Origin of the sequence: Bradyrhizobium sp. Bra78 (genome assembly GCF_024519855.1) — a bacterium.
In the GTDB taxonomy this organism is placed as follows: domain Bacteria; phylum Pseudomonadota; class Alphaproteobacteria; order Rhizobiales; family Xanthobacteraceae; genus Bradyrhizobium; species Bradyrhizobium japonicum_G.
Genome location: NZ_JALJRE010000002.1, coordinates 159,739 through 216,394 on the forward strand (window position 1 = coordinate 159,739; position 56,656 = coordinate 216,394).

Annotated in this window: 51 protein-coding genes and 1 tRNA gene (1 of these 52 cut by a window edge); 24 read left to right on the forward strand and 28 right to left on the reverse strand. The window is 65.0% G+C overall.

Annotation, left to right across the window (positions count from 1 at the left end; translation table 11 throughout):
- On the reverse strand, positions 1–373 hold the 5' portion of the coding sequence (locus OC450_RS04770; RefSeq protein ID WP_262047282.1) for a uracil-DNA glycosylase family protein. The gene continues 437 nt to the left of window position 1, outside the view; 373 of the gene's 810 nt are visible here — the first part of the coding sequence; it begins with the start codon at positions 371–373; its stop codon lies off the left edge, out of view.
- Positions 374–508: 135 nt separating this feature from the next.
- Between OC450_RS04770 and OC450_RS04775 the strand changes: the two genes are divergently transcribed.
- From OC450_RS04775 to OC450_RS04785, 3 genes are all read left to right on the forward strand, one after another.
- Positions 509–2,170 (forward strand): electron transfer flavoprotein-ubiquinone oxidoreductase, encoded by a 1,662-nt coding sequence (locus OC450_RS04775; RefSeq protein ID WP_211386782.1) that lies wholly within the window; start codon positions 509–511, stop codon positions 2,168–2,170.
- 352 nt (positions 2,171–2,522) lie between these two features.
- Positions 2,523–4,316, forward strand: a complete 1,794-nt coding sequence (locus OC450_RS04780; protein WP_211386781.1) for a tetratricopeptide repeat protein — start codon at positions 2,523–2,525, stop codon at positions 4,314–4,316.
- A gap of 30 nt (positions 4,317–4,346) precedes the next feature.
- Positions 4,347–5,231, forward strand: coding sequence for a 4-(cytidine 5'-diphospho)-2-C-methyl-D-erythritol kinase (locus tag OC450_RS04785; protein WP_262047283.1), 885 nt, complete (start codon positions 4,347–4,349; stop codon positions 5,229–5,231).
- Here OC450_RS04785 and OC450_RS04790 read toward each other — a convergent pair.
- The 5 genes from OC450_RS04790 to OC450_RS04810 all read right to left on the reverse strand — a co-directional run bounded on the left by OC450_RS04790 (position 5,228) and on the right by OC450_RS04810 (position 9,975).
- Complete coding sequence (locus OC450_RS04790; RefSeq protein ID WP_262047284.1) at positions 5,228–6,103, reverse strand: alpha/beta fold hydrolase; 876 nt, start codon at positions 6,101–6,103, stop codon at positions 5,228–5,230. The two genes, OC450_RS04785 and OC450_RS04790, sit on opposite strands and share 4 nt — an antisense overlap.
- Positions 6,096–6,728: a LysE family translocator gene (locus OC450_RS04795; RefSeq protein WP_262047285.1), complete on the reverse strand. Its 633-nt coding sequence runs from the start codon at positions 6,726–6,728 to the stop codon at positions 6,096–6,098. The genes OC450_RS04790 and OC450_RS04795 overlap by 8 nt, the downstream gene beginning before the upstream one ends.
- Positions 6,729–6,772: 44 nt before the next feature.
- Positions 6,773–8,035 carry a beta-ketoacyl-ACP synthase II gene (fabF, locus tag OC450_RS04800; RefSeq protein WP_211386777.1) on the reverse strand — a complete coding sequence of 421 codons (1,263 nt, stop codon included), beginning with the start codon at positions 8,033–8,035 and terminating at the stop codon, positions 6,773–6,775.
- Position 8,036: 1 nt separating this feature from the next.
- Positions 8,037–8,552 (reverse strand): winged helix-turn-helix transcriptional regulator, encoded by a 516-nt coding sequence (locus tag OC450_RS04805; protein WP_262047286.1) that lies wholly within the window; start codon positions 8,550–8,552, stop codon positions 8,037–8,039.
- A gap of 415 nt (positions 8,553–8,967) precedes the next feature.
- The gene (locus OC450_RS04810) at positions 8,968–9,975 is read right to left on the reverse strand and encodes a polyprenyl synthetase family protein (protein ID WP_262047287.1); all 1,008 of its coding nucleotides are present in this window, start codon (positions 9,973–9,975) and stop codon (positions 8,968–8,970) included.
- Positions 9,976–10,104: 129 nt separating this feature from the next.
- On the opposite strand from OC450_RS04810, the gene OC450_RS04815 reads away from it, so the two are divergent.
- The 6 genes from OC450_RS04815 to glyS all read left to right on the forward strand — a co-directional run bounded on the left by OC450_RS04815 (position 10,105) and on the right by glyS (position 15,920).
- Positions 10,105–10,332, forward strand: coding sequence for a DUF2007 domain-containing protein (locus OC450_RS04815; protein WP_211386774.1), 228 nt, complete (start codon positions 10,105–10,107; stop codon positions 10,330–10,332).
- 8 nt (positions 10,333–10,340) lie between these two features.
- The gene (locus OC450_RS04820; protein WP_262047288.1) at positions 10,341–11,111 is read left to right on the forward strand and encodes a tRNA1(Val) (adenine(37)-N6)-methyltransferase; all 771 of its coding nucleotides are present in this window, start codon (positions 10,341–10,343) and stop codon (positions 11,109–11,111) included.
- 211 nt (positions 11,112–11,322) lie between these two features.
- Positions 11,323–12,231, forward strand: coding sequence for a S49 family peptidase (locus OC450_RS04825; protein WP_211386773.1), 909 nt, complete (start codon positions 11,323–11,325; stop codon positions 12,229–12,231).
- A 118-nt stretch (positions 12,232–12,349) separates the two neighbouring features.
- Positions 12,350–12,541: a hypothetical protein gene (locus OC450_RS04830; RefSeq protein ID WP_211386831.1), complete on the forward strand. Its 192-nt coding sequence runs from the start codon at positions 12,350–12,352 to the stop codon at positions 12,539–12,541.
- Positions 12,542–12,774: 233 nt separating this feature from the next.
- A complete protein-coding gene (locus OC450_RS04835; RefSeq protein WP_211386772.1) occupies positions 12,775–13,710 on the forward strand; it encodes a glycine--tRNA ligase subunit alpha in 936 nt (311 codons plus the stop codon).
- Positions 13,710–15,920, forward strand: a complete 2,211-nt coding sequence (glyS, locus tag OC450_RS04840; RefSeq protein WP_262047289.1) for a glycine--tRNA ligase subunit beta — start codon at positions 13,710–13,712, stop codon at positions 15,918–15,920. Before OC450_RS04835 ends, glyS begins: the two co-directional genes overlap by 1 nt.
- A gap of 238 nt (positions 15,921–16,158) precedes the next feature.
- Here the strand turns inward: glyS and OC450_RS04845 are convergent, their stop codons facing one another.
- Positions 16,159–16,512 carry a DUF1236 domain-containing protein gene (locus OC450_RS04845; RefSeq protein WP_211386770.1) on the reverse strand — a complete coding sequence of 118 codons (354 nt, stop codon included), beginning with the start codon at positions 16,510–16,512 and terminating at the stop codon, positions 16,159–16,161.
- Between the two features lie 224 nt (positions 16,513–16,736).
- Between OC450_RS04845 and OC450_RS04850 the strand changes: the two genes are divergently transcribed.
- The 3 genes from OC450_RS04850 to OC450_RS04860 all read left to right on the forward strand — a co-directional run bounded on the left by OC450_RS04850 (position 16,737) and on the right by OC450_RS04860 (position 21,775).
- Entirely contained in the window at positions 16,737–16,892 is a 156-nt protein-coding gene (locus OC450_RS04850) for a DUF3096 domain-containing protein (RefSeq protein ID WP_007594951.1), read from the forward strand.
- A gap of 95 nt (positions 16,893–16,987) precedes the next feature.
- A complete protein-coding gene (ppdK, locus tag OC450_RS04855; protein WP_211386769.1) occupies positions 16,988–19,957 on the forward strand; it encodes a pyruvate, phosphate dikinase in 2,970 nt (989 codons plus the stop codon).
- A gap of 363 nt (positions 19,958–20,320) precedes the next feature.
- A complete protein-coding gene (locus OC450_RS04860) occupies positions 20,321–21,775 on the forward strand; it encodes a cell wall hydrolase (RefSeq protein WP_211386768.1) in 1,455 nt (484 codons plus the stop codon).
- Between the two features lie 4 nt (positions 21,776–21,779).
- On the opposite strand, the gene nadC is transcribed toward OC450_RS04860, so the two are convergent.
- Genes nadC through nadA form a run of 3 tightly spaced genes read right to left on the reverse strand, consistent with a single transcriptional unit; the run spans position 21,780 to position 25,392 of the window.
- On the reverse strand, positions 21,780–22,658 hold the full coding sequence (gene nadC / locus OC450_RS04865) for a carboxylating nicotinate-nucleotide diphosphorylase (protein ID WP_262047290.1): 879 nt from the start codon (positions 22,656–22,658) through the stop codon (positions 21,780–21,782).
- A 10-nt stretch (positions 22,659–22,668) separates the two neighbouring features.
- Positions 22,669–24,276 carry an L-aspartate oxidase gene (locus OC450_RS04870; RefSeq protein WP_262047291.1) on the reverse strand — a complete coding sequence of 536 codons (1,608 nt, stop codon included), beginning with the start codon at positions 24,274–24,276 and terminating at the stop codon, positions 22,669–22,671.
- Between the two features lie 9 nt (positions 24,277–24,285).
- Positions 24,286–25,392, reverse strand: a complete 1,107-nt coding sequence (gene nadA, locus OC450_RS04875; protein WP_262047292.1) for a quinolinate synthase NadA — start codon at positions 25,390–25,392, stop codon at positions 24,286–24,288.
- A 338-nt stretch (positions 25,393–25,730) separates the two neighbouring features.
- Between nadA and OC450_RS04880 the strand changes: the two genes are divergently transcribed.
- The 6 genes from OC450_RS04880 to OC450_RS04905 all read left to right on the forward strand — a co-directional run bounded on the left by OC450_RS04880 (position 25,731) and on the right by OC450_RS04905 (position 33,335).
- Positions 25,731–26,984 (forward strand): MFS transporter, encoded by a 1,254-nt coding sequence (locus OC450_RS04880; RefSeq protein ID WP_262047293.1) that lies wholly within the window; start codon positions 25,731–25,733, stop codon positions 26,982–26,984.
- Between the two features lie 40 nt (positions 26,985–27,024).
- Positions 27,025–28,011 (forward strand): MDR family oxidoreductase, encoded by a 987-nt coding sequence (locus OC450_RS04885; protein ID WP_211386763.1) that lies wholly within the window; start codon positions 27,025–27,027, stop codon positions 28,009–28,011.
- Between the two features lie 112 nt (positions 28,012–28,123).
- A complete protein-coding gene (locus OC450_RS04890) occupies positions 28,124–28,723 on the forward strand; it encodes a hypothetical protein (RefSeq protein WP_211386762.1) in 600 nt (199 codons plus the stop codon).
- Between the two features lie 164 nt (positions 28,724–28,887).
- Positions 28,888–29,139, forward strand: coding sequence for a DUF6894 family protein (locus tag OC450_RS04895; RefSeq protein ID WP_211386761.1), 252 nt, complete (start codon positions 28,888–28,890; stop codon positions 29,137–29,139).
- Positions 29,140–29,518: 379 nt separating this feature from the next.
- Positions 29,519–31,252, forward strand: coding sequence for a methyl-accepting chemotaxis protein (locus OC450_RS04900; protein ID WP_262047294.1), 1,734 nt, complete (start codon positions 29,519–29,521; stop codon positions 31,250–31,252).
- A 394-nt stretch (positions 31,253–31,646) separates the two neighbouring features.
- Positions 31,647–33,335, forward strand: a complete 1,689-nt coding sequence (locus tag OC450_RS04905; protein WP_211386759.1) for a methyl-accepting chemotaxis protein — start codon at positions 31,647–31,649, stop codon at positions 33,333–33,335.
- Here the strand turns inward: OC450_RS04905 and OC450_RS04910 are convergent.
- From OC450_RS04910 to OC450_RS04935, 6 genes are all read right to left on the reverse strand, one after another.
- Positions 33,332–36,034, reverse strand: coding sequence for a DUF2339 domain-containing protein (locus OC450_RS04910; protein ID WP_262047295.1), 2,703 nt, complete (start codon positions 36,032–36,034; stop codon positions 33,332–33,334). The genes OC450_RS04905 and OC450_RS04910 overlap by 4 nt on opposite strands.
- Before the next feature lie 49 nt (positions 36,035–36,083).
- Positions 36,084–37,052 carry an NUDIX hydrolase gene (locus OC450_RS04915; protein WP_211386757.1) on the reverse strand — a complete coding sequence of 323 codons (969 nt, stop codon included), beginning with the start codon at positions 37,050–37,052 and terminating at the stop codon, positions 36,084–36,086.
- 19 nt (positions 37,053–37,071) lie between these two features.
- Complete coding sequence (locus tag OC450_RS04920; protein WP_211386756.1) at positions 37,072–37,578, reverse strand: tyrosine phosphatase family protein; 507 nt, start codon at positions 37,576–37,578, stop codon at positions 37,072–37,074.
- 144 nt (positions 37,579–37,722) lie between these two features.
- A complete protein-coding gene (locus OC450_RS04925; RefSeq protein WP_211386755.1) occupies positions 37,723–38,337 on the reverse strand; it encodes a YfbR-like 5'-deoxynucleotidase in 615 nt (204 codons plus the stop codon).
- Positions 38,334–38,960, reverse strand: coding sequence for a DNA-3-methyladenine glycosylase I (locus OC450_RS04930; RefSeq protein WP_211386754.1), 627 nt, complete (start codon positions 38,958–38,960; stop codon positions 38,334–38,336). The genes OC450_RS04925 and OC450_RS04930 overlap by 4 nt, the downstream gene beginning before the upstream one ends.
- Complete coding sequence (locus OC450_RS04935; protein WP_211386753.1) at positions 38,957–39,838, reverse strand: YgfZ/GcvT domain-containing protein; 882 nt, start codon at positions 39,836–39,838, stop codon at positions 38,957–38,959. The genes OC450_RS04930 and OC450_RS04935 overlap by 4 nt, the downstream gene beginning before the upstream one ends.
- A gap of 101 nt (positions 39,839–39,939) precedes the next feature.
- Here OC450_RS04935 and OC450_RS04940 point away from each other — a divergent pair, with 101 nt between their 5' ends.
- Together OC450_RS04940 and OC450_RS04945 are read left to right on the forward strand one after the other, a co-directional pair.
- A complete protein-coding gene (locus OC450_RS04940) occupies positions 39,940–41,274 on the forward strand; it encodes a dihydroorotase (protein ID WP_211386752.1) in 1,335 nt (444 codons plus the stop codon).
- Between the two features lie 139 nt (positions 41,275–41,413).
- Complete coding sequence (locus OC450_RS04945; protein ID WP_262047296.1) at positions 41,414–42,283, forward strand: sulfurtransferase; 870 nt, start codon at positions 41,414–41,416, stop codon at positions 42,281–42,283.
- A gap of 188 nt (positions 42,284–42,471) precedes the next feature.
- Here the strand turns inward: OC450_RS04945 and OC450_RS04950 are convergent, their stop codons facing one another.
- The 4 genes from OC450_RS04950 to OC450_RS04965 all read right to left on the reverse strand — a co-directional run bounded on the left by OC450_RS04950 (position 42,472) and on the right by OC450_RS04965 (position 44,283).
- Complete coding sequence (locus OC450_RS04950) at positions 42,472–42,738, reverse strand: hypothetical protein (RefSeq protein WP_007594892.1); 267 nt, start codon at positions 42,736–42,738, stop codon at positions 42,472–42,474.
- Between the two features lie 181 nt (positions 42,739–42,919).
- A complete protein-coding gene (locus OC450_RS04955) occupies positions 42,920–43,297 on the reverse strand; it encodes a TIGR02301 family protein (protein ID WP_211386750.1) in 378 nt (125 codons plus the stop codon).
- Positions 43,298–43,344: 47 nt separating this feature from the next.
- Positions 43,345–43,779, reverse strand: coding sequence for an NUDIX hydrolase (locus OC450_RS04960; RefSeq protein WP_211386749.1), 435 nt, complete (start codon positions 43,777–43,779; stop codon positions 43,345–43,347).
- A gap of 3 nt (positions 43,780–43,782) precedes the next feature.
- Entirely contained in the window at positions 43,783–44,283 is a 501-nt protein-coding gene (locus tag OC450_RS04965) for a hypothetical protein (RefSeq protein ID WP_211386748.1), read from the reverse strand.
- Positions 44,284–44,346: 63 nt separating this feature from the next.
- Here OC450_RS04965 and OC450_RS04970 point away from each other — a divergent pair, with 63 nt between their 5' ends.
- Entirely contained in the window at positions 44,347–45,111 is a 765-nt protein-coding gene (locus tag OC450_RS04970; protein ID WP_211386747.1) for an SOS response-associated peptidase, read from the forward strand.
- Between the two features lie 35 nt (positions 45,112–45,146).
- Here OC450_RS04970 and OC450_RS04975 read toward each other — a convergent pair whose 3' ends face one another.
- From OC450_RS04975 to OC450_RS05000, 6 genes are all read right to left on the reverse strand, one after another.
- On the reverse strand, positions 45,147–46,340 hold the full coding sequence (locus OC450_RS04975; RefSeq protein ID WP_262047297.1) for a CaiB/BaiF CoA transferase family protein: 1,194 nt from the start codon (positions 46,338–46,340) through the stop codon (positions 45,147–45,149).
- A gap of 36 nt (positions 46,341–46,376) precedes the next feature.
- Complete coding sequence (locus tag OC450_RS04980) at positions 46,377–47,306, reverse strand: glycine reductase (RefSeq protein ID WP_211386745.1); 930 nt, start codon at positions 47,304–47,306, stop codon at positions 46,377–46,379.
- A gap of 162 nt (positions 47,307–47,468) precedes the next feature.
- A complete protein-coding gene (locus OC450_RS04985) occupies positions 47,469–48,050 on the reverse strand; it encodes an NUDIX domain-containing protein (RefSeq protein WP_211386744.1) in 582 nt (193 codons plus the stop codon).
- Between the two features lie 13 nt (positions 48,051–48,063).
- Positions 48,064–48,495 (reverse strand): GNAT family acetyltransferase, encoded by a 432-nt coding sequence (locus OC450_RS04990; RefSeq protein ID WP_211386743.1) that lies wholly within the window; start codon positions 48,493–48,495, stop codon positions 48,064–48,066.
- A complete protein-coding gene (locus OC450_RS04995) occupies positions 48,492–49,919 on the reverse strand; it encodes an FAD-binding oxidoreductase (protein WP_262047298.1) in 1,428 nt (475 codons plus the stop codon). Before OC450_RS04995 ends, OC450_RS04990 begins: the two co-directional genes overlap by 4 nt.
- Before the next feature lie 21 nt (positions 49,920–49,940).
- Positions 49,941–50,930 (reverse strand): L-threonylcarbamoyladenylate synthase, encoded by a 990-nt coding sequence (locus OC450_RS05000; protein ID WP_262047299.1) that lies wholly within the window; start codon positions 50,928–50,930, stop codon positions 49,941–49,943.
- Positions 50,931–50,998: 68 nt separating this feature from the next.
- On the opposite strand from OC450_RS05000, the gene OC450_RS05005 reads away from it, so the two are divergent.
- From OC450_RS05005 to OC450_RS05015, 3 genes are all read left to right on the forward strand, one after another.
- Positions 50,999–51,075, forward strand: a tRNA-Pro gene (locus OC450_RS05005).
- A 179-nt stretch (positions 51,076–51,254) separates the two neighbouring features.
- Positions 51,255–51,896 carry a hypothetical protein gene (locus OC450_RS05010; protein ID WP_262047300.1) on the forward strand — a complete coding sequence of 214 codons (642 nt, stop codon included), beginning with the start codon at positions 51,255–51,257 and terminating at the stop codon, positions 51,894–51,896.
- 10 nt (positions 51,897–51,906) lie between these two features.
- A complete protein-coding gene (locus OC450_RS05015; protein WP_262047301.1) occupies positions 51,907–52,962 on the forward strand; it encodes an XRE family transcriptional regulator in 1,056 nt (351 codons plus the stop codon).
- Between the two features lie 4 nt (positions 52,963–52,966).
- On the opposite strand, the gene OC450_RS05020 is transcribed toward OC450_RS05015, so the two are convergent.
- A complete protein-coding gene (locus OC450_RS05020; protein ID WP_262047302.1) occupies positions 52,967–54,220 on the reverse strand; it encodes a hypothetical protein in 1,254 nt (417 codons plus the stop codon).
- A gap of 799 nt (positions 54,221–55,019) precedes the next feature.
- Positions 55,020–56,651: a toll/interleukin-1 receptor domain-containing protein gene (locus tag OC450_RS05025; protein WP_262047303.1), complete on the reverse strand. Its 1,632-nt coding sequence runs from the start codon at positions 56,649–56,651 to the stop codon at positions 55,020–55,022.
- Positions 56,652–56,656 lie beyond the last annotated feature (5 nt).

Here is a 56,656-nt window from a genome sequence, read left to right on the forward strand (position 1 = left end):
CTTCGCCGACGAACATGATGCGCGCCTGCGGATTGCCGTCGGCGAATACCAGCCGCGTCGCGGTGTGCTTCAGCGCGCAGCCCTCAAAACCTTGCATCAGCTCGCGCAGCGCCTCCAGCGTCGGCGCCGTGCGCGCAGCCTCGCGTGCGGACGCAATGGCGACGTCGGGCGCAGGTGCGGCCTCGCCGCGCATCACCGCCGGAGCCGCAACCGGCCGCGGTGCCTCGGCCGGCGGTGCCGCGCGCTGAGCCGGAGGCGGGGGATCCAATTCCGCCAGGCGGTCGAGCGGTTCCTCCGTGAGCGCGCAATCGACGCCGGCCTCCAGATAGAAGGCAAGAAGCTCGCGGACAGTGGGGGCGGGTTCTGGGATCATGGGAAAGTCCGACTTTTATATCACCTTGGGCCGCCTTGCATCCCAGTGAAATGCATTTCCGAGGTTGTCCTACCCGGAAAAATCGGAAACAAGAGGGCGCAATCGACCAAGGACCGTCTCAAGGGCTGAGATCAGATGAGCACCGAAGAACTTCCCCCGCGCGAATCCATGGAATTCGACGTCGTCATCGTCGGCGCCGGCCCGTCGGGCCTGTCGGCCGCGATCCGGCTGAAGCAGCTCAATGCCGATCTCAACGTCGTCGTGGTGGAGAAGGGCTCCGAGGTCGGCGCGCATATTCTCTCCGGCGCCGTGATCGATCCGGCCGGTCTCGACAAGCTCGTTCCGGACTGGCGCAAGGATTCCGACTGCCCGCTGAAGACGCAGGTCAAGGAGGATCGCTTCTACTGGATGACCGCGGGCGGCGCGATCAAGCTGCCGGAATTCATGATGCCGCCGCTGATGCACAACCATCACTGCTATATCGGATCGCTCGGCAATGTCTGCCGCTGGCTGGGACGAAAGGCGGAAGCGCTCGGCGTCGAGATCTATCCGGGCTTTGCCGCGGCCGAGGTGCTCTATGACGAGGAGGGCAAGGTCAAGGGCATCGCCACCGGCGACATGGGTATCGGCCGGGACGGCAAGCCGAAGGACTCTTTCACCCGTGGCATGGAATTGCTCGGCAAGTACACGCTGTTTGCGGAGGGCGCACGCGGCAGCCTGACCAAGCAGCTCATCGCCAAGTTCGCGCTGGATTCCAACAGCGAGCCGGCGAAGTTCGGCATCGGCCTGAAGGAAGTCTGGCAGATCGATCCCGCCAAGCACCAGAAGGGTATGATCCAGCATTCCTTCGGCTGGCCGCTTGACCTGAAGACCGGCGGCGGCTCGTTCCTCTATCACTATGACGACAATCTCGTCGCCGTCGGCTTCGTCGTGCATCTGAACTACGACGATCCTTATCTGTCGCCGTTCGACGAGTTCCAGCGCTTCAAGACGCACCCTTCGATCCGCGGCACCTTCGAGGGCGCCAAGCGGCTCGCCTATGGCGCGCGCGCCATCACCGAGGGCGGCTATCAGTCGGTGCCGAAGCTCAGCTTCCCCGGCGGTGCGCTGATCGGCTGCGCGGCCGGCTTCGTCAACGTGCCCCGCATCAAGGGCGTGCACAATGCGATGGGCACCGGCATGCTCGCCGCCGAGCATGTCGCGGCGGCGCTCGCCGCCGACCGCGCCAATGACGAGATCGTCGAATACGAGAACGCGTGGCGCTCGTCCTCCGTCGGCAAGGATCTGTTCCTGGTCCGCAACGTCAAGCCGCTGTGGTCGAAGTTCGGCACCGTGCTCGGCGTCGCGCTCGGCGGCTTCGACATGTGGTGCAACACGCTGTTCGGCGCTTCGCTGTTCGGCACCCAGTCGCATGCGAAGCCCGATCGCGCCACGCTCGATCCGGCCAAAAGCCACGCGCCCAGGACCTATCCGAAGCCCGACGGCAAGATCTCCTTCGACAAGCTCTCGTCCGTGTTCCTGTCCAACACCAATCATGAGGAAGACCAGCCGGTCCATCTCAAGGTCACGGACATGAACCTCCAGAAGACCTCCGAGCACGACGTGTTCGCCGGTCCCTCGAATCGCTATTGTCCGGCCGGCGTCTATGAGTGGGTCGAGGAGGGGGCGAGCCCGCGCTACCAGATCAACGCCCAGAATTGCGTCCACTGCAAAACCTGCGACGTGAAGGACCCCAACGGCAACATCACCTGGGTTCCCCCGGAGGGCGGTGGCGGCCCGAATTACGAGGCGATGTAAGCCCGGGCAATCGGGCCAACGCGATCAGGCAGGCCCGATCGAGCCAGACCCAATGTGACCAAGATTGCGTGACCCAGGAATTGTGACGCACGTTCGCGTGAGAACCGGGCCGGGGGTGCGGCCCGTGGCCACGATAAGGCCATACTAGCAGCGTCTTGGGGCGCACTTGACCGGTCACTTGGCCGATTTGGGGCGTGCGGCGGGGAACGCCCGGTCCGAATCCTTGCGGTGAAGCGCCAAAAGCGGCATTGTCCGGCCCTGACGGTTCCGGTCCCGATGTCGCCGGCCGCGTTCGCATGCGAGACGGCCTTCTGCTGCAGACCCAGGCACCACCAACTCAAGGCGAGCCCTGATGCTTTCAAATCGTTTCAACCGCTGGACTGTTGCCGCCATCGCCCTCATGGGCACAGCGATCGCGACGGTCCCCGGCGCGGTCCTGGCGCAGACGCCGGATCATCCGTCCGACACGGCGGCGCAGTTTCCGACCCGGAACGATCTGAAGTCGCTGACGACCTCCGGCAGTTATCTCGCCGCCCGCCACGCCAGCGTCGAGCGCGACGCGGCCTCGGCCGCCGCGTTCTACCGCTCCGCTCTGCGCACCGATCCGAAGAACAACGAGCTGCTTGATCGCGCCTTCATCTCGTCGGTCGCGGACGGTGATATCGACGAAGCCGTCAAGCTCGCCGAGCGCATCCTCACCATCGACAAGACCAACCGCGTCGCGCGTCTGGTCGTCGGTGTGCACGATCTCAAGCTCAAGAAGTACGCGGCCGCGCAGACCAACATCAACCAGTCGATCCGCGGCCCGATTACCGATCTCGTCGCCACGCTGCTGTCGGGCTGGGCCGCCTATGGCGCCGGCGATGCCAAGGGCGGTGTCGCCACCATCGACAAGCTGGCCGGTCCGGAATGGTATCCGCTGTTCAAGGATCTCCACGCCGGCATGATCCTCGAGCTTTCCGGCAAGGAGAAGGACGCCGGCACCCGCTTCGAGCGGGCATACAAGCTCGACGATTCCATGCTGCGCGTCACCGAGGCCTATGCCCGCTGGCTCTCGCGCAACAAGGATTCCGCTGCCGCGACCGCCGTCTACCAGGCCTTCGACAAGAAGCTCGCCCGCCATCCGCTGATCGTGGAAGGCCTGCGCGACACCAAGGCCGGCAAGAAGATGCCGCCGCTGGTCGATTCCGCGCAGGCGGGCGCCGCGGAAGCGCTCTACGGCATCGGCGCTACGCTGACCCGCCGCGGCGGCGAGGATCTGGCGCTGGTCTATCTGCAACTCTCGCTTTACCTCCAGCCCACCCATCCGCTGGCGCTGCTCTCGCTTGCCGATCTCTATGAATCGGTGAAGCGGCCGCAGATGGCGATCAAGGTCTATGAGAGGGTGCCGGCGACCTCACCGTTGAAGCGCAACGCCCAGATCCAGCTCGCCATCGATCTGGATGCCGCCGACCGCACCGAGGAGGCGATCAAGATTCTCAAAAGCGTCACCACGGAGGACGCAAAGGACCTCGAAGCCATCATGGCGCTCGGCAACATCGAGCGCGGCCGCAAGAAGTTCGGCGACTGCGGCGCGACCTACTCGCGTGGCATCGACGTGCTGCCGGCCGGGGCCGACAAGGCCAACAGCGTCTGGTATTATTATCGCGGCATCTGCGAGGAGCGCTCCAAGGAATGGGGCAAGGCCGAAGCCGACATGAAGAAGGCGCTCGAGCTGCAGCCCGACCAGCCGCACGTCCTCAATTATCTCGGCTATTCCTGGATCGACCAGGGCGTGAACCTCGACGACGGCATGAAGATGATCAAGCGTGCCGTCGAGCAGCGTCCTGACGACGGCTACATCGTCGACTCGCTCGGCTGGGCTTATTACCGTATCGGCAACTACGAGGAGGCGGTGAAGAATCTCGAGCGTGCCATCGACCTCAAGCCCGAGGATCCCACCATCAACGATCACCTCGGCGACGCCTATTGGCGTGTCGGCCGTACGCTGGAGGCCAAATTCCAGTGGGCGCATGCGCGCGATCTCAAGCCCGAGCCGGAAGAATTGCCGAAGATCGAGGCCAAGATCGCCAACGGCATGACCGACGATTCGAACTCTTCGGCCGCGCAGGCGGACAAGAAGAAAGACGACGGCAAGGGCGGCTAAATTCTGAGTGCGTTTGGGGGTTCGTCGCCGATGCCGGCGTTGATTGAAGAGGGGCGCGCGAAGGTCAATCTGAGCCTTCGCGTCGTCGGCCGGCGTGCCGACGGCTATCATGATCTCGAAAGCGTGGTCGCATTCGCCGATTGCGCCGACCGGCTGACGCTGGAGCCGGGTGGCGAGCTCAAGCTCACCACCACAGGGCCGCTTGCGGCCGCCTGCGGCGATGCCTCCGACAATCTCGTGTTCAAGGCCGCCAAGCTTCTGGCCGAAGCCGTGCCGGGCCTGAAGCTGGGCGCCTTCGCGCTCGACAAGGTGCTCCCGGTGGCGGCCGGCATCGGCGGCGGTTCGGCGGACGCCGCGGCGGCGCTGCGGCTGCTGGCGCGTCTCAACGATCTGTCGCTCGGCGATCCGCGCTTGCAGAAGGTCGCGCTTGCGACCGGCGCCGACGTGCCGGTCTGCCTCGCCTCGCGCGCCTGCGACATGACCGGCGTCGGCGAGCAGCTGCTGCCGCTCGCATTGCCGCCCATGCCCTGCGTCATGGTCAATCCGCGCGTGCCGGTCGCGACCAAGGACGTGTTCCAGGCGCTGGGCCTGCGCAACGGCGAACTCCTGGTTGGCGCCACGTCAGTCCTGAACTCCCCGGCCTGGCCGGACGAGGGCGCCTCCATTGCCGATTGGGTCGACGTTCTCGAGACCGTCGCCAACGATCTCGAAGCTCCCGCGCTCCGCATCGAGCCTGTCATCGGCGGCGTGCTGGAGGCCTTGCGCGATTCCGCAGGCGTCAAGCTCGCGCGCATGTCGGGCTCGGGTGCGACCTGCTTTGCGATCTATGGCGCGTCCACCGATGCCAATGCCGCCGCCGAAAAGATCCGGCGCGATCACCCCGGCTGGTGGGTGCATGCGGGGACGTTGAGCTAGCCGCCGTCCTCGCCGAGCCCGAGAAAGCGGCGGATCTCCCCCAGCACCTCTTGCGGCTTGTCGTGCTGCAGCCAGTGTCCGGCTCCGGCGATGGTCTCGACGCGCGCCTGCGGGAAATAGCGCTCCAGGCCGGCGGCCCTGGCGCCCGCGAGAAAGCTTTCGCCGGCATTGAGCAGCAGCGTCGGGCATGTGATGCGCGACCACAGCGCGACGTGGTCGTCCGGCCAGAGCCGGTGCGGCGCACTGGCGCGCTGGTAGGGATCGAACTTCCAGCTATAGGTGCCGTCCTCGTTCCGCCGCGCGCCGTGGGTTGCAAGATGCAGCGCGAGGTCGCGGGACAGCCGCTTGTTGTGAAGCACCATCTGCGCGGCCGCGTCCGCGAGGGTCGAATAGCGGCGCGGCGCGCGGTCGTGCAGCTTGTCGAGCTGCCCGATCCATTTGGCAATGCGCTCATGCGCCGGCGGCTTCGGCGTATCCGGCAGCATGGTCACACCATCGAGGACGACCAGCTTGGAGACCAGCTCGGGGAATGCTCCCGAAAAAATCAGGCTCACCATGCCGCCCATCGAATGGCCGATCAGCGTCACTTGCGGCGCTGCGATGGTCCGGACGAGCTGCGCGAGATCGTAGACATACTCGGTCAGCGCGTAGCTGCCGCCTTTGGTCCAGTCGGAATCGCCGTGACCACGCAGGTCGGGCGCGAGCACGTGAAAGTGCGGCTGCAGCGAGCGCGCGATGAGGTCCCAGCTTCGGCAATGATCGCGGCCGCCATGGACCAGGACTGCGACGGGCGCGCCCTCGTTGCCCCAGTCGGCATAGTGCAGCCGCAGGCCGTGTGACTCATAGAAGCGGCTTTGCGGGGCGTTATCCATTGACCGGCCGCCGCGCCAGCGCAAGAGAGAGGCCGAGGCTCGCGATGAACACCCCGGAGCCTTGCGTGAGGCGCCGCATCAGATGCGGCCTTGCAATCAGCTGCATCCGTGTGGCGGACGCCATCAGCACCACGACGACGTCGGCGAGCGTGTTCAGCATCACCGAGATCGCACCGAGCGCGATGAACTGCAGAGTGGGGTTCGGTCCCGAGGGATCGAGGAACTGCGGAATGAAGGCGAGGAAGAAGGCGGCGGTCTTCGGGTTCAGCGCCTCGACCAGCACGCCGTCGCGGAATGCGCGCCTGTCGCCGACGGGCTCACTCCCCAGCGCAGGCGTGCGGCCGGCGCTGCGGAAGGTCTTGATGCCAAGCCAGACCAGATAGAGCGCGCCGACGAGTTTCACCGCGGCAAACAGCTCGGCACTCGCGAGAATGATGGCGGAGATGCCGAGGCTGCCCGCCACCACATGAACCAGCCCGCCCAGCGCCGTGCCCGCGGTCGAGGCAAAGCCGCTGGTGCGCCCTTCCGACAAGGTCCGCGCCGCGACGTAGAAGATGCCGGGGCCGGGAACGGCGGCAATGAGACAAGCGGCGGCCAGGAACAGCCAGAAACTGGTTTCGGTCATCCTGCTTTGGTAGCGATGCCCGGCGCGATTGCAAGCCTTCGCGTTTAGCCCATCCGGCGGAAGATCACGCTGGCATTCACCCCGCCGAAGCCAAAGCCGTTGGAGATGGCGTGCTGCATCGGCATCGGCCGCGCCGCGCCCGAGACGATGTCGATGCCGTCCGCACCCGGATCGGGATTTTCCAGATTGAGGGTCGGCGGCGCGATCTGGTCGCGCAGGGCGAGGACGGTAAAGATCGCCTCCAGCCCTCCGGCGGCGCCGAGCAGGTGGCCGGTGGCCGATTTGGTCGCGCTCACCGCAATGTTTCGATTGCGGCCGAACAGCGTGGCAATCGCGCCGAGCTCGCTCTCGTCGCCGGCGGGCGTCGAGGTCGCATGTGCGTTGAGGTGCTGCAAGTCGCCGGGCTCCAGCCGAGCCTGCCGGAGCGCGATCTCCATGGCGCGGCGGGCGCCGTCGCCGTCCGGTGGGCCCGACGTCATGTGATAGGCGTCCGCCGTCGTGCCGTATCCGACGATCTCCGCGATCGGCGTCGCGCCACGCGACAAGGCATGCTCCAGCTCCTCGATCACCAGGATGCCGGCGCCTTCGCCCATCACAAAACCGTCGCGGTCGCGATCGAACGGGCGCGAGGCGCGTGCCGGCTCGTCGTTGAATCCGCTCGACAGCGCGCGGGCCGCGGCAAAGCCGCCGAGGCTGACGATGTCGATGCAGGCCTCCGCGCCGCCGCAGATCGCGATGTCGGCTTCGCCGGCGCGGATCATCCGCGTGGCATCGCCGATTGCCTGGACACCGGCGGCGCAGGCCGTGACCGGCGTGCCCAGCGCTCCCTTGTAGCCGTATTTGATGGAGACGTGGCCTGCGGCGAGATTGGCGAGGAACGAGGGGATGGTGAACGGCGACAGCCGGCGCGGTCCGCGATGCTCGGTGATGCGCACCGCCTCTGCCATCGCCGGAAAACCGCCGACGCCGGAGCCGATAATCGTCGCGGTTCGCTCCAGCGCGGCCGCGTCTTGCGGCGTCCATCCGGCTTGTGCGACCGCTTCTGCCGTTGCGAGCAGCGCGAACAGGATGAAGCGGTCCATCTTGCGCTGGTCCTTTGGCGGGGCGGCCTGCGCGGGATCGAAGCCGCCATCTGCGTCCTCGGCCTTTCCAGGCACGAGCCCGGCAATGCGCGCGGGCAGCACTTGCGACCATTCCGGCAGCGGCCGAAGCCCACTCCGGCCGCCGAGCAGCCGGCGCCAGGACAGTTCGACACCGCAGCCGAGCGGCGACACCGCGCCCATTCCCGTCACGACGATACGACGCATGTCAGTCTCCAGCCGGCGCAAGGGCCGGGTTCATGGCCTTGAGCGAAGTGAGGCGGCGGCGCATCAAGCGGCTCGCTCCGGGACCTGCGATCACGACCGCGTTGGCGAGCGTGATCGGGCGCATGTCGGCGGCGTCGACCATGACCGGATCGAACGGACGAATATCGTCGCGGTTCGCCAGCAGAATGGCTTCGCCCTTCGGCGCGAGATGCTTGTTGCCCCAGGCCAGCAGCGCGACGATCACGGGAAAGAAATCCCGCGCCTTGTCCGTCAGCACATATTCGTAACGCGGTGGCCGCTCATGATAGCGGCGGCGAACGAACATGCCGCTCTCCGTGAGATGGGCAAGGCGCCGCGACAGGATGTTCGGCGCGATGCCGAGGCTTTGCGAAAACTCGTCGAACTTCGTTGCGCCCTGGAACGCATCCCGCAGGATCAGAATGCTCCACCATTCGCCGACCGTCTCCACGGCGCGGCCGACCGGGCATTCCAGGACGGAGGGCGATCTGGGCTGCATGGCAAGAAGGTAGGGTAGTGACTTGCAAAATGCAAGTAACTAGGAAAGCAGCTTCGTCGCAGGGGAGGACGAGGAGCGGGACTTGCGAAACTGCCTCTGTGATTTGAGATGCGAGTCGGGCGAACGGTACTTGCGCTCCATGCTCCGGCATTGCGAGCGCCGCGAAGCGAAGCAATTCAGAGTCTTGCCGCAGGGACAGACCGGATTGCTCCGCTGCGTTTGCAATGACGAGGTGGGAGCAGCGCCGCCCATCTATAACCGTCACCCTGAGGTGCTCGCCTCTTCGGCGAGCCTCGAAGGGCGGAGGCCCGGCTGCTCTCGGCCGTTTCCCCTTCGAGGCTCCCCATGGGACGCGTTGCGTCCATGCCTCGCGCCCCAGGATGACGGGGCTGATAGCGGAGCGCTAAGCCGCCGCCTAGTGCGACCGCGCCAGGCAGAACGCCACGACCTGCTCCAGCGCGCTCTTCATCGGCGACGACGGAAACAGGGCGAGCGCGTCGACCGCCATGGCGCCGTAGTGGTGGGCACGGCTGATTGTGTCCTCGAGCGCGCGATGCTTGTTCATCAGGCCGATGGCGTGATCGAGATCGGTGTCGCCGATCTCGCCGCGCTCGAGCGCACGGATCCAGAATGCGCGCTCGGTGTCGTTGCCGCGGCGGAAGGCGAGCACGACCGGCAGCGTGATCTTGCCTTCGCGGAAATCGTCGCCGGTGTTCTTGCCGAGTTTTGCGCTCTTGCCGCCGTAATCGAGCACGTCGTCGACGAGCTGGAAGGCGATGCCGAGGTTCATGCCGACCGAGCGGCAGGCCGTCTGCTCCGCCTTCGGGCGGTTGGCGATGACAGGGCCGACCTCGCAGGCGGCCGCGAACAGCTCGGCGGTCTTGCCGCGGATCACGGCGAGATATTCGTCCTCGGTGGTCGCGGTGTTCTTGGCGGCGGCGAGCTGCATCACCTCGCCCTCGGCGATGGTCGCAGCCGCCGCGGACAGAATGTCGAGCGCGCGGAGCGAGCCGACCTCCACCATCATGCGGAAAGCCTGGCCGAGCAGGAAGTCGCCGACCAGCACGCTCGCCTCGTTGCCCCAGAGCATGCGCGCCGAGAGCTTGCCGCGGCGCATCTCGCTCTCGTCGACGACGTCGTCGTGGAGCAGGGTCGCGGTATGCATGAATTCGACGGAGGCTGCCAACTTGATGTGGCCGTCGCCGGTGTAGCCGGCGAGGTTGGCCATGGCGAGCGTCAGCATGGGGCGCAGGCGCTTGCCGCCGGAGGAGATCAGATGGTTGGCTACCTCGGGGATCATGGTCACGTCCGAACCGGTCCGCGACAGGATCGTGGCGTTGACGCGCTCCATGTCACCAGCGACAAGGACAACCAGCTCTTCGATCGACGCGCCGGGAGTTTCGAATGGTACGATGACGGCCACGCCGGTCTCCAATATTTGCCCCGGAAGGGCTATTCTGATGGAAAGACAATAGAAACTGGACGGGGATGCGGCAAGGGCCGTGGAACCATTGACATTGCCGCTTAACCCCGCTCAGGCAGGAGACCCGCTTTGCGTGAACTGGTTCGGACCAACGATATGGTGCTGGTGTCGGCGATCGGTGCGCTGCTCGACGGTGCCAACATCCATCATCTGGTGCTGGACCAGAACATGAGCATCATCGAAGGCTCTCTCGGCATCTTGCCGCGGCGGATACTGGTTCATGAGGACGACGCCCAGGAGGCCAGGCTGCTCCTCACCGAGGCCGGCCTCAGCCACGAGCTCCGCGGCGATGATTGAGGGCCTGGATGATTGACGCCCTGGCAGACATCACCGAGGACGCCTTTCTCGGCGGGCAGTTGCGGCTGAAACAGAAGCGGTCCGGCCATCGCGCCGGGCATGACGCCATTCTGCTTGCGGCGGCGACGCAGGCGGGACCCGGCGACCGCGTGGTCGATCTCGGCGCCGGCATCGGCACGGCCGGGCTGGCGCTCGCCCGGCGCGTGGCGGGGATCAGGCTTGGCCTCGTCGAGATCGATCCGGAGCTGGCGGAGCTCGCCCGCGCCAATGCGGCGGCGAATGCGATTGCCGCCGAGACCATCGTGCTCGACGTCACGGCCGACGCGCCGGCGTTTGCGGCGAATGGCCTCGTGCCCGACAGCGTCGACGTAGTCCTGATGAACCCGCCCTTCAACGACCCCGCGCGCCATCGCGGCTCGCCGGATCAGATGCGCCACAGCGCGCATGTGGCGACGGATGAGACGCTGAATGCCTGGGTGCATGCGGCGCGGCGCATCCTCCGATCGAATGGCGCGCTGACATTGATTTGGCGCGCAGATGGGATCGCGGACGTCTTGGCGGCGCTGTCTCGCGGCTTCGGAAGTCTCGCGATTCTGCCGGTTCATGGTGAAGCCGGGCGGCCTGCGATCCGCGTGCTGGTGCGCGCGATCAAGGGCGGGAGGGCCCCAACGCGATTGTTGCCGGGCCTCATGCTCAACGGGGAGTCGCGCGTGCCTAGAAAAGAGGTGATGGATATTCTGGAAGGACGGGCGATTCTACCCCTGGTGGAACCGTGCTGACCTATTGCGGAAGCGATTCCGACTGCTGCTCCTGGGGAGTCGTCAAGCGGATCGCCATGAACAGCGCACCGACCAGCAGCATCAGCAGATAGATTTTCATGGTGTTCTCCGCTGCCTCATTGCAGCTTCCCAACGAGGAATCTGCAAAACACGTTCCGGGCACTTCCAATGACAGTCGCGTGATAAGAAATGGTTAATCAGAGGTAACGGCATGGCCGAACAATTGAACGATCGTGAGAGTTCCGGCCTGGCCGACAAGCTCATGCAATATCTGCCGGCGCGGTTCCGGCCGGGCACGGCGGTCGTGCCCGTGGTGCGGCTGTCAGGCGTGATCGGCGCGGTGACGCCGCTGCGTCCGGGCATGTCGCTCGCGGGCGTCGCGCGGGTGCTGGAGCGTGCGTTTTCGTACCGGAATGCTAAGGCAGTGGCGCTGGTGATCAACTCGCCCGGCGGCTCGCCGGTGCAGTCGCGCCAGATCTATTTGCGCATCAAGCAGCTCGCCGCGGAGAAGAAGCTGCCGGTGCTGGTGTTCGTCGAGGACGTCGCGGCGTCCGGCGGCTACATGATCGCCTGCGCCGGCGACGAGATCATTTGCGATCCGTCCTCGATCCTCGGCTCGATCGGGGTGGTCGGCGGCAGCTTTGGTTTCCAGGAAGCGATCAAGCGGCTCGGCATCGAGCGGCGCCTCTACACGGCCGGCTCGCACAAGGCGATGCTCGACCCGTTTCTCCCGGAAAATCCGGACGACGTCGCCAAGCTGAAGGCGATCCAGCGCGAGATCCACCAGATCTTCATTGCGCTGGTGAAGGAGAGCCGCGGCGCACGCCTGAAGGGATCCGACGACACGCTGTTCACGGGCGAATACTGGGCCGGCGAGAGTTCGATCGCGCTGGGGCTTGCCGACAGCATCGGCGATCTCCGCTCAACTCTTCGTGCCCGCTATGGCGAGAAGGTTCTCACCCCTGTGATCGCGCAACCGAGCGGGTTGCTCTCGGGCCTTTTGGGGCGCAAATCGCCCGGCGCGAGCCAGCTTTCGGCCATGGAATCAATGGCCGGTCTTCCGGACGAGCTGATTTCGGCGGTCGAAACGCGGGCGATTTGGGCGAAATTCGGGTTCTAGGCGCGGTCCCTCCCGCGCCATTTGGTCCAAGGGGACTGGATGCCGAGCCAATTGCGGCGCGGCCCGGTCTGCGCAAGAATGGGTCTGGGGGCTGAGCATTGTGAACAAGGAACGACCGATGCCGCCGTTCGTCGCTTTCGCGGGCGTCCTGGGTGGGCTTGCCGTGGTCCGCTGGGCCTACAAGACCGCTGTCCGGATCAACCAGGAGCTGGAGGAGATGCGCCTGTCACGCGTCGCCGAGGCCGCCCATATGGGGGACATCCAGACCCTGAAACAGGACCCTGCGACCGGAGCTTACCGGCCGGGTTAGCTGATGCCGCCGCACGCGCGGTGCACTCCCTCTCCCGCTTGCGGGGGAGGGTTGGGGAGGGGGTATCTCCGCGGGCGAGACCGCCCCAGAGGACAGAGCCCTCACCCGCCCCTTCGGCGCGACCTCTCCCGCAAGCCGGAGAGGTAAGAAGCAGCCCCTTTGCCTTGATTCCCACCCCCGCCGTCGATACGGTCCCGCGCGATTCAAAACCCCCGCGAGAGCCTGATCTGACGATGGACGCCTCATTGCCCGCCCATATGCGCCCGGAACGTTCGTTCCAGGGCTTCATCCTCGCGCTCCAGAGGTTCTGGGCCGAGCAGGGCTGCGTGATCCTGCAACCCTACGACATGGAGATGGGCGCGGGCACCTTCCATCCGGCGACCACGCTGCGGGCGCTCGGGCCAAAACCGTGGAACGCGGCCTATGTGCAGCCCTCGCGCCGGCCCAAGGACGGCCGCTACGGCGAGAACCCGAACCGGATGCAGCACTACTACCAGTTCCAGGTGATCATGAAGCCGTCGCCGCCGAACCTTCAGGAGCTGTACCTGAAGTCGCTCGCCGCGATCGGCATCGATTCCGCCGTGCACGACATCCGCTTCGTCGAGGACGATTGGGAGAGCCCGACGCTGGGCGCCTGGGGTTTGGGGTGGGAGTGCTGGTGCGACGGCATGGAAGTGAGCCAATTCACCTATTTCCAGCAGGTCGCGGGCTTCGAATGCGCGCCGGTCGCGGGCGAGCTCACCTACGGGCTCGAGCGCCTCGCGATGTATGTGCAGGGCGTCGACCGTGTCTACGACCTCAACTTCAACGGCCGCGACGGCGACGCCAAGGTCACCTATGGCGACGTCTTCCTCCAGGCCGAGCGGGAATATTCGAAGCACAATTTCGAGATCGCCGACACCGCGATGCTGTTCGAGCAGTTCAAGATGGCCGAGACTGCCTGCAGGAAATATCTCGACGCAGGCTGGAAGGACGGCAAGCGCGAGGCGCATCTGATGGCGCTGCCGGCCTATGACCAGTGCATCAAGGCGAGCCACGTCTTCAACCTGCTCGACGCCCGCGGCGTGATCTCCGTGACCGAGCGGCAGAGCTACATCTTGCGTGTTCGCGAACTGGCAAAAGCCTGCGGCGAGGCCTGGATCCATACCGAAGCGGGCGGAGCGGCCTGATGCCCGATTTGTTGCTTGAACTGTTCTCGGAAGAAATTCCCGCGCGCATGCAGGCCAAGGCGGCCGACGATCTGCGCCGCCTGGTCACCGACAAGCTCGTCGCCGAAGGCCTCGTCTACGAAGGCGCGAAAGCCTTCGCGACGCCGCGCCGTCTCGCACTCACCGTGCATGGCATCCCCGCACGCCAGCCTGACCTGAAGACCGAACGTCGAGGGCCGAAAATGGGCGCGCCCGACGCGGCCGTGCAGGGCTTTCTGAAGGCGACGGGTTTGACGTCGCTGGATGAGGCCAAGATCCAGCGCGACCCGAAAGGCGACTTCTACATCGCGCTGATCGAGAAGCCCGGCCGCGACGCGATCGACGTGCTCGCGGAAATCCTGCCGGTGATCATCCGCACATTCCCCTGGCCGAAATCGATGCGTTGGGGCGCGCGCTCCGGAAAACCGGGGTCGCTGAGCTGGGTGCGTCCGCTGCACGCGATCACGGCGACGTTCGGGCCCGAGACCGAAGAGCCCGATGTCGTCAAATTCTCGGTGGACGGCATCGAGACCGGCCAGACCACCTACGGCCATCGCTTCATGGCACCGGCTGCGATTTCCGTGCGCCGCTTCGAGGACTACGAAGCGAAGCTGAAGGCTGCAAAAGTCATCCTCGATCCGCAGGCGCGCAAGGATATCATTTTCGCCGATGCCAAGGAGCTGACGTTCGCGCAAGGGTTCGAACTGGTCGAGGATCAGGCGCTGCTGGACGAGGTGTCCGGCCTCGTCGAATGGCCCGTCGTCATGATGGGATCGTTCGAGAAGGAATATCTCGCGATCCCGGACGAGGTGATCCGCGCCACCATCCGCAACAACCAGAAGTGCTTCGTCGTCAGGGATTCCAAGACGGGCAAGCTGACCAACAAGTTCGTCCTCACCGCCAATATCGAGGCGCCGGACGGCGGCAAGACCATCGTCTCCGGCAACGAACGCGTGATCCGTCCCCGTTTGTCGGATGCGAAGTTCTTCTACGAGACGGATCTGAAGACGAAGCTGGAAGAGCGGCTGCCGAAGTTCGATCAGATCGTGTTTCACGAGAAGCTCGGGACGCAGGCCGCGCGCATCACGCGCATCGAGCGTCTCGCCGCCGAGATCGCGCCGCTGGTCGGCGCCGACGTCGCCAAGGCCACGCGCGCCGCGCATCTGGCGAAGGCGGATTTGCTGACCGAAGTCGTCGGCGAATTCCCCGAGGTGCAGGGCCTGATGGGCAAGTACTACGCGCTGGCGCAGGGCGAGGATGCTTCCGTCGCCGCCGCCTGCGAGGAGCACTACAAGCCGCAGGGGCCCGCGGACCGCGTGCCGACCGATCCGGTCAGCATCGCTGTGGCGCTCGCCGACAAGATCGATACGCTCGTTGGATTCTGGGCGATCGACGAGAAGCCGACGGGCAGCAAGGACCCGTATGCACTGCGGCGCGCGGCGCTCGGCGTGATCAGAATCATTGTCGATAACGATCTGCGGCTCCCGCTTTGGAAGCTGCTGAGCGAACATGCAGTTCAGGTGATGTCCGCGATTTACAAGGACGACACCGATTTGATCGTCGAACTTTCGGATTGGATCGGAAGTGCCGGAAATGCGGAAGTTCCGAGCAATTCGTTTTCCAACCAGGCCGCGGAGTCCGTCTACAAGTTGCTGAAGCCTCGGGTTGAGGATCTGCTCGCCTTCTTCGCCGACCGCCTGAAGGTGCAGCTCCGCGAGCAGGGCGCGCGTCACGATCTCGTCGACGCCGTGTTCGCGCTCGGTGGCCAGGACGATCTGTTGATGATCGTCCGCCGCGTCGAGGCGCTCGGCAAATTCCTCGAGACCGATGACGGCAAGAACCTGCTCGCCGGCATCAAGCGCGCCAGCAATATCCTTGGCATCGAGGAGAAGAAGGACAAGCGCACGTTCGACGGCGCGCCCGACGCCGCGCTCTATGGTCTCGGTGAAGAGAAGGCGCTGGCCAAGACGATCGGCGAGGTGAGGGCTGAAGCGAGCGCCGCCGTCGCCAAAGAGGACTTTGCCGCCGCGATGAGCGCGATGGCAAAGCTGCGTCCGCCGGTCGATGCGTTCTTCGACAAGGTTCGCGTCAACGACGACGATCCGAAGGTGCGTGAGAACCGCCTGATGCTGCTCAACGAGATCCGCAGCGCCACGCGCGCGGTGGCGGACTTCTCGAAGATCCAGGATTGAGGCGCGGCCGCACGGCAAATACTTCCGTCATTCCGGGACACGCCGTGAGCCCGGAATCCATACTCACGATCGCGGTTATGGATTCCGGGCTCGCGCTCCGCGCGCCCCGGAATGACGGGCGCAAAAGAGCCCCGCCCGGCGGGGGGAAGACCGGGCGGAGCCTGATGTCCGACTACGCGATGCGCGCCAACCTGAAGTGACGCGCCGGACATCGAGTTGAGCGTTGGAGTTGAACTGATTAGTCCATCACTTCGACGATGCGCCGCGAGCGCGGCTCGACCAGCACGGTCTCGCCGTTCACGACCGTGTAGCGATAGGTCGTGGCGCCGAAACGTTGCGGCACGTCATAATAGGTGATGCCGGTCTCGGGTAATGTAGAGCCGACCACCACGCGATCCGGGACACGGAAGGCCGGCACACGTTGTTCGACGACATAGTCTCGGAAAGCCGGCCGCTGTTCGACCGCAATGGTCGGGCCGCTCTCGACCACGACGGGCGCGCGTCCCACCGTGATTCCAGTTTGCGCCTGCGCCGCGATCGGCGCACCAAGCGCGACGCCAAGCACTGTGAGGGCGAGAATCCTGTTCCGCATAGGCAACTCCCTTCGAAGTGATTTCGAGCCGGCGCCAGTGGCGCGACTGGTTGCCAATGCTTGCGACTTTGCAATGTTCCGGGAAAAGCCCTGCCGTATCAGCGGCAATTTCGGGCAGATTTCGCGAAGGCGGGAACTCGTGCGGCGCTGGTGCGTCTCTACCCGCGGAACCTGGTCCGCTATGATCCGCCCGCGATTCGCCTCACGTCACGGAAAGACAATTCATGCACATCACCGTCGCCCACATCTCGCCGATCCTGTCGCTGCTTGCGGGCGTGCTCATCCTGATCATGCCGCGCCTGCTCAACCTGATCGTCGCGATCTTTCTCATCATAAATGGTGCGATCGGGCTCGGATTGTTGAAGTGGCTCCATCTCTAGGCCTCATTTTGCGGAACTCTTCGACTTGCGCGCGCCTGCCCAAAGTGGTGTAAGGCGCGCGATTTCCCATTCCTCTCGCAGGTTGTGTGCAAGCTATGGCCAAAGCCGCCTCGAAGCCTAAGAAAATACCAGCGAAATCAAAGCCCTCCGCCAAGGCGAAAGCTGCGCCGGCGGCCCGCAAGGCGCTTGCCAAGAGCGCCCCGAAGCTGGTCGCCAAGGCCGCTGCGAAGCCCGTGGCCAAGCCGGCTGCGAAGCGCGCCGCGAAGGCTGCGACCAAGCCGGTTGCCGCCAAGGTCGCTGTGAAGCCGGCCCCGGCCAAGGCTGCAACTGCCAAGGTTGCACCTGCCAAGGCTGCATCTGCCAAGCCAGCGCCGAGCGCTCCCAAGGCCGGCAAATGGGTGTTCACATTCGGCGACGGCAAGGCCGAAGGCCGTACCGAGATGCGCGACCTGCTCGGCGGCAAGGGCGCCAACCTCGCCGAGATGGCCAATCTCGGCCTTCCCGTGCCTCCCGGCTTTACCATCCCGACCTCGGTCTGCACGTATTTCTACGCGCACGACAAATCCTATCCGAAGGAGTTGCAGTCGCAGGTTGAGAAGGCGCTGGATCATGTCGGCAAGTTGACCGGCAAGATCTTCGGCGACACCAAAAACCCGCTGCTCGTCTCCGTGCGCTCCGGCGCGCGCGCCTCGATGCCGGGCATGATGGACACCGTGCTCAATCTCGGCCTCAATGACGAGACCGTGGAAGCGCTGTCGGAACTGTCGGGTGATCGTCGTTTCGCCTATGACAGCTATCGCCGCTTCATCACCATGTATTCGGACGTGGTGCTCGGCTTCGAGCATCATCACTTCGAGGAAATCCTCGACACCTTCAAGGACAGTCAGGGCTATACGCTCGACACCGATCTGTCGGCCGAGGACTGGGTCGATCTGGTCGGCAAGTACAAGGACGCGGTCGCCCGCGAGACCGGCAAGGACTTCCCGCAGGATCCGCACGACCAGCTCTGGGGCGCGATCGGCGCGGTGTTTTCTTCCTGGATGAACGCGCGCGCGGTGACCTACCGCAAGCTGCACGATATTCCGGAATCCTGGGGCACCGCCGTCAACGTGCAGGCTATGGTGTTCGGCAACATGGGCGAGACCTCGGCGACCGGCGTTGCCTTCACCCGCAACCCCTCGACCGGCGAGAGCAAGCTCTACGGCGAATTCCTGATCAACGCGCAAGGCGAGGACGTGGTGGCGGGTATCCGCACGCCGCAGGACATCACTGAGGAAGCGCGCAAGGAATCGGGCTCCGACAAGGCGTCGATGGAAGCGGCGATGCCGGAGGCCTTCAACGAGCTGACGCGGATCTACACGCTGCTCGAGAAGCACTATCGCGACATGCAGGACATGGAGTTCACGGTCGAGCAGGGCAAGCTGTGGATGCTCCAGACTCGCGGCGGCAAGCGCACCGCGAAAGCCGCACTGCGCATCGCGGTCGAGCTCGCCAATGAAGGCCTAATCACCAAGAAGGAAGCGGTGACGCGGATCGACCCCGCTTCGCTCGACCAGCTCCTGCATCCGGCTATCGATCCCGGCGCCAAGCGCGACGTGATCGCGACCGGCCTGCCGGCTTCGCCCGGTGCAGCCTCCGGCGAGATCGTGTTCTCCTCGGATGAAGCGGCCAAGCTTCAGGCCGACGGACGTAAAGTGATTCTCGTCCGCATCGAAACCAGCCCGGAAGACATCCACGGCATGCACGCCGCCGAAGGCATTCTCACCACCCGTGGCGGCATGACCTCGCACGCGGCGGTCGTTGCACGCGGCATGGGCAAGCCCTGCGTCTCCGGCTGCGGCACCATCCGCGTTGACTACGGCCGCGGCACCATGAGCATCGGCTCGCGCACCTTCAAGACCGGCGACGTCATCACAATCGACGGTTCGCTCGGCCAGGTACTCGCCGGCCGCATGCCGATGATCGAGCCGGAGCTCTCCGGCGAATTCGGCACGCTCATGACCTGGGCTGACCAGGTCCGCAAGATCGGAGTTCGCGTCAATGGCGATACGCCGGAGGATGCGCGCACCGCGATCAAGTTCGGCGCGGAAGGCATCGGCCTCTGCCGCACCGAGCACATGTTCTTCGAGGAGACGCGCATCCGCACGGTGCGCGAGATGATCCTCTCCGAGGACGAGCAGTCGCGCCGCGCCGCGCTGGCAAAGCTGCTGCCCATGCAACGCGCGGATTTCGTCGAGCTGTTCGAGATCATGAAGGGCCTGCCCGTCACGATCCGTTTGCTTGATCCGCCGCTGCACGAGTTCCTGCCGCACACCCACGCCGAGGTCGAGGAAGTGGCGCGCGCCATGAACACCGACCCGCGGCGCTTGGCCGACCGCGCCCGCGAGCTGTCGGAGTTCAATCCGATGCTCGGCTTCCGCGGCTGCCGGATCGCGATCGCCTATCCCGAGATTGCCGAGATGCAGGCCCGCGCGATCTTCGAGGCGGCGGTCGAGGCCGAGAAGCGCACCGGCAAGGCCGTCGGCCTCGAGGTGATGGTGCCGCTGATCGCGACCAAGATGGAGCTCGATCTCGTCAAGGCGCGCATCGACGCCACCGCGAAGGCGGTGATGCGCGACACCAACACCAAGATCGCCTATCAGGTCGGCACCATGATCGAGTTGCCGCGCGCCTGTCTGCTTGCTGCCGAGATTGCGGAGAGCGCCGAGTTCTTCTCGTTCGGTACCAACGATCTCACGCAGACCACCTACGGCATCAGCCGCGACGACGCGGCAAGCTTCCTCGGGACCTACGTGTCCAAGGGCATCCTCCCGATCGATCCCTTCGTTGCGCTCGACCAGGAAGGCGTCGGTGAGCTGGTCAAGATCGGCGTCGCGCGCGGCCGAAAGACCCGCCCGAAACTCAAGGTCGGCATCTGCGGCGAGCACGGCGGCGATCCCGCCTCCGTCGCCTTCTGCCACGATATCGGCCTCGACTACGTCTCGTGCTCGCCATACCGCGTGCCGATCGCACGCCTCGCTGCCGCGCAGGCCGCGCTCGGCAAGGCGATCGCGAGCCAGGCGTAAGGCGAAGCGCAGGATCGAGTCGAGAGAGGCGGGGCTTTGGCTCCGCCTCTTTTCATTTTGCGCAACGCTGTCTCCACTTCGCGTCGTTGCAGCACCGGGAACTCGCGCGCGTCCCGTAATGATACGTGCGCGCAAGAGTTCCTTCACCATTCGCGTTGACCAGTTGTTTACCCCGTCGCGTCAGTCCGCATTTACCACGCACGCAATCGCCCCGTGAAAACACCTGCGATTGCTTGAGTGTGCTCCGTGCGCAACGCCGATTAACGCCCCGGCAACCTAAATTAGATACTCACGATAAAGATCGAATTGCACGGATGTACTGCGGCTCGATTTTTCTGGCGTAAGCGTAGCGTGAGCGTGTCGATGTTTTTGTTGCGTAACCATCCGAAGGGCGCGCGGTTCGCGTCCTTCGGCATCGGTCTCTGCATCTTCGCATTGATGCCGAGAGAGACCGGCTATCAGGATATTGCCTCGCTGCTGGCGCGCCAGCCCGGCGTCGCAGAGCGCTGGCAGAAGCAGGTGTTTTCGGCGGCGTCCTCCATCCAGCTCGCCACCTACAGTTTTTCCCGCCCCATCGGCACGTCGGTTCCGCAGAGCGCGATGGTCCGCCTCGCCAGCCTCGACGGCCGCGATGTCACCGGCGCGATCAGCCGCAACCCCGCGCTTCAGGCACCCCCGCGCTACCAGGCCGCCGACTTCCCCAAGGTCGATCGCTCGATGAAGGGTGATCGCCTCGCAATCGTTGCGCCGACGGCGTCTCCCGAAACGGCCGCGCCCACCTCAGCACCGGCGCAGGAAAATCCCGCGACGTCGAACAGCTCGGTGTTCGGCGCCAAGACTGCCGCGTTGCCGCAGGCGATGTCACCGGAGTCCGCGGCCGCGCTCGACCCCGAGCTCGCGGAGGCGCTGCGCGCACCGCCGCTACCGCAATATGCCAATCCGCCACGAGCCAGCGATGCCGCGCGCGCGTTCGCGGTCCAGCCGCTCGATGCGCTGAAGCAAGCGACCCTTCCGGCCGCACCGCCACGCGATCCTTTCCGGGTGAAGACCTCGAACCTGTTCTTCGGCAGCGCCTCGCTCGGCGGCAATCTCGAAAGCATGGAGACATGGCAGCCGGGCGCCGAGCCGTTGATCGTGATGCCCGACCCCGACATGAAGGTGACGGCGTCACTGTCGCCGCCGACGGAGGACATCGCCAGGGACATCGAGAGCGGCGAGAGCGTCGCGCCGAAGGGCGAGGTCAACGCCGATAACCAGCGCGCCAGATCGCCGGCGGAGCGGCTCGCGCTCGACGACAAGTCGCGCGCGAAGTCTGAAAAATGCCTCGCGGAAGCCGTCTATTTCGAGTCCCGCGGCGAGGCCGTGCGCGGCCAGATAGCGGTTGCGCAGGTCGTGATGAACCGCGTGTTCTCCGGCAAATATCCGGATAGCGTGTGCGGCGCGGTCTATCAGAACAAGCATCGCCATCTTGCCTGCCAGTTCACTTTCGCCTGCGACAACAACGCCGACGTGATCCGCGAGCCCGAGATGTGGGAGCGCGCGAAGAAGATTTCGAAGGCTATGCTCGACGGTCAGATCTGGTTGCCCGAGGTCGGCAAGTCCACGCATTACCATGCCTATTGGGTGCGCCCGTCCTGGGTCGCCGAGATGAAGAAGATGTACAAGACCGGCGTCCACACCTTCTATCGGCCGCGCGCCTGGGGCGACGGCAGCGAGGAACCGAGCTGGGGAACGCCGGCGCAGACCGCCGCGCTCTCCGCCGAGCTCGCCCAGGAAGCCAAGAGCTCCGCCGAGATGGGCGTGACCGAGCGGCGGTAGCCGCTCATGCCTCGATATCCAGCGCGCAGTCGAAATTCGGCGCCGAGTGCGTCAGTGCGCCGGATGATGCGTAGTCGACGCCTGTCGCGGCGATTGCCGCGATCGACTCCAGCGTGACGCCGCCGGACGCTTCCAGCTTGAGGCGTCCTTCGTTGAGCCGCACCGCCTCACGCAACGTCACAAAATCCATGTTGTCGAGCAGCGCGGCGTCCGCAAGGCCGGTGTCGAGCACTTCGCGCAATTGCGCCAGCGTATCCACCTCGATCTCGATCTTGACGAGGTGTCCGGCATGGGCGCGGGCGCGCTCCAGCACGGGGCGGATGCCGCCGGCGACCGCGATGTGGTTGTCCTTGATCAGGATCGCATCGTCGAGCCCGAAGCGGTGGTTGAAGCCGCCGCCGCAGCGCACCGCGTATTTCTCCAGCGCGCGCAGCCCCGGCGTGGTTTTGCGCGTGCAGCAGATCCGCATCTTCGTGCCTTCGGTGCGCGCGACGTAGTCCGCCGTGAGCGTCGCGACGCCCGACAGCCGGCCGACGAAATTCAGCGCGGTCCGCTCCGCCGTGAGAATGGCGCGTGCGGGACCCGAGATCGTCAATATTTGCTGTCCGCGTGCAGCCCGCGCGGCGTCGCGTACATGCGCGCGCACCTCGATGTCGGGCGAGAGCTTTTGCAGCGTCGCCAGTGCCAGCGGCAATCCGGCGATCACGCCGGACTGGCGCGCGACCAGGATCGCTTGCGCGTTCGTTGCTTCGGGGATCGTCGCCAGCGAGGTGATGTCGCCGGCGCGTCCAAGATCCTCGTCGAGCGCGCGGTGCACGGCCTCGTTGATCGCGAGCGGAGACAGGAAGGCATCGGGATAAAGCAGTGAGGTCGGAGTGATCATGGGGCTTCCTTCAGGCGATCATGGGTTGGGCAACGCGTGGCAGCGGGCGCTCTCTCAGGCTTTCCGCGACCACGCGCACTGCGGCGAGCGTCGTCATTGTTCGCTGGGCCAGCGCGGGAACATCGGCGGGATGGTCGGAGCGGAAATGCGCGCCGCGGCTTTCGCGCCGGTTCCAGGCCGCAGTGGCGACGAGCAAGGCCGCCGACGCCATGTTGCGGACCGCGATGTTCGTTGCGTCTCGTTCGAGAGCCGCAAAGCTGCGAACCGCTTCTCTAAGCCCGTCGCCGTCGCGAATGACGCCGACATGGTCGCTCATCGTCGCCCGCAGCCGCTTCACGGCCGCAGCATCCGGCGCGCTGCCACGCGGCGTCACCAGCGCATCGGGAAGCCGGGCAGGCGGAGGGATCGCGCGACCGGCGATGTCGTCCGCGATGCGCGCGGCATAGACCACGGCCTCCAGCAGCGAATTCGACGCGAGGCGGTTGGCGCCATGCGCGCCGGTGGACGACACCTCGCCGCCGGCCCAGAGCCCGTCGATCGAGCTGCGGCCGCGATCGTCGACCGCAATGCCGCCCATGTGGTAATGCGCGGCCGGTGCGATCGGGATGGCCTGCGTCTCGGGATCGATGCCGGCGGCGATGCAACTCGCATGCACCGTTGGAAACCTTTCGGCAAAGCGCGTGCCCAAAGCCTCCCGCGCATCGAGAAAGGCACCGCGTCCGGCTGCGATCTCGGCGAACACGCCGCGGGCCACGATGTCGCGCGGTGCGAGCTCTGCAAGCGGGTGGTGCGCCGCCATGAAGCGTTCGCCGCGACCGTTGATCAGCGTTGCGCCTTCGCCGCGCAGCGCTTCAGTCGCGAGCGGTGCGGGATCGCGCCCGACCATGATGGCGGTGGGATGGAACTGCACGAATTCAGGGTCGGCGATGACAGCGCCGGCGCGTGCGGCGATCGCAAGCCCCGATCCGCTGGCCTCGAGTGGGTTGGTGGTGACGGCATAGAGATGGCCGATGCCCCCGGTGGCCAGCACCACCGTGCGTGCTGCGAGCAGGATCGGCTGTGCGGCGACCTTGCCGGCTTCGCGCAACTGAAGGCCGGCGACGACGCCGTCCTCGGTCAACAGCGCTTCGGCGACCAAGCCTTCGATCAATCGAATTGATGGCGTGCGCCGCACGGCATCGCTCAAGGCCGCAATGATCGCGGCACCGGCGCCATCGCCGCGCACATGCACGATGCGCCGCGCCGAATGTGCGGCTTCGCGCCCGACTGCGAGCTTGCCTTCGAGATCGCGGTCGAACGGCACGCCATAGGCGAGCAGGTCGTGGATCCGTGGGCCGGCCTCGCGCGCGATCCCGAGTGCGACCGCTTCATCGACGAGGCCGCCGCCAACGGCAATCGTGTCCGCGGCGTGCGCTTCCGGCGTGTCGCCTTCGGCCACCGCGGCGGCGATACCTCCTTGTGCCCATGCGGACGACGCGCCTTGTCCGAGCGGCGCGGCGGAGATCAGCGTAACCGGCCGCGGCGCGAGCTTGAGTGCACAGAACAATCCAGCAAGTCCGCCACCGACGATGACGACGTCGTCGGTGCTGCTGGTGAGATTGTGGATGTTGTTTGTCATGGCTCGCTCTCAATTCTTCAGATTGATCATGCGCTCGACCGAACGCCGTGCACGCACTGCAATCTCGGGATCGATCGTCACTTCGTCGCCAAGCGTCAGCAGGCTCTCCAGGATGTTGGCGAGCGTGATCTGCTTCATGTGCGGGCAGAGATTGCAGGGGCGCAGCATCTCCACGTCAGGCAGCTCGGCCCGCACATTGTCGGCCATCGAGCATTCCGTGATCATCACGAGCCGCCGCGGCCGCTTTTCGCGCACCCAGTTGATCATGTGGGCGGTCGAGCCGGTGAAGTCGGCCTCCGCCAGCACATCCGGCGGGCATTCCGGATGGGCGATGATCTGCACGGTGGGATCGGCCTCGCGATAGGCGCGCAGCTCGGCGCCCGTAAACCGCTCGTGCACCTCGCAGGCGCCCTTCCAGGCGATGATCTTCACGTCGGTTTTCGAGGCCACATAAGTCGCAAGGTACCGATCGGGCAGGAAGATCACGCTTGGCACGCCCAGGCTCTCGACCACCTGCACCGCGTTCGACGAGGTGCAGCAGATGTCGACCTCGGCCTTCACATCCGCCGAGGTATTGACATAGGCGACCACAGGCACGCCGGGAAATCTTTCGCGGAGCAGGCGAACGTCGGCACCCGTGATGCTGGCGGCAAGCGAGCAGCCGGCGCGAGAGTCGGGGATCAGCACCGTCTTGTCCGGATTGAGAAGCTTTGACGTCTCCGCCATGAAGTGAACGCCGCACTGGACGATGATGCCGGCTTTCACCCTGGTGGCTTCGACCGCGAGCTGGAGCGAGTCGCCGCCGATGTCGGCGACGCAGTGGAAGATCTCCGGCGCCTGGTAATTGTGCGCGAGGATTACCGCGCCCCGCGTGCGCTTCAGCTCGTTGATCGCCTTGATGGTCGGCGCCATCAGCGGCCACTCGATCGGCGGGATCACGTGTTTCACGCGGTCATAGAGCGCCGCGGTGGCGCGCTCGACCTCCGGTGTCCATTCCAGCGAGGGCCTCGGCAGTATGGGTCCCGTTCGCGCGGGTGCAGCGCGCGGTGAGCTGACGACCCGGCCCTGCGGCCGGCTGGCGAAATCGTCGGGACCGTAAATTCCAGTGATCGGCATTGAAGCCTCCCGTGCATACCAAATATGCTCAATAAGAGCATATTTGAAGCCTGAGAAATCCGGCCGAGAGGGCCGGGGAATCGTCGAGGTCAATATGCTCAATATGAGTAAATCGAAGATATCACGCAGTGCCGCGGGCCGCTAGATGCCGCCGCACACATTTCCGTCAAGTCGACCCGCGCCTGGCGCGTCAGATGAGGCGGCCAGAAATGCAATGCTCCCGCCTCAGCCCTTCTCGAAATGCAATTGTTTTCGACTTGGGATTTTCATGCAGATGCATTAAACGAGCGGGCTCCCGGTGGCCTTTTGCGAATCCGCCGACGAACATGAGGAACAGCATGTCGACACAAATGGGCGAGCTCGGTTCGGTCTCCCGTTCCTCCAACTGGCGCACGCCGGCTGTCATCATCCTCTGCGGCTGTGCGATCGGCATGCTCGGCTTCGGCCCGCGCTCGGCGCTGGGCTTCTTCGTGCAGCCGATGAGCCATGAATATGCCTGGGGCCGCGACGTGTTCGGCCTCGCGATCGCCTTTCAGAATTTGCTGTGGGGACTGGGCCAGCCTCTCGCCGGCGCGGTCGCCGACCGCTTCGGCCTGTTCCGCGTGATGTGCGTCGGCGCCCTGCTCTATGCCGGCGGCCTGCTGCTGATGCGCTATTCCTCGACGCCGCTGTCGCTGAACATCGGCGCCGGCGTCATGGTCGGCTTTGGTCTCGCCGGCTGTTCGTTCAACCTGGTGCTGTCGGCGTTCAGCAAACTGTTGCCGCCCGAGAAGCGGGGCCTTGCGCTCGGTGCAGGCACCGCGGCGGGATCGTTCGGCCAGTTCCTGTTCGCGCCGATCGGCGTCGCACTGATCGACAATTTCGGCTGGCAGCAGGCGCTCACCGTGTTCGGCTTCCTGATGCTGCTGATCATCCCGCTGTCGCTGGCGCTCTCGACGCCGCCAGTTGACAGCTCCGTGAGCAAGGCGCCCGCGGACGACCAGACCTTCAAGAACGCGCTCGCCGAAGCCTTCGGCCATCGCTCCTATGTGCTGCTGGTGCTCGGATTCTTCACCTGCGGCTTCCAGCTCGCCTTCATCACCGTGCATCTGCCGGCCTTCCTGGTCGATCGCGGCATCTCGACGCAAACCGGCGGCTGGGTCATCGCGGCGATCGGCCTGTTCAACATCATGGGATCGCTCAGCGTCGGCTATCTCCAGAACTCGTTGCCCAAGCGCTACATCCTCTCGGCGATCTATTTCACCCGCGCGCTCGCCACGCTCGCCTTCATCTCGTTCCCGATCACGCCGTTCTCGGCGATCGCATTCGGCGCAATTTCCGGTCTGACCTGGCTGTCGACGGTGCCGCCGACTTCGGCGCTTGTGGCACTGATGTTCGGCACGCGCTGGCTTGCAACCCTCTACGGCTTTGCCTTCGTCAGCCATCAGGTCGGCGGCTTCCTCGGCGTCTGGCTCGGCGGCATCGTGTTCGAGCGGTTCGGTTCCTACACGCCGATCTGGTGGCTCTCGATCCTGTTCGGCGTGCTTTCCGCGCTGATCAATCTTCCGATTGTGGAAAAACCGGTCCAGCGAGCGGTTGCGCAGCCGGCCTGATCGGCTAAACATCCCGGCAAACAAGCCAGGGAGGTTTGCTGTGGCCACGTTCAAGGCGATCCGGATCGACAAGGCGGACAAGGGCACCACCGCGCAGCTCACGCAGTTCGACGAAGCCGAACTGATGGAGGGCGACGTCACCGTCCGCGTGGAATGGTCGACGCTGAACTACAAGGACGGTCTCGCGCTCACCGGCAAGGCGCCGGTGGTGCGCCGCTTCCCGATGATCGCCGGCATCGATTTCGCCGGCACGGTCGAGCAGTCCTCCCATCCGCAATGGAAGGCGGGCGACAAGGTCGTCTGCACCGGCTGGGGCATGGGCGAGACCCATCTCGGCGCCTATGCCGAGAAGGCGCGGGTGAAGGGCGACTGGCTGGTCGCATTGCCGCAGGGCCTGTCGGCGCGCGATGCCATGGCGATCGGTACCGCCGGCTTCACCGCGATGCTCTCGGTGCTCGCGCTGGAGAAGCACGGGTTGTCGCCGAAAAGCGGCCCCGTCGTGGTGACGGGCGCGGCCGGTGGCGTCGGCTCGGTCGCCACCGCCGTGCTGTCGAAGCTCGGCTACCACGTCATCGCCTCGACCGGCCGCGCCACGGAAGCGGACTATCTGAAAGGGATTGGTGCAGCCGAAGTGATCGACCGCAACGAATTGTCGGGGACGGCCAAGCCGCTTGCCAGGGAACGCTGGGCGGGGGGCGTGGACAGCGTCGGCTCCAACACGCTCGCGAATCTCCTGTCGATGACGAAGTATGGCGGCGCGATCGCGGCCTGCGGCCTGGCTGCCGGCATGGACCTGCCGTCGTCTGTCGCACCTTTCATTTTGCGCGGGGTGTGCCTTCTCGGCATCGATTCCGTGATGTGCCCGATCGAGCCGCGAAAGGCCGCCTGGCAGCGGCTGGCTTCCGATTTGGATCGGACGAAACTATCTGAAATCACTCATGAAATTGCGCTCTCCGAAGTTTCGGCGTGGGGCGCGAAAATCCTGGCGGGTCAGGTCCGGGGTCGCATCGTGGTAAAAATTGTCTAACGGCGTTCAGACTTTGCCAACCAAGCTGCTTCAATGTCGCCATGGTTAGTATGGTAAGCAGCGGGTAAAGAGATAAGGCATAGCCCGCTGCGGGGTTGGTTCGGAGTTGAGCATGCTTGCGCGTATTGTGTTGGGGGCTGTCACGGCGGCAGCGACGTTGGCGCCGGCCATTGCAGGAAGCATGAACGCCGACGAGGCGCGGCGCTTCGTGGCCGGCAAGGTGTTCGCCTTCACGTGTTTCGATGGCACGCGCGGCGCGGGCCGCATCCTGGACGATCTCGGCGCCGCCGGCGCGGTGCAGTTCTCCGGCGCAGGCCCGGTGAAACATCTCCGCCTGCCCGGCAACACGCTCCAGATCCGCGGCCAGAACGTTTGCGCCTCGATCAAGGGCATTCCGTTCGAGCCCTGTTTCAACCTTGAAAAGACCGACGATCGCAGCTTCCGCGGCTCGGTGTCGGGGATGGGCTTTGCCTATTGCGACTTCCACCACCAGGGCGGCAACCAGATGCTGATGGCGCGCGCTGCGGCGCGTCCGCGCTCGCTGCGCACCTCGGAACACACCGGTTCGGTCGGCGCGTCCAACACCGAGGTCGCCGCGCGAGTGGAGACCCCGCGGGTCGAGAGCAGCCGGCTCGAGCCGGTGAAGCCGGAAGCCAAATCGGAGCCCGCCGGCAACGAGGGTCCGCTGGAGCTGCGCCGCTCGACCCAGTGAGTTGGCTGCGCGGGACGGTCCGCGCACTTTGTCGTTGAGAGCTGCCGTCGAAACACGAAGCCGCCGCGCCGTAGTCATACGGACGGCGGCTTTCATGCGTTGGTAGCGACTCGCGCCGCAGTTTGCGTACGGCCGGGGGGCGCGGCCCGATAAAGGGTTCAACGATGTCGCTGTACTTCTTCCGTATCAGCACGGGCCGCTATTCCGGCGCTGCCGACCAGCCATATGAGTTCGAGGATCGCGCCGCAGCCTGGACCGAGATGACCGAGGTCTGCGCCAATTTGCTCGGCGGCATCGCGCGCAGCCTGAAGCCGAACGCCGAGTGGCGCATGGAACTGCTCGACGAGAACAAGAAGCCGGTCTTCTGTATCAGTCTCGTCGGCGAAAGCCATCCGCTTCCCAACCGCATCGATTGATCTCCGCGCGTTCGCGCGACATCGATGTTCGTGCCGCTACGGCTCGATTTGTTGAAGAGCTCGGAATTGTTCGGAGGGATGTTCTGCCGAAATGCGAACTCCGCCGGGTTGGTCCGCCGAACGGAAGCAATACATTTTCTCAGTCACATTCACCTTCCGGCGCCCGCCGCCAACAGTCCTATCACTGCGTGTGATTAACTTGTTAAGCGCGCATTCCGTGCTAGATTTCAAGGGGTTTCCGCGCTCATGCAGTATTTCCACGGGGGCCGTTGTTAACCAGATTGGAATGGCAATCGCTCATTTTTTTGAGCAAGGGCGATCAACGCCGAGGGCGGCCGACAATGATTTGGCTGCGCATTTCCCCAAGGAAAGCATGCCCATGTTGAGCCTCGTTCAGAATTTGCGGATCGGGACCAAGCTGGCGATTGCGTCGGCCCTCGGTATCCTTCTGGTCCTTTCCATGATCGCAAGTCAGCTTGCCGGCAACGGCAGCGTGCGCGGCTCGAACCAGGCCGCATTCGCGCAGCTCGAGCTGGCGCGGGACGCGATCGAAGCCAAACTCTTGTTGCGCGGCATGCAGCTCGCCGTCCGCGATATCCGGCTCGCCAGCAATTCGGGTGAATTGCAGAAGGCGAGCGAGACTCTGGTGGAGCGGTCGAAAGCGCTGAACGGCGCCGTCGACGCCATGCTCAAGCTGACGCATTCCGCGGAAAATCGTGCGCGCATCGAAAAGGTCAAGGGCCTGTCCGCGGACTACTCGAAAGGCTCACTCCAGAACGCCTCGGTTCGCAGCGAGGCCATCGCCCTGGCGGGCACCGACCCTGTCCGCTCTGCCAAGATGGCCGAGGAAGGCGTGCGCCTGGCCCGTGAGGTGACGCTGCCGATCGCTGCGCAGCTCGACACGCTGACGGACCAGATCGCCGATTTCGCCAGACACAGAAGCGGCGAGGAGATCAGCGCAGCGACGCAGGAAACGGCTGCGAGCGAACGTCTCGGCATGGTGGTCGGTGCGTGCGCCGTGCTCGTTCTTGTCGGTTCGTGGCTCATGTCCTTCCTGACCATCGCGCGGCCGATCCGCGCGCTCACGGTCGCGATGGACAAGCTCGCCGGTGGTGATTTCTCCGTGGTGCTGCCGGGCCTCGGCCGCAAGGACGAGGTCGGCGGTGTCGCGGCGGCCGTCGAGAAGTTCAAGATCGTGTCGGAGCAGAAGGCACGCGAGGAGGCCGAGGCCAAGATGCGGCAGGATCAGGCCGCGGCCGAGCAGCGCAAAGCCGAGATGCGCAGGCTTGCCGACGGCTTCGAAGGAGCCGTTGGCGAGATCGTCGATACCGTCTCCTCCGCTGCGACAGAGCTCGAAGCTTCGGCGTCGACCTTGACCTCGACGGCCGAGCGCGCACAGGAATTGACGACGATGGTGGCTGCGGCCTCCGAAGAAGCGTCCACCAACGTGCAGTCGGTGGCGTCGGCGACGGAGGAGCTATCGTCTTCCATAACGGAGATCAGCCGGCAGGTGCAGGAATCCGCGCGTGTGGCAAGCGAGGCGGTCAGCCAGGCCCGCACCACGACCGACCGCGTCGGAGAATTGTCCAAGGCGGCGGCGCGGATCGGCGACGTGGTCGAGCTGATCAACACCATCGCCGGCCAGACCAACCTGCTGGCGCTCAACGCCACGATCGAGGCGGCGCGCGCCGGCGAGGCCGGCCGCGGCTTTGCCGTGGTCGCCTCCGAGGTGAAGGCGCTTGCCGAGCAGACCGCGAAGGCAACCGGCGAGATCGGCCAGCAGATTTCCGGCATCCAGGCGGCGACGCAGGACTCCGTCAGCGCCATCAGCGCCATCAGCGACACCATCGAAAAGCTGTCCGAGATATCGTCTACCATAGCCGCGGCGGTCGAGGAGCAGGGCGCGGCGACGCAGGAAATCTCCCGCAACGTACAGCAGGCGGCGGAAGGCACCCATCAGGTGTCGTCCAACATCACCGACGTGCAGCGTGGCGCAGGCGAGACCGGCTCCGCGTCCTCGCAGGTGCTGGCGGCGGCACGGTCACTGTCCGGCGACAGCAATCGCCTCAAGCTCGAAGTCGGCAAATTCCTCGACACCGTGCGCGCCGCCTGACGGCGGCCGTCCTCGCCGATCATCGGCCGACTTCCCCATCGCTTGCGCAGGATGGCAACCGGCTGACGAGCGAGGTCGCGCGCTTCCTGGCGGCGGTGCAGACGGCGTGAGGGCCGTCCGCCTCGGTCGGATGCTGCCACGCAGGCGCGGCGCGCTCGCGCCGCAGCACGAATTCGCGCAGCTGCAACAGACGGTTGCAGAGAAAATAACGACGGCCGGGAGCGTCCCGTAGTTTTACGTAGGTTCCTGTTAACGCCTGTTTGCAACTATGAGAGCAATCTTACCGGATAAGAACCAGCCAGCATTGTTGGAATGACCACGCCCTGTCGTCCGTCGTGACGATTGCGGGCGCAGATAAGTCGTGCGTTGCCAGCTATCATCGGGATTTGTCGTGATGTCGAAATTGTCGATCGTCTTCAAGCTTCTGGCCGTGTTATCGGTCCTCGTTCTGTCGCTCGCCGGCGTCGGCGTGACCGCGATCGGTACCATGCAGAGCATCAACGCGCACACGGTCGAGATCGCGGAGAGTTGGCTGCCCAGCGTGCGCGCGCTCGGCTCGCTGCGCGCCGACATCAACGAGCTGCGCGTCGCGCTCCGCCTGCATCTGATGCAGGACACCGCAGAGGGCAAGGACGCTGCCGAGAAGCGCCTCGCCTCGTTGCGGGAGCGCATCGAGAAGACCCGCAAGGTCTACGAACCACTGATCACCGTTGCCGAAGAGCGTTCGCTCTATGGGCAATGGACCACGGCGTGGGGTGAGTATCTGAACGGCGTGCAGGAGGTGATGGCGCTGTCGCGCAAGAGCGTCGGCCGCTTCCCGACGGAAGCCAACGAGCTGTTGCAGACCAGGGTCGCGAAGATGGCGCAGGCCGCCGATCCGCTGCTCCAGAAAGGCATCGAGATAAATAATCGCGGCGCGGAACTGGAGACCAAGCAGGCGGCTGACAGCTACGCGATGATCTTTCGCGTGCTGGTCGGCATCATCGTGCTTTCGGTCGTGATCGCGATCGGCGCTGCTTATTATCTCGTGCGCGACGTTTCCCGTGGTATCGCCTCGATCATCCGGCCGATGCAGTCGCTCGGCGAGGGCGATCTCTCGGCCGAGGTGCCGCATCGCGGCGAGAAAACCGAGATCGGCTCGATGGCGGATGCGCTCCAGATCTTCAAGGAAGCGCTGATCGCCAAGAAAGCCGCGGACGAGGCCGCCGCAGCCGACGCCGAGGCCAAGATCGAGCGCGGCCGCCGCGTCGACGCCATCACCCGCAAGTTCGAAGCCATGATCGGCGAGGTCGTCGGGACCGTGTCGTCGGCCTCGACCGAGCTCGAGGCTTCCGCGTCGACGCTGACCAGCACGGCGCAGCGCGGGCGCGAGCTCGCGACCGTCGTTGCCGCAGCGTCCGAAGAGGCCTCCACCAACGTGCAGGCCGTGGCATCCGCTTCGGAAGAGCTGTCGTCCTCCATCACCGAGATCAGCCGCCGCGTGCAGGATTCGGCACGGATGGCGGCGGAAGCCGTCGAACAGGCGACGCGGACCAACGCGCGCGTCAACGAGCTGTCGCAGGCGGCCGCCCGCATCGGCGACGTCGTCGAGCTCATCAACACCATCGCGGGCCAGACCAATTTGCTGGCGCTGAACGCGACCATCGAGGCCGCGCGTGCCGGCGAAGCCGGCCGCGGCTTCGCGGTCGTCGCCTCCGAGGTCAAGGCGCTGGCCGAGCAGACCGCGAAGGCGACCGGCGAGATCGGGGCGCAGGTCGCGGGCATTCAGGCCGCGACGCAGGAATCGGTCAGTGCCATCCAGGAGATCGGCGGCACCATCGAGCGGCTGTCCGAGGTGTCCGCGGCCATCGCCGCCGCCGTCGAGGAGCAGGGCGCGGCGACGCAGGAAATCTCGCGCAACGTGCAGCAGGCCTCGGTCGGCACCCAGGAGGTCTCGTCCAACATCACCGACGTGCAGCGCGGCGCGATCGAGACCGGCGAGGCCTCGACGGAAGTGCTGTCGGCGGCGAAATCGCTCGCGACCGACAGCACGCGCCTGAAGGTCGAGGTCGCGCAGTTCCTGGATTCGGTCCGCGCGGCCTAGCTGCTCGTCTGCTGAGCCGGCGGCGGTGCGACCTGCCGCCGGAACAGGATGCGCTGGTAGAGCCAGCCGATCGCGACCAGCACGATGCCGAGGCACATGAACGACAGCGCGCGGTAGACGCCTGTCAACGTCGACATGTCGATCACGAAAGCCTTCAGGATCGTCAGAGCGATGACGACGGCCGACGCCAGCCGCGCCCGCTCCGAATTGACGAGAATGCCGACGCCGAGCAGCACCACGCCGAAGCCGAGCCAGCCGATCGAATAGGTGTATTGCTCGGCGCCCGTGGTGCCGCCGCTAGTGAGGATCGGGCCGTGATAGAAGCGGCGGATCTCCAGCGTGACATAGGCAAGCGCGAACACGAGCGCGCCGCCCGCGATGGTGTTAGCGTAGGCCTTGCCGCGCTCGCCGACCACCGCATAGGACAACAGCAGCAGCAACACCGCCGGCAGTGCGTAGCCGAGCAGCAACAGGTTGAACACCGCGCCGCCGACGTCGACCCGCCACAGCATCGGGTTCTCCAGGATGAAGAGTCCGAACACGCCGACGAGTCCGCCAATTGCCGTCAGCACGACGGCGCCGACATTGTGCACGATGCTGCGGCTGCGTAGCCGAAGCCGCTCCAGTCCGATCGCCATGGCGAACGCGACGCAGGCCTGCAACGCGCATTCCAGCAGCGACGGTGCCGATGTCATGCCGCCGCCGGTCGCGAAGTGGCGAATCTCCATAAAGGCGAGCAGCGCGGTGAACAGGATCGCGGCGGCCTCGACCACGCGCAGCGGCGTGTCGTCGCCGCGCCGGCGCAGGAACAGGCTCGCCGCCCAGAACGATGCCGCCGGCAGGCCGTAGCCCCAGAGCAGCCAGTTGAAGATCGGCGTGGTACCGACGGCGTCGCCAACGATACGCGGATCGTAGCCGATGCGCGCGGTGACGATCGCGGCGAAGATGGCGGCGAGCCGGCGCAGAACCGGGATCGGCCGCTGCAACGAGATCCAGGCGGTGCCGAGCGACATCAGTGCGAGCGCAATGGTGAGCCAGCCCTTCTCCAGCGCAAACGTCAGCGCCAGCGCCAGCGCACCGAGCGTGCCGGTCGCGAACAGTGCGGTCGAGGTGGCGACGCCCGGCCGGGTCTCGCGACGCATCAGGGCTTCGGTCGCAGCACCAAAGGCCGCGGCCAGCAGCACCGCAAGGATCGCGAACGGGATCGAGCGATCGAGATGGGCAATGCGCGCGTAGAGCGCGACCAAGATCGCGATCGGCGTTGCAACCCCCGCCGCCGACCACACGACCGGAATGATCGCCGAATTCGAACGGCCCTGCGCGAAAAAGCCCGCGAGGCCGAATCCGGCGGCAAAGACCGCGGCCATCACCAGATGCAGTGTCACCGAGCTGTCAGTCGCAACCGGTCCGACGCCGACCATGGGCCCGCCCGGCAGCACCAGCATGTCTGGGTTGGCGAGCACCGCCCATTCGGCGAACACGATGAAGACGGTCGCTGCAGCCGCGCCCAGCGCGCCCGTCGCCGCCGGGGCCCGCCAGGCGACGAACAGCGTGGCTCCCACGAGCAGCGTGAAGGCGATCAGCGCCAGATCGGCATGCGCGCTCGACAGCACGATCAGCATCGCGCCGAACAGATAGGCGCCGAGTGAGCTCGACGACACCGGTTCGATCTCCCCGTCCTCGATGCTGGGGCCGAACATGAACCCGCAGACCACGAGCAGCGCGGACAGCACGAAGCCGGCGATGACATGGAACGCGTGCGGCGCAACCTGCAAATCGCTAGTGTCGAGACCAGGGAAGATCCAGAGCACCGCGAAGGCGATGGTTGTCACCGCAAGCCAGCGCCACAGCCGGATGCGGGCGAGGCCGAAGCTCGCGGCGGTGACGATGGCGAGATAGATGTAGAGCGCCCAATAATCCGGCTTGCTGCTGGAGACGAGGATCGGCGTCACGAACGCGCCGACCACGCCGAGGCCCGCGAGCGCGGGTCCGTGCAACAGCGCCGCGGCCAGCGTGCCCAGCGCGACGAGGCCGAGCAGCACGAAGGCGGTCGCAGGCACGAGGAAGCCGTAGAGCGCATAGGCCGCGTAGATGGTGGCAAACGCCACCGCCGTTCCGGCCGCGGTGAGGATCGCGGGGATGTTGGCGATCGGCAGCGCGGCGATGTTGGAGATGCTTTCCTTGCGCCGCGACCATTCGCCGGCACCAAGGAGCGCCAGCGCGAACACGCCGCCGAGGAACACGCGCACGCCGGGGCCGACGAGGCCGGCCTCGATCGAATAGCGCACCATGAAGAAGCCGCCGAGCGCCAACGCAAGGCCGCCGATCCACACCACCCAGCGGGTACCGAGCCGTTCCTCAAAGCCGGGCGCGGGCGCGGGCAATGGCGGCGGCGCATCCGCGCCGGGTTCGAGCGGGGGCGGCGAAACCTCTTCGGTCACGGGCGGAGGCGGCGCGGCCTCGGCTGCGGCTTCGGGCGCAAGCGGCGGCGGTTCTGCGGAGGCTGTCGCGGGCGCTTCAGCCTGCACCGCTGCGGGCATCAGCGGCGGCGGCTGCACGGGCCGCTGCGCGTAAAACATCTCTTCGAGCGAGTTCAGCCGGCGGCGCAACTCGGCCGCCTGGCTGGACGCCTTGATCGCGATCAGAAAGGCGATGATCGCAATGATCAGCGCAAAGACGTCAAACGGGCCGTCGAGCATGAAGCCTCCAGGCAACCGGCGGGCAGAGGCCGATCGCGCATGTGTCGGGTTAGCGCCGGGAGCGGACGCGCAAGCCCGGCGCGGGCCGCTCCTGGAGCACGTCGCGGCGGAAGCGGTAGAGCGCCGCCGGGCGTCCGCCCGTCTGTGTCGACATCACCCCGGTCGGTTCGACCAGGGCTTCGGTTTCGACCAGGCGGCGAAAATTCTGCTTGTGCAGGTGCCGGCCGGAGATTGCCTCCACCGTATACTGCAGTTCCGTAAGTGTGAACTCGGCGGGCAAAAGTTCAAAGACGACAGGACGATACTTCAGTTTTGCACGCAGCCGCGCGATCGCAGTCGCAAGAATCCGGCGGTGGTCGAAGCGCATGGACGTGCCGAGCGCGGGAAGTGTCTTGCGCGCTAATGCCGCAGGGCGGCCGTCGCGCCGCGCCTCCTCGATCAGCCCGGCCTCGTACAGGAGCTCGTAGCGGTCCAGCACGCGCTCCTCGTCCCAGGGCGCGCCGTCGAGGCCGAAATAGAACCGCACGCGATCCTTGCGCGGCAGCGCGCGCGTCGTCTCCGGGGTCTCCTGCTCGGCCCATGTCATCAGTGCCGGGAGGATGTCGCGCGCGATGATCGCGGGCGGCGCTTCGCGCCAGTCTTCCCATGGGAGGAAGCGATACCACGGCTCGAAGCTCGCACCGGTCGCCGCGAGTTCGCCGCCGACGGCGCGCGTCAGCGCGAGATATCCGATCGAGACCATGTGCGCGCCGGTGTCGCCGGCCTCGGCATGGCGGCCGCGATCGCCGAACGTATAGAGCTGCTCGACGTAGCCGAGCCGCAGGCCCGCCTGCTCCTCGACCCAGGCGCGCAGGCCGATCTCGAAGGTGCGATGGCTCAGCGCATCGAACGGGCCGAACGGCAGGCCGGCCAGCCCGTCGCTGCTACGCGCGGTGAGGATCAACGGCTCGTGGTTCTCGATCGCGACGATCGCCGCGGTCAGGCCGATCTCGATCGGCGTCAGGAGCTTGTCGCTCATGCGATGATGATCGCAGCGGTCATTCGAGCTCGATCACGAAGGGGCGGCCCTCGACCATCATCGCGCCCGGGCCCATCTCGTCGAGCGCGCGCAGCATGCGGCCGTTGCGTCCCAGCGCCCTGTCGGCAAGGGCGACGATGCGCCGGTTCGGCGAGGCGATCGGGGAGGCCGCGCGAATCTTCTTCGCGATCTCGACCTCGTCGCGTTCCGGATTGAGCGCGCAGACGGCCGCAAAGGCGCTCGCGGTGGAGCGGCTGATGCCGGCATAGCAATGCACCACCAGCGGCGCGCCGCGGTCCCAGCCGCGCACGAAGTTCAACACCTGCTCGATATGCGTTTCGGATGGCGCGACGAAGCCGTCCATCTCCTCGGTGATGTCGTCCATCGACACCTTGAGATGGTTGGCCGGCAGCACCGACACCGGTCGCGCCACCTGCTCGACATTGGCCATCACGGTCAGCACGTGGCTGGCCTTGGTGAGGCGGACGGTTTCGGGAAGGGCGGCGAGGGAGCAGACGTGGATCATGGCAGACCTTTTTGCCGCTGATTATAGCGAGCGTTCGCAGGGTGGGCAAAGGCGCATCGCGCCGCGCCCACCGCTTCGCGGCTCGCACATCTTGCCTAGTTTGGTGGGCGCATTTCGCTTCGCCCACCCTACGAAGTGATGATGCTACGCAAACACCGCCTTGAACCGCTCCAGAAACTGCTTCTCCGCCCGGGCCGCCGTCCAGGGCGTGAGGTAGTCGCGCCGGACGCTGTCGGACAGGCCGGGGTCGCGACCGAACAGGCGCCTCGCCTCGCTTTCGCTGAAGCCGGCAAGCTCGGTCGCCTCGAGGTAAGCCGCGCCGCGATCGGCGGCCTTGATGGCGAGCGTGATGTCGTCGGAGAGCACCGGCGGCAGGCCGAAACGGATGTGGATGGCGCCGAGCAGGCGCTTCTCGACCGCCTTGTAGTGACCGTCCAGCACAGCCTTGAACGGCGAGATCATGTCGCCGATCACATATTCGGGCGCATCATGCAGAAGCGCGGCAAGCCGCATGCGCTGGTCGGCGCGCGGCATCTCGTTCCGCATCACTGTTTCCACCAGCAGCGTGTGCTGCGCGACCGAGAAGATGTGCGCGCCGGTGGTCTGCCCGTTCCAGCGCGCGACCCGCGCCAGCCCATGCGCGATGTCGGCAATCTCGATATCGAGCGGGGAGGGATCGAGCAAATCGAGCCGCCGGCCCGACAGCATGCGCTGCCAGGCGCGGGACGCCAAGTCGGACTCCGTCTTCTTCGCGCTCATTTGACCTTGAGGCGCGGCTTGCGCTGAGTCTTGCCGCAGTTCGCGTGGCAATGGCAGTCGACGAGATGGTCGTTGACCATGCCGGTCGCTTCCATGAAGGCATAGACGATGGTGGGGCCGACGAACTTGAAGCCGCGCGAGGAGAGCTCCTTGGAGATTTGCACGGACAGCGGCGTCGAGGCCGGCACGCTTGCGGTGGTCTTGAAATGATTGATCTTGGGCCTTCCGCCCATGAAATCCCACAGCAGCTTTGAGAAGCCGGGGCCCTTCTCCATGATGTCCAGATAGGACTTCGCGCTTAGGATCGCGCCGTCGATCTTGGCGCGGTTGCGAACGATGCCGGCATCGTTCATCAGCGCGTGGACTTTCTTTTCGTTGTAGCGCGCGATCTTCTCCGGCTGGAAGTCGTCGAAGGCTTTGCGGAAATTGTCGCGCTTGCGCAAAATCGTGATCCAGGACAAGCCGGCCTGGAAGCCGTCGAGGATCAGCTTTTCATAGAGCGCACGGTCGCCATATTCCGGCACGCCCCATTCGGTGTCGTGATAGGCGACATAGAGCGGATCTTCGCCGGGCCACGGGCAACGCGTCAGGCCGTCGGGATGCAGGCGGGGGGCGCGGCTCATGCGGTGGGCTGCTTGGCGGGAATACGGACGATTTCAGGTTCGGCGAGTGTCAGGGCAAGGCCGCCGGCGGTGAGCGGCTGGCCGGCGTCGAGCGCGTCGGCAACGCGGTCGATGCGCACCAGCGCGATGCCCTTGCCCTGCGCCGAAGAACCCATCGTGCCCACCGGCTTGTCACCGGCCAGAATGCTGACGCCGGCCTCCGGCGAGAGGTCATCGAGCAGCACCTTGACGCTGCGGGTGCGCGCGGTGCCGCGATGCTGCATCCGCGAGACGACCTCCTGGCCGACATAGCAGCCCTTGTCGAAATCGACGCCGGCAAGCCGGTCCATGTTGGTCTCGTGCGGGAATGCGTCGCTGTACGTGAAATCGAGCCCGCCGCGAGGCACCCCGAGCGCGATTCGGTGGGCTTCATAGGCGGCGGCATCGACCAGTTCGGCGCCAATGAGATCGGAGAGCTTCTCCTTGAGCTGTTCGGGGATCAGGATGCGATAGCCGAGCTCGCCATGGCGCGGATCGGCAAAGGCAAGGTCCGGTTGCGCGGCCGGCTGGCCGTCCCAGGCAGCGAGCACGCCGAGATCGTCGGAGAGGTTTTCCACGATGACCTTGGCGCGCAGCTTGTAGAATTTCAGCTTGGTGGCGAGGCCCTCGGCGAGCGGCTTCGGGCAGTCGATCAGGAACCCGCCGCCATGGCCGGCAGGTGCTTCCGTGATCAGGAAATCGACGATGATCTTGCCCTGCGGCGTCAGCAGCGCACCGAATCGCCCCAGGCCCGGCTTGAGCCTGTCGAGATCGGTGGTGACGAGGCCGTTGAGGAAGTTGCGCGCATCCTCGCCCGCGACCTTGACCACGCCCCGGTCGGGAAGAAACGCTGATTTCATGCGAAAATCTCTTGCGACATGTTGCTCCGGAACGTAAGCCCGCAAGGATTAAACGACAAGACCTCGAGCCCTGCGCTTGGGGATGAGAGAGGCCTTCAGCCATGACCCAGCGTTTCGATGTGATCCTCAGGGGTGGCACCGTGGTCAACCAGGACGGCGAGGGTGTTCGCGATATCGGCATCACCAACGGCCGGATCGCCGAACTGGGCCCGCTGTCGCAGGCGTCTGCCGCGGAAGTGATCGACTGCAAGGGCCTGCACATCCTGCCCGGTGTGATGGACACGCAGGTGCATTTCCGCGAGCCCGGGCTGGAGCAGAAGGAAGACCTCGAGACCGGCTCGCGCAGCGCCGTGATGGGCGGCGTCACCGCCGTGTTCGAGATGCCGAACACGTCTCCGTTGACCGTGACGGAGGCCACCTTCACCGACAAGGTGAAGCGCGCCCATCACCGCATGCATTGCGATTTCGCATTCTTCATCGGCGGTACCCGCGAGAACGTGCAGGACCTGCCGGTGCTCGAACGCGCGCCGGGCTGCGCCGGCGTCAAGGTGTTCATCGGCTCCTCGACCGGCGCGCTGCTGGTGGAGGACGACGAGAGCCTGCGCCGTATCTTCCAGGTGATCCGCCGCCGCGCCGCCTTCCATGCCGAGGACGAATACCGCCTCAACGAGCGCAAGCCGCTGCGCATCGAGGGCGATACACGCTCGCATCCGGTGTGGCGCGACGAGACCGCGGCGCTGACGGCGACGCAGCGCCTGGTCAAGCTCGCGCACGAGACCGGCAAGCGTATCCACGTGCTGCACATCTCGACCAAGGAAGAGATCGAGTTCCTGCGCGACCACAAGGACGTCGCGTCCTGCGAGGCGACGCCGCACCATCTCACGCTGGTCGCGCCCGAATGCTACGAGCGGCTCGGCACGCTGGCGCAGATGAACCCGCCGGTGCGTGGCGCCGATCACCGCGCCGGCATCTGGCGCGGCATCGAGCAGGGCATCATCGACGTGCTCGGCTCCGATCACGCCCCGCATACGCTGGAAGAGAAGCAGAAGACCTATCCCGCTTCGCCCTCGGGCATGACCGGCGTGCAGACGCTGGTGCCGCTCATGCTCGACCACGTCAATGCCGGCCGGCTGTCGCTGGCACGGTTCGTCGACCTCACCAGCGCCGGCCCCGCGCGCCTCTACAACATGGCCTGCAAGGGCCGCATCGCCGCGGGCTACGACGCCGATTTCACCATCGTCGATCTCAAGCGCAGCGAAACCATCACCAACAAATGGGTGGCTTCCAAGGCCGGCTGGACGCCGTATGATGGCGTGCGTGTGACCGGTTGGCCCGTCGGCACCTTCATCCGCGGTCGCCGCGTGATGTGGCAGGGCGAACTGGTGACGGCCTCGCAAGGCGAGCCCGTGCGGTTTCTGGAGACGCTGAAGCAGTAGGGCAGGATGCAGCCTCGTCATTGCGAGGAGCGAAGCGAAGCAATCCAGAATCCCTCCGCGGCGGCAGTCTGGATTGTTTCGCTGCGCTCGCAATGACGAGGGGAGAAAGCTACACTCCCTCGATAGGGAGAGCAGTCAGATGTCCCAACCGACACCCCTCATCACCACCGACCAACTCGCCGCTATACTCGGCGATCCCAACCTGCGCCTCTACGACTGCACGACCTACAACGAGCCGGTGCCACCGGGCAGCGATTTGCCCTATCGCGCAGTGCCCGGCGATAAGACCTTCGCGGCCGGCCACATCCCGGGCGCCGATTTCCTCGACCTGCAGGGCGAGTTCTCCGACACCTCCGCGCAGCAGTTCTTCATGATGCCCGGTATCGCGCAGCTGGAGGCCGCGTTCGGCCGCCATGGCGCGGATGCGTCAAAGACCATCGTGCTCTACAGCATCGGCACCATGATGTGGTCGACGCGGTTCTGGTGGATGCTGCGCTCGCTCGGCGTCGATGCGAAAGTGCTCGATGGTGGTTTCGACAAATGGAAGGCCGAGGGGCGGCCGGTCGTAACGGGCGCATCGAAGGGCTATCCCGCCACGACCTTCAAGGCCGCGCCGCGCGCGGGCTTCTTCGTCGACAAGAGCACCGTAAAGGCGCGGATCGGTGATCCCTCCACGGCAATCGTCAACGCACTGGGACCGCAGTTTCATCGCGGCCTCGAGCCGAGCCGCTACGGCCAGCCCGGCCGTGTTCCCGGCAGCGTCAACGTGTCGGCTGCAACGCTCGTGAATGCCGACAAGACCATGACCTCGCTTGCGGATGCCGAAGCGAAGTTCGCCGCGGCAGGCGTCACGCGCGACAAGGATGTGATCCTGTATTGCGGCGGCGGCATCTCGGCGACGATCGACCTGCTGATGCTGACGCAACTCGGCTACGACAAGCTGACGCTGTACGACGCCTCGATGGGTGAGTGGGCGAGGGACCCGGCGCTGCCGATCGAGACGGACTAGAGACAACATTTCCCGACCGCAGCGGGAACATCTCCCGGCCGTCGCGAGACTAATGCTTGTCCGGGTAAGGCGGCTTCCGTGCGATAAACGCAGCAGACTTCGCGAACTCGTTCGCAAAATCCTGTTCGCAAAGTCATTCATCCGTAGACTGGCCCCGCCCGCGTGGCGGGGTCATTTTCGAACAGCGGTTACTGCCGGGAGATGTCGACGGAGAATTCGCCGTTGCGGATGCGGCCGGGAAAGCCCTCGACGAATTTCGCCACCGCGTCCTCGCCATAGGTGCCCACGAGCTCGGCCAAGGCCGCAAACAGGCTCGCCTGCGCCAGGCAGTCGCCGTCGACGCCATCGTGGCGCGCTTCGGCCCAGGCCTCGTTGAGATAGCTCAGCGCGGCCTGTTTCTGCTCGTGATCGGGTAGCGGCGCGCGGGCGGGGGCATAGGACACTGGATGGCTCATGAAACTCGACAGGGCTGGGGCGCGATCCACGGCGATGCGCTGTGCGAGAGGTGTAGCACGCGCATTAACGCTTGCTAGGCCACATCTTTAGGAACGGTTAACGGCTGTGAACAAAGACGATGACAGGGTTCCTGCGACGCGTAGGATGAGGGACTTGCGTTCGGATGAGGGGGGCGGGCGCTCAGTTCGCGTAACGCGCCGTGAGATCGCGCGAGATTTTCGAGCCTTCCTCGATATAGCGGCGGATCGCCACCGTCGCGGCGGGCGTGCAGCTCCGGTAGGTCTGCTGGAAGCCGTTATAGCCGCGGTTGAAGCCGGCGATCATGCGGGTGCGGCGTTCGCCGGAGGGGGTTTCCGCATCGATCAGCGCCTGCATCTCGTTGCGCCATTTGTTGCCTTCGTTGGACCCGCAGATGCCGCGCAGATAGTGCAGCCCGCCGAGAATCTCCGCCAGCCGCTGCAAATCGGCGTCGAACGGCGCCGCCACGTCCTGGGCCCGGGCGGGCGCGGAGGCGCAGGCGAGAATCAGGGCGAAAATGGCCAGAAATCGCGTGGACATCGGCGGGGGGTATGCCTCTTCACGCCGGTGGAAGCAAGGCGAGGCGGTCAGGGCCCGATCAGCCGGGCGGCGGCCTGAATGACCTCCTCCAGCCCCCCGGTCAGCTTGAGGTCGCCGAGGCTCGCCAGGGCGTCCGGGGCGATCCAGCGGTAGTCGTCGAGCTCATCATTCAGGGCCGGCTCCCGGGCCACCCAGCGGGCGGCAAAGGACATGATCAGGTAATGGCCGGCGCCGGCCGTGGCCGGCAGCACTTCGCGCCAACCGGCGAGACCGATGATCTCGATGGCGAGCCCGGTCTCCTCGTCGACCTCGCGCGCCAGCGCCTGGTGCAGCGATTCGCCGAACTCGACCCGGCCGCCCGGCAGCGAATAGAACCCTTTGGCGGGCGAGCGGGCGCGGCGGGTCAGCAGCACCTTGCCGTCGCGGAAGATCGCGGCACTGACCGCGACCTGGGGATGGCTGGGCTGGGCGACCGCAGCCACGGTTCAGTTCGCCATGATGGTATCGACGTCGGCTTCCGCGCCGCCATTGATGATGCCGCCGCAGGCCGCGATCAGCGGCTTGACCCAGGCCGTCGCCTGCTCGGCGAGGCGGACGCGGGTCGTGTCCTTCTCGACCTCGCGCATGGCCGATCCGACCGCGGTCAGGATCGAGGTCATGGTGTCGGTGATGTGGTCGAACTGGGTGCGCAGGTTCGGATCGGCTTTTTCATAGGCCTCGATCGCCAGATCGCGGGCCTTGAAATTCGACGCCGTGAAATGCTCGGCATAGGACAGCGGCGACCAGGTCAAAAAATCTTCCGCGCATTCCGGCATGTCCGGGACCATCTCCAACAGCATCACGGCTTCATTGAAATGGTTGAGATAGTCGGTGGCAAGCCCGGTCCGAGGGTTGATGTTGGCCACGCGCAGCCGCTCGGCCCAGGCGGCGGCCTCGGGGCCCGTCTGTGCATGCGTCCGCGCGGGTTGGGAGGCCGTTGAGCTCATCCGCCGCAGTGTTAACGTTCGGGGTTAAAAGGACCTGAACGGACCCTATATAGACGCCCTAGGATGTGTGGACGCTTCGTCATAACTTCGGCCCCCGCGGCTTTACGGCAACTGTTCGGCTACATCGAGCAGCCGAATTTCCCGCCCCGGTACAATGTCGCCCCGACGCAACCGATTCCGGTTGTTCTGGTCGAGAACGGCGCGCGACATTTCCGTCTGATGCGCTGGGGGCTGTTGCCGAGTTGGGTCAAGGATCCCAAAGGGTTTACGCTCCTGATCAATGCCCGCTCGGAAACGGTGCTGGAGAAGCCGGCGTTCAAACGCGCGATTCGCCGGCGGCGGGGCCTGATCCCGGCTGACGGCTATTACGAATGGAAGGCCGAAGGTGGCCGCAAGCAGCCCTTCTTCATCCACCGCGCCGACGGCACGCCGCTCGGCTTTGCCGCGATATTCGAGACCTGGGCCGGGCCGAACGGCGAGGAACTCGATACGGTCGCAATCGTCACGGCGGCGGCAGGCGAGGATCTGGCCGCGCTGCATGACCGCGTGCCCGTCACCATCAGCCCGCGCGATTTCGAGCGCTGGCTCGATATAAGGGGCGACGAGGTCGATACGATCCTGCCGCTGATGACGGCCCCGCGCATCGGCGAATTCGCCTGGCACCCGGTCTCCACCCGCGTCAATCGCGTCGCCAATGACGACGAGCAGTTGCTGCTGCCGATCAGTGCGGAGGAGATGGAGGCGGAGGTAGAGGCCGCGAAACCGAAGAAGGCCGCGCGGAAAACGGTGGCCGGGCCGGAGGATGGCGGACAAGGGTCGTTGTTCTGATCACCGGCGCCGTAGGGTGGAGTGAGGCTACGCCCTCACACGATCTCCCTTGCCCTGAGCGCCGCGATCTCCGCCGCATCGAAACCCAACTCTCCCAGCACCGCGTCCGTATCCGCGCCCAGTTCCGGCGCCATCCGGTCCAGCTTGCCGCCGCCATGCGCGAGCTTGAATCCGCTGCCGGCGAAGCGCAGGAGGCCGTAGGGCGTATCCAGCTCCTGGATCGCGCCGCGGGCCTTGATCTGCGGATGATCGATCACTTCCTCGACCTTCCAGATGCTGGAACAGGGCGCGCCGGCGTCCTCCAAAATCCTCTCCCATTCGCGCGCGGGCCTGGCCGCGAGCGCCTCTTCGATGATGGCGCGCAGGGCCGGCTCGTTCTCGTTGCGCGAGAACCAGTCGGCGAAGCGCGGATCGGAGAGCGTGTCCTCGCGGCCGAGTGCGCTCATCAGCGCGCGATACTGCTTTTCGTTGTTGACGGCGAGCAGGATATGGCCGTCGCCGCATCTGAACAAATTCGCCGTGGTCCGGCGGCTGACGGCCTGATTGCCTGACAACTGTTGGCGATGGCCGGCAACCGACCAGTCCGCGATTTGCCCGGAGAGAAACGCCATCGTCGCCTCCAGCATGGAGACGTCGATGAGCTGCCCCTTGCCGGTGCGGTCGCGCTGGTACAGCGCGCTCGACACGCCGAACGCAGCCGTGGCGCCCGAAAGCACGTCGCAAACCGCAAAGCCGGCGCGGGTCGGACCCGTTTCGGGATGGCCCGTGATCGCCATGATGCCCGACAGCGCCTGCATCTTGCCGTCATAGCCGGGCCGCAAGCGATCCGGGCCGGTCTGGCCGAAGCCTGAGACGGCGCAATAGATCAGCTTCGGATTGATCGCCGAGAGCGCCTCGTAGCCGATGCCGAGCTTGTCCATCACGCCGGGGCGGAAATTCTCCATGACGACGTCGACCTGGCTCGCGAGCTTCTTCACGATCGCGATCGCATCGGGCTTCTGCAGATCGAGCGTCAGGCTGCGCTTGTTGCCGTTGATGGCCTGGAACGCCGGCGCAAGGCCGCGCTCGGCCCATTCGCGCGACAGCGGCGTGCGGCGCATGTCCTCGCCCTCGCGCCGCTCGACCTTGATGACGTCGGCACCGAGCAGCGCGAGCTGGTAGCTCGCATAGGGGCCGGCCAGCACTTGGGTGAAATCCAGGATCTTCACGCCCTCGAACGGTCGCGTCACGTCTCTCTCCCTTTTTGTTCTGGTTGTCGGAGGACGTCAGGCGGCGCGATTGCCGCGCGCGATCTCCTTCTGCTTGTCGAATTCGGCGCGGCGGCGCGCGAGCTCTTCAGGCGAGAGCTGCGCGACGTTGTTGTAGTCGAGCTTCCAGGAGGCGTCCTCGCTCCAGCGCAGCGGCGACTGCATCGTGGTCTGCGGGCCGCTTGCGGTCTCCAGCAGTGTCAGCGCCAGCTCGAGCGTCTGCGCCTGCGAGCCGACGTCCTGCGGCCTGCCGGCGGAATTGCCGAGCGGGAAGTCGGAGAACAAGAAGCGCGGCACGGCGGCGTGCTCGATGATGTCCTTGGCACAGCCCATGATCACGGTCGAAATACCGCCGGCCTCGAGATGCCGCGCCACCAGCGCGGTGGTCTGGTGGCAGACCGGGCAGTTCGGCACCAGCACGGCGACATCGACCTGGTCCGCGAGGCAGCGCGCCAGTATCTCGGGCGCGTCGGTGTCGAGCGTGACGCGATGGCTGCGATTGGTCGGCGCGCCGAAGAAGCGCGGGGCGACGTCGCCGATTCGCCCCGCCGCGCTCGCCTTCAAGAGCTGCGGCAGCGGAAACCAGGTGCCGTTGTCGGTGGCCGTGGTGTGCTTGCGGTCGTAGCCGATATGCGAGATGCGCAAATCGTGCTGCCTCGACGTGTCACCATCATAGACCTGGTAGAATTTCGCGCTGCCATTATACGCCGCGCCCGGCCCCTGGTCGCCCTTGGTCGGATCGAACGGTGCAGCCGTGGTGATGATGGTGACGCGCGATTGTCCGAGCGGCTTCTTCAACGGCTGGAATGGCGCCTCGGTGTAATGCGCCCAGCGATACGCCGTGGTATAGCCGATCGCCGCGTAATAGTCGCGGGTGCGCTGCATGTAGGGGACGGGGGCATCGTAGTCGGGTGCAAAGCCGAATTCGTCGTCGCGCAGAGCGGACATGGGCGCGTCTCCTGGTTCTTGGTTGGGACCAGACTAGAGATAGTCGGCGGTGAGCTCAACGGGGGGCAGCGCGGCGCAGGCCAGAATTGCAGTTGCGGATGATGCCGCATCGGCGGTGCCGCTTACCCTCTCCTGGAGGGTCCCCTCCAGCGGCGGGTAAAGCTACCGAAACACATGTAGCGCCGCATGCTGCAGCAGCATGATTGCCTTGGCGTCGATGATGCGGCCGTCCGCGATCATCGCCAGCGCCTCGTCGATGGAGAGCTCCAGCACCTCGATGTCCTCGCCTTCGTGCGCGAGGCCGCCGCCGGCGCTGACGCGCATCTCCGGCTCGTACTCGGCGACGAAGAAATGCAGCCTCTCCGTGACGGCGCCGGGGCTCATGAAGGCCTCGAACACCTTGTGGACGTGGTGCAGGCGGTAGCCGGTTTCCTCCTCGGCCTCGGCGCGGATGCGCACCTCGGGCGAGGCGTCGTCCAGCACGCCGGCGGCGGCCTCGATCAGGAGATCGTCGTAGCCGCGGATGAACGCCGGCAGGCGGAATTGGCGGACCAGGATCACGGTGCGCCGCGCGCGGTTGTAGGGTAGCACGGCCGCGGCGTTGTCGCGCTCATAGATTTCGCGGTGCTGCGTCTGCCATTCGCCGCTGGCGCGCCGGTACTCGAACGTGGTGTTTTTCAGGATGGTCCAATTGTCAGAGAGCACGCGGACGTCCTTGATGCGGACGCGATCGGAAATGGTCATGACTGTCTTTCAGCTAGTGTTCGCGGCCGTCGAGCCACTTCTGGAACATCACCGAGGTGGATTCCTCGAAGCCGAGCGACTGGTAGAACGCATTGGCCTGCGCATTCTCGCGGCGGACCAGGAGCTGGAGCTTTGCGATGCCGGCCTGGCGCAGCCAGTCCTCGGCCGCGGACATGATCGCGCGGCCATAGCCGCGCTTGCGGCCATCAGGATCGACGGCGACGTAATAGACCCAGCCGCGATGGCCGTCATGGCCGACCATGACGGTGGCAACGACGGTGCCGCCGTCGCGGCCGACCAGAATCGTCGAGTTCTCGCGCCGCCGCGCCAGCGCGACGTCGGCATGCGGATCGTTCCACGGCCGCGTCAGGCCGCAGCGCTGCCACAGGGCGACGACCGGCTCGACCTCGGCGTCGGCGATCGCGTCGATCGCAAGCGCGCTCACAGCACCTTCCCCGGATTCATGATGCCGTGCGGATCGAGCATCGCCTTGATGGACCGCATCAGCTCGATCGCGGTCTTGTCCTTGACGTCGGGCAGTTCGTCGCGCTTGAGCACGCCGATGCCGTGCTCGGCCGAGATCGAGCCGCCCATGCGCAGCACGATCGCGAAGACGACAGCGTTCATCTCATGCCAGCGCGCGAGATAATCCGCGGTGTTGGCGCCAACAGGCTGGCTGACATTGTAATGCAGATTGCCGTCGCCGAGATGGCCGAACGGCACCGGCCGCGCGCCGGGGATCAGCTTCACCACGGCGGCATCGGCCTCCGCGATGAAGGCGGGTACAGTGGCAACGGGCACGGAAATGTCGTGCTTGATCGAGCCGCCCTCGGGCTTCTGTGCGGACGACATCTCCTCGCGCAGCTTCCAGAAGTCGTTGCGCTGGGTGAGGTTGGCCGCGATCACGGCGTCGTCGACGATCTCCTCTTCCATCGCGCGGGTCAGGATCGTTTCCAGCGGCGTGCGGGCGTCGTCGCCGGCTGCCGACAACTCCATCAGCACGTACCAGGGATGCTTCCCGGCAAGCGGATCGCGCACGTCGATGCCGTGGCGGACCGAGAAATCGACCGCCATCTGCGACAGCAACTCGAAGCTCGTCAGTGAATTGGCGGCTTCACTTTGCGCGATCGTGAGCAGCTTCAAGGCCGCCGCCGGCGATTTCAGCCCGACGAAGGCGGTCTCGATCGCGCGCGGTTTCGGAAACAGCTTCAGCGTCGCCGCGGTGATGATGCCGAGCGTGCCTTCGGCACCGATGAAGAGGTTGTGCAGATTGTAGCCCGTGTTGTCCTTCTTCAGCTTCGACAGCAAATTGAGCACGCGCCCGTCGGCGAGCACGACTTCCAGGCCCAGCGCCATCTCGCGCGCGACGCCATAGGCCAGCGCGGCGGTGCCGCCGGCATTGGTGGAGAGATTGCCGCCGATGGTGCAGCTTCCTTCCGCGCCGAGCGACAGTGGAAACAGCCTGTCCACGTCGGATGCCTTCTGCTGCGCGATCTGCAGCACCACGCCGGCCTCGCAGGTCATGGTGTTGGAGGCGGTGTCGACCTCGCGGATCTTGTCGAGCCGGCGCAGCGACACCACCACCTCGCCATTGTGCGGGGTCTGGCCGCCGACGAGGCCGGTGTTGCCGCCCTGCGGCACCAGCGCGATTTTGTGCGCGGAGGCGAGCTTGCAGATCTCGGAGACTTCCGCGGTCGAGCCCGGGCGCAGCACCAGCGGCGAGCGGCCGTGGAACAGGTTTCGCTCCTCGGTGACGTAAGCCTGGATGTCGGCCGCGTCCGTGATCGCGTGGCGTTCGCCGACGATTCTGCGGAACTGGTCGATCAACTCGGGCGCAAGCGGAGGGGTTGCTGATGTGTCGATGTTCATCTCGTCTCTCATTCCGGCACTTTATCGCGCCACGGCAGCCCGGCGCAGCCGGTCGTTGATCGCCTCGCCCAAGCCTTCTTCAGGGATCGCCATCACGGCGATCGCTCGCGGGCGCTTTGCGTCGAGAGCGCGAAGATAGCCGAACAGATTGGCGGCGGCCTCATCGAGATCGGCCGCGAGCGACAAATTCATGACGGCAGTGGCGGCGTCAAGGCCGGGCAGGCGCGCGGGACCGAACGCCAGCAGCGCTTCTCCTGGCGCAACGTCGTGCGCATCGAGCCGCACATGGGCGCGCGGCGCGTAATGCGAGGCCAGCATGCCCGGCGCCAGCGGCTGGCTGTCGTCGCTGTCGGCCTCCGCGGGCGGACGCACCAGGGCTGCGCCGAGCACGGCCTCGATTCGTTCGCGCGACAGCCCGCCGGGACGGAGCAGCATCGGTGCGTTGAGGCAGCCGACGATGGTGGATTCGACGCCGACCTCGACCGGGCCGCCGTCCACGATCAGGTCGATCCGCCCCGCAAGGTCGCTTTCGACATGGGAGGCCAGCGTCGGCGAGACGTGGCCGGAAATGTTTGCGGACGGCGCCACCACCGCCCCGCCAAAGGCGCGCAGGATCGCCTGCGCCACCGGATGGGCGGGAACGCGGATCGCGACGGTGTCGAGGCCCGCGGTGGCAAGGTCGGCGACCGGGCAGCCTTCGGTTTTCGGCACCACCAGCGTCAGCGGCCCCGGCCAGAACGCCTCGGCAAGCCGCAAGGCGCGGTCATCGAACCGCCCGATCGCCTGCGCGGCCGCGAGCTCGGCGACATGTGCGATCAGCGGATTGAAGGCCGGCCGCCCCTTGGCGGCGTAGAGATGGGCGATCGCGGTGGCATTGGCGGCATCCGCGCCGAGCCCGTAGACCGTCTCGGTCGGGAACGCGACCAGCCCGCCCGCGGCCAGCCGCCGGGCGGCGGCCTCGGCGGCTGCATGGCCCGCCGGTAAAATCAGCGTTTTAAGACCCGTTTTCACAGGGACAAAATTCCTCATGCCGGCCGCTTGCGGTGCGTCAAGCCCGACGCTATAAGCCGGCCTCTTGTCGGAGTGTGGCTCAGCCCGGTAGAGCACTGCGTTCGGGACGCAGGGGTCGCAGGTTCGAATCCTGCCACTCCGACCATTATTTCAAGCACTTATATTTTTGGTCAGGCATTTCCGCAATGAAATGCGCAACGTTTTGGCCTCGATCTTCCCGGTCAGCCGCGCTTGGTCAGTCTTCAACCAGGGGACGGGCACTTTGTTGTTGCGGGATGTCCCAAATTCCTGCATCATCTGATGCAGGAAAAGGAGACTCATTGCATGCCCGATCAGGCCGTGGTGTGGCACGCGTTTCAAGTCGATGATGAACTCGAAAAATTAGATCTGGATCGTGCCGGGCTGATCCATGCCATCGAACTGGCCGCGCATGAAAGATCGTTTATCACGGCGAACGACGCGCCGGGCTTCGGCAGCTATCTCGTCTATGGCAAGTTAGGTCGCGGTCTCCGGGACTACTACCTCCCGCGGGGATGGCTCAAGGATGATAGCAACAACCAGTGCGCTATCCGACACCCGAAGCGGAAGTTGCGAATAGTGCCATGCAACTTCGATGAACTTGCTGGTAGCCCGACCGGGCGGCCGTCTAATCGATCCCCGAAAGGAGAGGTGAGCAAGCTTACTTCTTTCTGTAATCGAACTGCGTGGCTACCCGGCCTCGAAGTTCCGGTCATCGATCCGCATATGAACGACGGGTATCAGACGTGGGTCCTCGGTACCTTCATTGACAACGTCAACCCGGTTGGCGCAGAGCTTTCATGGCCCGTCGGCTTCGATGGGAACTTTTTTACGCAGTTCGGCAAGCGATTGATCTTGTTGTCTGGTGAAGATGACACCGGAGTCGGTCGCCGCAAGGATGACAACTCTCCTACCGATATTGTCGATATACAGATCAAGCGTAAGTAAGAAATAGAAGATGCAGAACCCGGAAAGGGTCGAGTTGGTCCGGCTTCGGCTCGGACTGACGAGAATCGGATTCGCCCAGGCCCTAGGCATCGATAGAAAGACACTTCAGCGTTTCGAGGACGGCAGCGACTTCAGCGAAGCCGTGCTAGATCGCCTTTGCCGACTGTCAGGCTATCCTGAAGATTTTTTCCTAAAGCGAAGCCTTGAGTATCCGAACCGAGATGGCGTCAGTTTTAGGTCGCTGCGGTCTTTGACGGCCGGCGCACGGGACGCTGCGCTCGCGGCGGGAGCTTTGGCATTCGAACTAGACGACTGGATCTGTGACAGGTTCGAACTACCGGCGCACTCTCTGCCGCAGGTCAACAACGCTTCGCCTGGTGAAGCTGCTGCCGCCGTTCGATCATTTTGGGGCATTGGTGAGCGCCCCATCTCGAACATGATTAATCTACTCGAGGCGCGCGGAGTTCGAGTTTTCTCGCTTGCTGAAGAGACGCGGCATCTAGATGCCTATTCTTTCTGGAGGAACGAGAAGCCGTATGTGTTTCTAAACACCGCCAAGACGGCCGAGCACAGCCGCTTCGATGCGGCGCACGAACTCGGCCATCTCGTGATGCATCGACATACTGGATCAGGCCATAAAAGTGCTGAGGATGAAGCCAACGCCTTCGCGTCTGCCTTTTTGATGCCGCCAGCCGATCTGCTGGCTCATGTTCCGCGCGTTCGGTGTCTCGATGATCTCATCGTAGGAAAGAAACGTTGGCGTGTTTCAGTCGCTGCGCTGAACTATGCCTTGCACAAGATCGGTGTGATCTCTGATTGGCACTATCGTAGTTATTACATCGAATTGAACAAGCTGGGGCGCCACATTGAACCTAATGGTATTGAGCCGGAGAGTTCCCAGGTGTGGGCTAAGGTCCTTACAGCGCTATGGCGCGATGGCATAACATTGCGCCACATCTCTGCGGAGCTTTCGATTCCTGATCGCGAATTGTCCTCGCTGTTGTTCGGCATCGCAGCTCCTGCATCATCGCCTGTGAACTCACGCGAGTTGCGTGTGGTTAAGTAGAACCTTAACGCCTTCCCCCGAACGCCTCCGCCGCCTCTTCCTGGAAATCCGGGTGATGGTGCCCGTAGCCGTTCTCAAGCTGCTCCAGCGTCATCCCGAGCCAGCCGGCGGCCTGCCAGCGGTCGGTGCCCTGCTGCATCAACCAGGTCGCGGCGGTGTGGCGCAGCGAGTGGCGCACGACGTCCTCACCGAGCCCGGCATCCTCAAGTATGCCTTCCCAGGCTGAACGGATCTTCCCGGCGAGCGGGCGCCCGTCGTTCATGCGCGTGACGACGAAGCGAATCTCTTCGCCTGTCTTCATGCTGCCGGCGGCGCGTAGCTCGGCCGATCGGTGTGCATCGATCTTGCGCCAGCGCACCAAGTGCGGCCGCAGCCGGTTCGCGATCTTCGCCGGAGGCCGGCGCTTCTTGGTCTTGCGCTCCTCGGTGCCGCGGCCCTGATAGATCATCGTGTCCAAGTTCATCCATGGATGCGTCGTAGTCGCCAGCCATTGCGTCCGCCGGATCGTCTCCTCGCGCCTGGCCGAATAGAGGCCGACCAGGATGAAGCGCGCGGCCGGCCGGCGGCGGTTTACGATCCAACGCGCGCGGCGGACCAGTCGGCCGTTGGCACGCTTCCACGTCTTCTTCTCTCCATCCCAGACATAGCCGAGCGCAGCCCCGAGCAGGCGCGCGGCTTCGTTACGCGTGAGCCAGCGCTGCCGGCCCTCGGTCTTGGTCGGCAACGTCACCCTAGGCACGAAGCTCAGCGTATGCTCGGCGTGATAGGCGTTGACCGCGGCGCGGAGATCCTCCAAGCGCCTCCGCGCCGTCTGGTCGGAGACCGTGCTCTCGCGCGGCGCAATGCCGGCGGCCTTGTTGTTGTCGTTGGGTGTGCCGGTCGACCAGTCAACAAAGTCGCGGCAGAGCTGCGCCTTGATCGCGCTGACAGTCTTGTCGCCAAAGAAATTGTTGAGATCGAGCAAGCGGATAAGCAGTAGATCGTGCTGCGCCCAACCGCGTTGGTCGCTCTTTTCCTTGGGGCGCTTTGCAATTTCGTAGGCGGTAAGGACGTCAGCTATGGCGAGGGCGCTGGGGTCGGTCGCGCCGACTGTGCTGGTATGTCGCTCGCCGATGTAGGTTTCGAGCGCCTTCGCAGCGCCGTCAATGTCGTCGCGGCTGCAGCCTGTGCGGATCTGCCGGCCGCGGTCCAGGATGATCCAGGTTTCATCGTCTTCTCTGAACCAGAGTCGTGGCGGTTTGGCTTTGCGGCCCGGCATGACGGCTTGACCAATCTGCGAATGGCACGAGGGGTAGTCAGATCCTTGCCCGCCACTTTGGCGATTTCAAGAGTCCCAGCTGCGGCTGCCCTGCGTAGTGATGATAGCGTCAATGGACCGGAAGGAAAAAACACCGCGATAGCCTCGACTAGGGTCATCACTTCGTCCTCGTCCCATTGAGCAGGAGCAGGCCGTGATTTAGCGCGAGCGAGTTTGTCGGTGTTGCGCCTTGGCATCTATGAACGCGACATGATTAATTCCCCCAGACATTTGGTCCGGCCACTCTGCTCATTGCTTATTCGAGAATTGCTCGCCGCAAACCTTTGTGCCCAGGCAGTGCGGGAATCGGCGGCTTCGGAGTGCAAATCGGACGATTCACGACTCTTAATCAGCGGGTCCCAGGTTCGAGCCGTGGTGCGCCCACCATATAAATCAAGGCGTTAACGCAAGAAACCGTTTGAGAGGGCCGAACTAAAACGGTTTTCAAACGGTGTTTTGTGGCAGCCGGCGGCCCATCTACTCCCGACAATGTGATTGGCAGGCTCGCGCCTTTGAGCGGTGGTTTCTTGCTGATTGGAAATCGTCGGTGCGTTGCCCCCACCCGGCAAGCGTGGTGACAGTTCGAATCCCTCTCAATGGAAACGAAGAACTCACGCTTCGATATCGGCGGAGTCGCATTTGAGGGATTCCGCCGGTGCGGGCCGACGGCAAAGATGCGCCAAGCACTGATAAGATTCTAACAAAGGCCAATCGAGCTTAAGAAGCCCCTGGACCGGCCGCGGCTCGAGATGCGATGGCTCTACCAAAGCCAAGAAGGTATTCTAACCTGCAGGCCAAATAGGCTGTAAGTCGGTTGCCAGAGGTCAGGAGCCGCATCGAAATATGCGACCAATAAAGTCTGGCCATCGTCGGACAAGGCCGCGCGCGGAGCAGATTTTGGAGCCAATGTGGAGCGCCTTATGCAGCGCACCTTGCTGCGATCACGTTGGTCAATCTCAAGTTCCTCCAAGGTAGATGTCGTGAGCGCAATCAGCCGATTGGTTCTTGGTAGGGGGATAATCTGGCGTACCAATTCGATGTCGCAATGCGAGAGGAAGGAGATCCTGCCGCTCCTAGGATTAATGCGGCGAAGACCTGCACCTTCGGCAAACATCAAGTCACCGTCAGGAAGGAAGGCGACAGTCGAAATTGGCCGGGTGTTCTCCGTTTCATAAAGTACCGGATCTTCTGAGCGTTCTACTGGTTCAGCCAATGGAAACTGCGGCGTGTTGGCGACAACGAAACTGCCGGTCGTCCGGTCGAGTATGCCTAGTTGGCCAGTCAATGTGGCGCTCGCGAGGTAATGGTCATTCAAGGCGAGCTGCTCGCCGTAGCGAAACGGTCCAGTTTCACGGAAAGCAGGAAAGCGTCGACCCGTCTGCGAAGTCGGGCGGGGTCCTTCTGCAACTGTGCCGTCGGGTGATAATATCAGGACGGTGCCGTCCTTGTTGGAAACGGCTGCCGAACCTTTCCAGGATGCGATTCCGGAGATCTCGCCCTCAAAGACATGTTGAGATGAAGAGGATCCGCTCGAAAGATCAACGATCGCAAATTCGTTGACGTCCGCGACCAGCATGTGGCCGGGCGAATACTGAAGTGCTCGCAACGCGTAAATTGAAAGATCGAGCGTTTTAGGAGGGCTTGCAGGGTCTTGCCAGACGTAGGCCGCGCGGTCGCGAATGACGACAGGAGCTGACGCCGTGGTGAATCCTACTCCTGCCGGTGATACTAGCTTCGCCGGAGGAATTAGCTCCTTGACCCTATGGTAGCCAATTTCTCCGCCGAGCCAAAGCACGATTCCAACAATTGAGGAGACGACGGCGACAGCGGCGGTGGCAATCTTCCGACGGTTAGAGCGGTGGCGCGCCTCGAAACGATCGTAGACTTGCCGTACAGGTATTCCCCAAACTTGAGCGACAATCTTGTGACTTTCGCGCCGCAAGGTTGCGCGAACCTCACGAAGTGTGGCATCGCCATAACAAGTAAGATCAGCTACGACGGTTTGATCGGAAAAAAGTTCAGGCAAGATTGACGACGGGCTTGCGCCGCGAATCGCGGCTAGGGGTGGCTGCGCCGGCTTAAGCAGCTGAAAGAGCTCAATTTCGCGCATAACGTATTTGCTGGCGCGCACCTGAGGGCTGCACACAAGCAAGAAGGCTGTGGAGTGCCCGATGCGGTCTCTCATCACCTGGTCAAAGGTGCCACCTAGCTCAAAATCATCGATGTCGGTGCAGACCACGAAGTTGGTGGGGCCGGGTAAACCCTTCGGTCGTACGTGGTCCTCAAGTTCACGCTTGAATAGCTCAACCATATCGAATGTGCGGCGGCCGATCTTGACGCGCGCGTCGCTGCGCACGTAGCTTATGAACAGGTCGAAATGCGGTTTCTCCATAAGCT

Bases quoted from the DNA above. Each gene is read 5' to 3' on its own strand.
- OC450_RS04775 (WP_211386782.1), top strand. From the start codon at position 509: ATGAGCACCGAAGAACTTCCCCCGCGCGAATCCATGGAATTCGACGTC.
- OC450_RS04780 (WP_211386781.1), top strand. From the start codon at position 2,523: ATGCTTTCAAATCGTTTCAACCGCTGGACTGTTGCCGCCATCGCCCTC.
- OC450_RS04785 (WP_262047283.1), top strand. From the start codon at position 4,347: ATGCCGGCGTTGATTGAAGAGGGGCGCGCGAAGGTCAATCTGAGCCTT.
- OC450_RS04790 (WP_262047284.1), bottom strand. From the start codon at position 6,103: ATGGATAACGCCCCGCAAAGCCGCTTCTATGAGTCACACGGCCTGCGG.
- OC450_RS04795 (WP_262047285.1), bottom strand. From the start codon at position 6,728: ATGACCGAAACCAGTTTCTGGCTGTTCCTGGCCGCCGCTTGTCTCATT.
- fabF (WP_211386777.1), bottom strand. From the start codon at position 8,035: ATGCGTCGTATCGTCGTGACGGGAATGGGCGCGGTGTCGCCGCTCGGC.
- OC450_RS04805 (WP_262047286.1), bottom strand. From the start codon at position 8,552: ATGCAGCCCAGATCGCCCTCCGTCCTGGAATGCCCGGTCGGCCGCGCC.
- OC450_RS04820 (WP_262047288.1), top strand. From the start codon at position 10,341: ATGATTGACGCCCTGGCAGACATCACCGAGGACGCCTTTCTCGGCGGG.
- OC450_RS04825 (WP_211386773.1), top strand. From the start codon at position 11,323: ATGGCCGAACAATTGAACGATCGTGAGAGTTCCGGCCTGGCCGACAAG.
- OC450_RS04830 (WP_211386831.1), top strand. From the start codon at position 12,350: ATGCCGCCGTTCGTCGCTTTCGCGGGCGTCCTGGGTGGGCTTGCCGTG.
- OC450_RS04835 (WP_211386772.1), top strand. From the start codon at position 12,775: ATGGACGCCTCATTGCCCGCCCATATGCGCCCGGAACGTTCGTTCCAG.
- glyS (WP_262047289.1), top strand. From the start codon at position 13,710: ATGCCCGATTTGTTGCTTGAACTGTTCTCGGAAGAAATTCCCGCGCGC.
- OC450_RS04845 (WP_211386770.1), bottom strand. From the start codon at position 16,512: ATGCGGAACAGGATTCTCGCCCTCACAGTGCTTGGCGTCGCGCTTGGT.
- OC450_RS04850 (WP_007594951.1), top strand. From the start codon at position 16,737: ATGCACATCACCGTCGCCCACATCTCGCCGATCCTGTCGCTGCTTGCG.
- ppdK (WP_211386769.1), top strand. From the start codon at position 16,988: ATGGCCAAAGCCGCCTCGAAGCCTAAGAAAATACCAGCGAAATCAAAG.
- OC450_RS04860 (WP_211386768.1), top strand. From the start codon at position 20,321: ATGTTTTTGTTGCGTAACCATCCGAAGGGCGCGCGGTTCGCGTCCTTC.
- nadC (WP_262047290.1), bottom strand. From the start codon at position 22,658: ATGATCACTCCGACCTCACTGCTTTATCCCGATGCCTTCCTGTCTCCG.
- OC450_RS04870 (WP_262047291.1), bottom strand. From the start codon at position 24,276: ATGACAAACAACATCCACAATCTCACCAGCAGCACCGACGACGTCGTC.
- nadA (WP_262047292.1), bottom strand. From the start codon at position 25,392: ATGCCGATCACTGGAATTTACGGTCCCGACGATTTCGCCAGCCGGCCG.
- OC450_RS04880 (WP_262047293.1), top strand. From the start codon at position 25,731: ATGTCGACACAAATGGGCGAGCTCGGTTCGGTCTCCCGTTCCTCCAAC.
- OC450_RS04890 (WP_211386762.1), top strand. From the start codon at position 28,124: ATGCTTGCGCGTATTGTGTTGGGGGCTGTCACGGCGGCAGCGACGTTG.
- OC450_RS04895 (WP_211386761.1), top strand. From the start codon at position 28,888: ATGTCGCTGTACTTCTTCCGTATCAGCACGGGCCGCTATTCCGGCGCT.
- OC450_RS04900 (WP_262047294.1), top strand. From the start codon at position 29,519: ATGTTGAGCCTCGTTCAGAATTTGCGGATCGGGACCAAGCTGGCGATT.
- OC450_RS04905 (WP_211386759.1), top strand. From the start codon at position 31,647: ATGTCGAAATTGTCGATCGTCTTCAAGCTTCTGGCCGTGTTATCGGTC.
- OC450_RS04910 (WP_262047295.1), bottom strand. From the start codon at position 36,034: ATGCTCGACGGCCCGTTTGACGTCTTTGCGCTGATCATTGCGATCATC.
- OC450_RS04915 (WP_211386757.1), bottom strand. From the start codon at position 37,052: ATGAGCGACAAGCTCCTGACGCCGATCGAGATCGGCCTGACCGCGGCG.
- OC450_RS04920 (WP_211386756.1), bottom strand. From the start codon at position 37,578: ATGATCCACGTCTGCTCCCTCGCCGCCCTTCCCGAAACCGTCCGCCTC.
- OC450_RS04925 (WP_211386755.1), bottom strand. From the start codon at position 38,337: ATGAGCGCGAAGAAGACGGAGTCCGACTTGGCGTCCCGCGCCTGGCAG.
- OC450_RS04930 (WP_211386754.1), bottom strand. From the start codon at position 38,960: ATGAGCCGCGCCCCCCGCCTGCATCCCGACGGCCTGACGCGTTGCCCG.
- OC450_RS04935 (WP_211386753.1), bottom strand. From the start codon at position 39,838: ATGAAATCAGCGTTTCTTCCCGACCGGGGCGTGGTCAAGGTCGCGGGC.
- OC450_RS04940 (WP_211386752.1), top strand. From the start codon at position 39,940: ATGACCCAGCGTTTCGATGTGATCCTCAGGGGTGGCACCGTGGTCAAC.
- OC450_RS04945 (WP_262047296.1), top strand. From the start codon at position 41,414: ATGTCCCAACCGACACCCCTCATCACCACCGACCAACTCGCCGCTATA.
- OC450_RS04950 (WP_007594892.1), bottom strand. From the start codon at position 42,738: ATGAGCCATCCAGTGTCCTATGCCCCCGCCCGCGCGCCGCTACCCGAT.
- OC450_RS04955 (WP_211386750.1), bottom strand. From the start codon at position 43,297: ATGTCCACGCGATTTCTGGCCATTTTCGCCCTGATTCTCGCCTGCGCC.
- OC450_RS04965 (WP_211386748.1), bottom strand. From the start codon at position 44,283: ATGAGCTCAACGGCCTCCCAACCCGCGCGGACGCATGCACAGACGGGC.
- OC450_RS04970 (WP_211386747.1), top strand. From the start codon at position 44,347: ATGTGTGGACGCTTCGTCATAACTTCGGCCCCCGCGGCTTTACGGCAA.
- OC450_RS04980 (WP_211386745.1), bottom strand. From the start codon at position 47,306: ATGTCCGCTCTGCGCGACGACGAATTCGGCTTTGCACCCGACTACGAT.
- OC450_RS04985 (WP_211386744.1), bottom strand. From the start codon at position 48,050: ATGACCATTTCCGATCGCGTCCGCATCAAGGACGTCCGCGTGCTCTCT.
- OC450_RS04995 (WP_262047298.1), bottom strand. From the start codon at position 49,919: ATGAACATCGACACATCAGCAACCCCTCCGCTTGCGCCCGAGTTGATC.
- OC450_RS05010 (WP_262047300.1), top strand. From the start codon at position 51,255: ATGCCCGATCAGGCCGTGGTGTGGCACGCGTTTCAAGTCGATGATGAA.
- OC450_RS05015 (WP_262047301.1), top strand. From the start codon at position 51,907: ATGCAGAACCCGGAAAGGGTCGAGTTGGTCCGGCTTCGGCTCGGACTG.
- OC450_RS05020 (WP_262047302.1), bottom strand. From the start codon at position 54,220: ATGCCGGGCCGCAAAGCCAAACCGCCACGACTCTGGTTCAGAGAAGAC.
- OC450_RS05025 (WP_262047303.1), bottom strand. From the start codon at position 56,651: ATGGAGAAACCGCATTTCGACCTGTTCATAAGCTACGTGCGCAGCGAC.